This window comes from Caldimonas hydrothermalis, from assembly GCF_056746695.1.
In genome coordinates, this window is record NZ_JBWQXA010000001.1 from 281,281 (window position 1) to 335,716 (window position 54,436).

53 protein-coding genes and 1 riboswitch (2 of these 54 running past the window's edge) are annotated in these 54,436 nt (G+C 69.1%); of the genes, 22 read left to right on the forward strand and 31 right to left on the reverse strand.

The annotated features are described in order from the left end of the window. On the forward strand, positions 1–430 hold the 3' portion of the coding sequence (locus tag AC1ECW_RS01385; RefSeq protein WP_481200996.1) for a sensor domain-containing diguanylate cyclase. It extends 1,037 nt beyond the left edge of the window; 430 of the gene's 1,467 nt are visible here — the last part of the coding sequence; the start codon falls outside the window, past its left edge; its stop codon occupies positions 428–430. 12 nt (positions 431–442) lie between these two features. Here the strand turns inward: AC1ECW_RS01385 and AC1ECW_RS01390 are convergent, their stop codons facing one another. The 3 genes from AC1ECW_RS01390 to AC1ECW_RS01400 are packed head-to-tail and all read right to left on the reverse strand — an operon-like array spanning position 443 to position 6,223. Continuing rightward, positions 443–1,876 carry an efflux transporter outer membrane subunit gene (locus tag AC1ECW_RS01390; RefSeq protein ID WP_481200997.1) on the reverse strand — a complete coding sequence of 478 codons (1,434 nt, stop codon included), beginning with the start codon at positions 1,874–1,876 and terminating at the stop codon, positions 443–445. Then, positions 1,873–5,019, reverse strand: a complete 3,147-nt coding sequence (locus AC1ECW_RS01395; protein WP_481200998.1) for an efflux RND transporter permease subunit — start codon at positions 5,017–5,019, stop codon at positions 1,873–1,875. The genes AC1ECW_RS01390 and AC1ECW_RS01395 overlap by 4 nt, the downstream gene beginning before the upstream one ends. Before the next feature lie 10 nt (positions 5,020–5,029). Then, positions 5,030–6,223 (reverse strand): efflux RND transporter periplasmic adaptor subunit, encoded by a 1,194-nt coding sequence (locus AC1ECW_RS01400; RefSeq protein ID WP_481200999.1) that lies wholly within the window; start codon positions 6,221–6,223, stop codon positions 5,030–5,032. Between the two features lie 181 nt (positions 6,224–6,404). Between AC1ECW_RS01400 and AC1ECW_RS01405 the strand changes: the two genes are divergently transcribed. Beyond that, positions 6,405–7,106 (forward strand): TetR family transcriptional regulator, encoded by a 702-nt coding sequence (locus AC1ECW_RS01405; protein WP_409705299.1) that lies wholly within the window; start codon positions 6,405–6,407, stop codon positions 7,104–7,106. Here the strand turns inward: AC1ECW_RS01405 and metH are convergent. Continuing rightward, positions 7,031–9,763 carry a methionine synthase gene (metH, locus tag AC1ECW_RS01410; RefSeq protein ID WP_481201000.1) on the reverse strand — a complete coding sequence of 911 codons (2,733 nt, stop codon included), beginning with the start codon at positions 9,761–9,763 and terminating at the stop codon, positions 7,031–7,033. The two genes, AC1ECW_RS01405 and metH, sit on opposite strands and share 76 nt — an antisense overlap. Before the next feature lie 35 nt (positions 9,764–9,798). Then, positions 9,799–9,880, reverse strand: a riboswitch (S-adenosyl-L-homocysteine riboswitch). Between the two features lie 158 nt (positions 9,881–10,038). Between metH and AC1ECW_RS01415 the strand changes: the two genes are divergently transcribed. Together AC1ECW_RS01415 and AC1ECW_RS01420 are read left to right on the forward strand one after the other, a co-directional pair. Further along, positions 10,039–10,710, forward strand: a complete 672-nt coding sequence (locus AC1ECW_RS01415; protein ID WP_409708468.1) for a YiaD family glycine zipper/OmpA-like lipoprotein — start codon at positions 10,039–10,041, stop codon at positions 10,708–10,710. A 78-nt stretch (positions 10,711–10,788) separates the two neighbouring features. Next, positions 10,789–11,400 (forward strand): OmpA family protein, encoded by a 612-nt coding sequence (locus tag AC1ECW_RS01420; RefSeq protein WP_481201001.1) that lies wholly within the window; start codon positions 10,789–10,791, stop codon positions 11,398–11,400. Between the two features lie 19 nt (positions 11,401–11,419). On the opposite strand, the gene AC1ECW_RS01425 is transcribed toward AC1ECW_RS01420, so the two are convergent. Next, entirely contained in the window at positions 11,420–12,475 is a 1,056-nt protein-coding gene (locus tag AC1ECW_RS01425; protein WP_481201002.1) for a homocysteine S-methyltransferase family protein, read from the reverse strand. Positions 12,476–12,563: 88 nt separating this feature from the next. On the opposite strand from AC1ECW_RS01425, the gene AC1ECW_RS01430 reads away from it, so the two are divergent. From AC1ECW_RS01430 to AC1ECW_RS01455, 6 genes are all read left to right on the forward strand, one after another. Beyond that, on the forward strand, positions 12,564–12,956 hold the full coding sequence (locus tag AC1ECW_RS01430; RefSeq protein WP_481201003.1) for a rhodanese-like domain-containing protein: 393 nt from the start codon (positions 12,564–12,566) through the stop codon (positions 12,954–12,956). Positions 12,957–13,073: 117 nt separating this feature from the next. Next, positions 13,074–13,487: a PAAR domain-containing protein gene (locus tag AC1ECW_RS01435; protein WP_481201004.1), complete on the forward strand. Its 414-nt coding sequence runs from the start codon at positions 13,074–13,076 to the stop codon at positions 13,485–13,487. Between the two features lie 3 nt (positions 13,488–13,490). Beyond that, positions 13,491–13,994: a DUF4123 domain-containing protein gene (locus tag AC1ECW_RS01440; RefSeq protein WP_481201005.1), complete on the forward strand. Its 504-nt coding sequence runs from the start codon at positions 13,491–13,493 to the stop codon at positions 13,992–13,994. Further along, positions 13,978–14,349, forward strand: coding sequence for a hypothetical protein (locus tag AC1ECW_RS01445; protein ID WP_481201006.1), 372 nt, complete (start codon positions 13,978–13,980; stop codon positions 14,347–14,349). Before AC1ECW_RS01440 ends, AC1ECW_RS01445 begins: the two co-directional genes overlap by 17 nt. Continuing rightward, a complete protein-coding gene (locus AC1ECW_RS01450; protein WP_481201007.1) occupies positions 14,325–14,921 on the forward strand; it encodes a Tox-REase-5 domain-containing protein in 597 nt (198 codons plus the stop codon). The genes AC1ECW_RS01445 and AC1ECW_RS01450 overlap by 25 nt, the downstream gene beginning before the upstream one ends. Next, a complete protein-coding gene (locus AC1ECW_RS01455) occupies positions 14,918–15,643 on the forward strand; it encodes an immunity 52 family protein (protein ID WP_481201008.1) in 726 nt (241 codons plus the stop codon). The genes AC1ECW_RS01450 and AC1ECW_RS01455 overlap by 4 nt, the downstream gene beginning before the upstream one ends. A gap of 25 nt (positions 15,644–15,668) precedes the next feature. On the opposite strand, the gene AC1ECW_RS01460 is transcribed toward AC1ECW_RS01455, so the two are convergent. The 3 genes from AC1ECW_RS01460 to AC1ECW_RS01470 form a co-directional block, all read right to left on the reverse strand. Next, complete coding sequence (locus AC1ECW_RS01460; RefSeq protein ID WP_481201009.1) at positions 15,669–17,975, reverse strand: ATP-binding protein; 2,307 nt, start codon at positions 17,973–17,975, stop codon at positions 15,669–15,671. Between the two features lie 152 nt (positions 17,976–18,127). Continuing rightward, positions 18,128–18,412: a BTH_I0359 family protein gene (locus AC1ECW_RS01465; protein ID WP_409659174.1), complete on the reverse strand. Its 285-nt coding sequence runs from the start codon at positions 18,410–18,412 to the stop codon at positions 18,128–18,130. Positions 18,413–18,571: 159 nt separating this feature from the next. Beyond that, the gene (locus AC1ECW_RS01470; RefSeq protein WP_409659176.1) at positions 18,572–19,309 is read right to left on the reverse strand and encodes a DUF3108 domain-containing protein; all 738 of its coding nucleotides are present in this window, start codon (positions 19,307–19,309) and stop codon (positions 18,572–18,574) included. Positions 19,310–19,373: 64 nt separating this feature from the next. On the opposite strand from AC1ECW_RS01470, the gene AC1ECW_RS01475 reads away from it, so the two are divergent. Then, a complete protein-coding gene (locus tag AC1ECW_RS01475) occupies positions 19,374–20,339 on the forward strand; it encodes a fumarylacetoacetate hydrolase family protein (protein ID WP_409659178.1) in 966 nt (321 codons plus the stop codon). On the opposite strand, the gene AC1ECW_RS01480 is transcribed toward AC1ECW_RS01475, so the two are convergent. Further along, positions 20,330–21,220 carry a pirin family protein gene (locus tag AC1ECW_RS01480; RefSeq protein ID WP_409659180.1) on the reverse strand — a complete coding sequence of 297 codons (891 nt, stop codon included), beginning with the start codon at positions 21,218–21,220 and terminating at the stop codon, positions 20,330–20,332. The two genes, AC1ECW_RS01475 and AC1ECW_RS01480, sit on opposite strands and share 10 nt — an antisense overlap. 167 nt (positions 21,221–21,387) lie before the next feature. On the opposite strand from AC1ECW_RS01480, the gene AC1ECW_RS01485 reads away from it, so the two are divergent. Then, the gene (locus AC1ECW_RS01485; RefSeq protein WP_409659182.1) at positions 21,388–22,116 is read left to right on the forward strand and encodes a PhaM family polyhydroxyalkanoate granule multifunctional regulatory protein; all 729 of its coding nucleotides are present in this window, start codon (positions 21,388–21,390) and stop codon (positions 22,114–22,116) included. A 3-nt stretch (positions 22,117–22,119) separates the two neighbouring features. Here the strand turns inward: AC1ECW_RS01485 and AC1ECW_RS01490 are convergent, their stop codons facing one another. Further along, a complete protein-coding gene (locus AC1ECW_RS01490; protein ID WP_481201010.1) occupies positions 22,120–22,791 on the reverse strand; it encodes a hypothetical protein in 672 nt (223 codons plus the stop codon). A gap of 136 nt (positions 22,792–22,927) precedes the next feature. On the opposite strand from AC1ECW_RS01490, the gene AC1ECW_RS01495 reads away from it, so the two are divergent. From AC1ECW_RS01495 to glcF, 3 genes are read left to right on the forward strand one after another with little or no spacing between them, the layout of a single operon-like run. Then, positions 22,928–24,442, forward strand: coding sequence for an FAD-linked oxidase C-terminal domain-containing protein (locus AC1ECW_RS01495; protein ID WP_481201011.1), 1,515 nt, complete (start codon positions 22,928–22,930; stop codon positions 24,440–24,442). Between the two features lie 23 nt (positions 24,443–24,465). After that, positions 24,466–25,554 (forward strand): glycolate oxidase subunit GlcE, encoded by a 1,089-nt coding sequence (gene glcE, locus AC1ECW_RS01500; RefSeq protein WP_481201012.1) that lies wholly within the window; start codon positions 24,466–24,468, stop codon positions 25,552–25,554. Between the two features lie 28 nt (positions 25,555–25,582). Further along, positions 25,583–26,827, forward strand: a complete 1,245-nt coding sequence (gene glcF, locus AC1ECW_RS01505) for a glycolate oxidase subunit GlcF (protein ID WP_409710304.1) — start codon at positions 25,583–25,585, stop codon at positions 26,825–26,827. Positions 26,828–26,898: 71 nt separating this feature from the next. Here the strand turns inward: glcF and AC1ECW_RS01510 are convergent, their stop codons facing one another. From AC1ECW_RS01510 to glpD, 7 genes are all read right to left on the reverse strand, one after another. Beyond that, the gene (locus AC1ECW_RS01510) at positions 26,899–28,632 is read right to left on the reverse strand and encodes an ABC transporter substrate-binding protein (RefSeq protein WP_481201013.1); all 1,734 of its coding nucleotides are present in this window, start codon (positions 28,630–28,632) and stop codon (positions 26,899–26,901) included. Positions 28,633–28,722: 90 nt separating this feature from the next. Continuing rightward, positions 28,723–29,031: a DUF2160 domain-containing protein gene (locus tag AC1ECW_RS01515; RefSeq protein ID WP_409705809.1), complete on the reverse strand. Its 309-nt coding sequence runs from the start codon at positions 29,029–29,031 to the stop codon at positions 28,723–28,725. A gap of 1 nt (position 29,032) precedes the next feature. Continuing rightward, a complete protein-coding gene (locus AC1ECW_RS01520) occupies positions 29,033–29,848 on the reverse strand; it encodes a carbohydrate ABC transporter permease (RefSeq protein ID WP_409705812.1) in 816 nt (271 codons plus the stop codon). Then, a complete protein-coding gene (locus AC1ECW_RS01525; RefSeq protein WP_409705815.1) occupies positions 29,845–30,735 on the reverse strand; it encodes a carbohydrate ABC transporter permease in 891 nt (296 codons plus the stop codon). Before AC1ECW_RS01525 ends, AC1ECW_RS01520 begins: the two co-directional genes overlap by 4 nt. Next, the gene (locus AC1ECW_RS01530) at positions 30,732–31,817 is read right to left on the reverse strand and encodes an ABC transporter ATP-binding protein (RefSeq protein ID WP_481201014.1); all 1,086 of its coding nucleotides are present in this window, start codon (positions 31,815–31,817) and stop codon (positions 30,732–30,734) included. Before AC1ECW_RS01530 ends, AC1ECW_RS01525 begins: the two co-directional genes overlap by 4 nt. Continuing rightward, positions 31,817–32,896: an ABC transporter ATP-binding protein gene (locus AC1ECW_RS01535; protein ID WP_409705821.1), complete on the reverse strand. Its 1,080-nt coding sequence runs from the start codon at positions 32,894–32,896 to the stop codon at positions 31,817–31,819. The genes AC1ECW_RS01530 and AC1ECW_RS01535 overlap by 1 nt, the downstream gene beginning before the upstream one ends. 42 nt (positions 32,897–32,938) lie before the next feature. Continuing rightward, complete coding sequence (gene glpD / locus AC1ECW_RS01540; protein WP_409705824.1) at positions 32,939–34,558, reverse strand: glycerol-3-phosphate dehydrogenase; 1,620 nt, start codon at positions 34,556–34,558, stop codon at positions 32,939–32,941. A gap of 204 nt (positions 34,559–34,762) precedes the next feature. Here glpD and AC1ECW_RS01545 point away from each other — a divergent pair, with 204 nt between their 5' ends. Both AC1ECW_RS01545 and glpK read left to right on the forward strand, forming a co-directional pair. Further along, on the forward strand, positions 34,763–35,539 hold the full coding sequence (locus tag AC1ECW_RS01545) for a DeoR/GlpR family DNA-binding transcription regulator (RefSeq protein ID WP_409705861.1): 777 nt from the start codon (positions 34,763–34,765) through the stop codon (positions 35,537–35,539). After that, positions 35,536–37,041, forward strand: coding sequence for a glycerol kinase GlpK (gene glpK, locus AC1ECW_RS01550; RefSeq protein ID WP_481201015.1), 1,506 nt, complete (start codon positions 35,536–35,538; stop codon positions 37,039–37,041). Before AC1ECW_RS01545 ends, glpK begins: the two co-directional genes overlap by 4 nt. A 35-nt stretch (positions 37,042–37,076) precedes the next feature. Here the strand turns inward: glpK and AC1ECW_RS01555 are convergent, their stop codons facing one another. The 4 genes from AC1ECW_RS01555 to AC1ECW_RS01570 all read right to left on the reverse strand — a co-directional run bounded on the left by AC1ECW_RS01555 (position 37,077) and on the right by AC1ECW_RS01570 (position 39,298). After that, complete coding sequence (locus AC1ECW_RS01555; protein ID WP_481201016.1) at positions 37,077–37,367, reverse strand: type II toxin-antitoxin system RelE/ParE family toxin; 291 nt, start codon at positions 37,365–37,367, stop codon at positions 37,077–37,079. Next, positions 37,355–37,645 (reverse strand): CopG family ribbon-helix-helix protein, encoded by a 291-nt coding sequence (locus AC1ECW_RS01560; protein ID WP_409705833.1) that lies wholly within the window; start codon positions 37,643–37,645, stop codon positions 37,355–37,357. Before AC1ECW_RS01560 ends, AC1ECW_RS01555 begins: the two co-directional genes overlap by 13 nt. A 435-nt stretch (positions 37,646–38,080) precedes the next feature. Beyond that, positions 38,081–38,638, reverse strand: a complete 558-nt coding sequence (locus AC1ECW_RS01565; protein ID WP_481201017.1) for a GAF domain-containing protein — start codon at positions 38,636–38,638, stop codon at positions 38,081–38,083. A 180-nt stretch (positions 38,639–38,818) separates the two neighbouring features. Then, on the reverse strand, positions 38,819–39,298 hold the full coding sequence (locus AC1ECW_RS01570; protein ID WP_409705842.1) for a hypothetical protein: 480 nt from the start codon (positions 39,296–39,298) through the stop codon (positions 38,819–38,821). A gap of 153 nt (positions 39,299–39,451) precedes the next feature. Here AC1ECW_RS01570 and AC1ECW_RS01575 point away from each other — a divergent pair, with 153 nt between their 5' ends. Genes AC1ECW_RS01575 through AC1ECW_RS01585 form a run of 3 tightly spaced genes read left to right on the forward strand, consistent with a single transcriptional unit; the run spans position 39,452 to position 40,846 of the window. After that, a complete protein-coding gene (locus tag AC1ECW_RS01575) occupies positions 39,452–39,838 on the forward strand; it encodes a VOC family protein (RefSeq protein WP_481201018.1) in 387 nt (128 codons plus the stop codon). Between the two features lie 10 nt (positions 39,839–39,848). After that, complete coding sequence (locus AC1ECW_RS01580) at positions 39,849–40,124, forward strand: TfoX/Sxy family DNA transformation protein (protein WP_409705849.1); 276 nt, start codon at positions 39,849–39,851, stop codon at positions 40,122–40,124. Between the two features lie 11 nt (positions 40,125–40,135). After that, entirely contained in the window at positions 40,136–40,846 is a 711-nt protein-coding gene (locus tag AC1ECW_RS01585) for a helix-turn-helix transcriptional regulator (protein WP_409705852.1), read from the forward strand. On the opposite strand, the gene AC1ECW_RS01590 is transcribed toward AC1ECW_RS01585, so the two are convergent. Beyond that, the gene (locus tag AC1ECW_RS01590) at positions 40,843–42,054 is read right to left on the reverse strand and encodes an FAD-binding domain-containing protein (RefSeq protein WP_481201019.1); all 1,212 of its coding nucleotides are present in this window, start codon (positions 42,052–42,054) and stop codon (positions 40,843–40,845) included. The two genes, AC1ECW_RS01585 and AC1ECW_RS01590, sit on opposite strands and share 4 nt — an antisense overlap. Beyond that, positions 42,051–43,613, reverse strand: coding sequence for an FAD-binding domain-containing protein (locus AC1ECW_RS01595; protein WP_481201020.1), 1,563 nt, complete (start codon positions 43,611–43,613; stop codon positions 42,051–42,053). The genes AC1ECW_RS01590 and AC1ECW_RS01595 overlap by 4 nt, the downstream gene beginning before the upstream one ends. 221 nt (positions 43,614–43,834) lie before the next feature. Between AC1ECW_RS01595 and AC1ECW_RS01600 the strand changes: the two genes are divergently transcribed. After that, entirely contained in the window at positions 43,835–45,190 is a 1,356-nt protein-coding gene (locus AC1ECW_RS01600) for an alpha/beta hydrolase family protein (protein WP_481201021.1), read from the forward strand. Positions 45,191–45,248: 58 nt separating this feature from the next. Continuing rightward, positions 45,249–45,890 (forward strand): glutathione S-transferase family protein, encoded by a 642-nt coding sequence (locus tag AC1ECW_RS01605; protein WP_481201022.1) that lies wholly within the window; start codon positions 45,249–45,251, stop codon positions 45,888–45,890. Here AC1ECW_RS01605 and AC1ECW_RS01610 read toward each other — a convergent pair. From AC1ECW_RS01610 to AC1ECW_RS01645, 8 genes are all read right to left on the reverse strand, one after another. Continuing rightward, complete coding sequence (locus tag AC1ECW_RS01610; RefSeq protein WP_481201023.1) at positions 45,887–47,179, reverse strand: tetratricopeptide repeat protein; 1,293 nt, start codon at positions 47,177–47,179, stop codon at positions 45,887–45,889. The genes AC1ECW_RS01605 and AC1ECW_RS01610 overlap by 4 nt on opposite strands. Positions 47,180–47,207: 28 nt before the next feature. After that, complete coding sequence (locus tag AC1ECW_RS01615; RefSeq protein ID WP_481201024.1) at positions 47,208–48,611, reverse strand: amidase; 1,404 nt, start codon at positions 48,609–48,611, stop codon at positions 47,208–47,210. Next, the gene (locus AC1ECW_RS01620; protein WP_481201025.1) at positions 48,608–50,092 is read right to left on the reverse strand and encodes an ABC transporter substrate-binding protein; all 1,485 of its coding nucleotides are present in this window, start codon (positions 50,090–50,092) and stop codon (positions 48,608–48,610) included. Before AC1ECW_RS01620 ends, AC1ECW_RS01615 begins: the two co-directional genes overlap by 4 nt. A gap of 85 nt (positions 50,093–50,177) precedes the next feature. After that, positions 50,178–50,966, reverse strand: coding sequence for an ATP-binding cassette domain-containing protein (locus tag AC1ECW_RS01625; RefSeq protein ID WP_409705552.1), 789 nt, complete (start codon positions 50,964–50,966; stop codon positions 50,178–50,180). Positions 50,967–50,968: 2 nt separating this feature from the next. Beyond that, on the reverse strand, positions 50,969–51,943 hold the full coding sequence (locus AC1ECW_RS01630) for an ABC transporter ATP-binding protein (protein ID WP_409705549.1): 975 nt from the start codon (positions 51,941–51,943) through the stop codon (positions 50,969–50,971). Then, a complete protein-coding gene (locus tag AC1ECW_RS01635) occupies positions 51,940–52,764 on the reverse strand; it encodes an ABC transporter permease (protein WP_409705546.1) in 825 nt (274 codons plus the stop codon). Before AC1ECW_RS01635 ends, AC1ECW_RS01630 begins: the two co-directional genes overlap by 4 nt. Further along, positions 52,761–53,723 (reverse strand): ABC transporter permease, encoded by a 963-nt coding sequence (locus tag AC1ECW_RS01640; protein ID WP_481201026.1) that lies wholly within the window; start codon positions 53,721–53,723, stop codon positions 52,761–52,763. Before AC1ECW_RS01640 ends, AC1ECW_RS01635 begins: the two co-directional genes overlap by 4 nt. Before the next feature lie 10 nt (positions 53,724–53,733). Then, a protein-coding gene (locus AC1ECW_RS01645) for an amino acid aminotransferase (RefSeq protein WP_481201027.1) crosses the window boundary here: on the reverse strand, positions 53,734–54,436 show its 3' portion. Its footprint extends 494 nt past the window's final position; 703 of the gene's 1,197 nt are visible here — the last part of the coding sequence; its start codon lies off the right edge, out of view; the stop codon is at positions 53,734–53,736.

Consider the following 54,436-nt stretch of genomic DNA (forward strand, 5'->3'; position numbering starts at 1 on the left):
GCTCAACCGGCTGCAGCGCAAGGGCCCGTGGCCGGTCACCGTAGTGATGGCCGACCTCAACGGCCTGAAGGCCATCAACGACCAGGAAGGCCATGCCGGCGGCGACGATCTGCTGCGCCGCGCCGGCGAGGTGCTGGCCAAGGCCGTGGACAAACCCGCCAGCGCCGCGCGCATCGGCGGCGACGAATTCGCCGTGCTGCTGCCCGGCACCGACGAGCGCGGCGGCGAGCAGATCGTCGAGCGCATCCACTCGCTGCTGGAGCTGAACAACCAGTTCTACCCCGGTGCCGCCCTCAGCTTCTCGATCGGCCTGGCCACCTGCGCCGCCGGCCAACGGCTGGAGGCGGCCGTGCACCAGGCCGACCAGCGGATGTACGAGGCCAAGCGCGCCTACTATGCCGCCAGCGGTCGCGACCGGCGGCGCTCCTGATCCGCGCCGCCCTCAGGACCCCGCCGCCTGCCGGGGCTGCGGCGGCGTCCAGCCTCCACCCAGGGCCTTGAACAGGTCCACGGTGGCGGCCAGTTGGGCGCGGTGGTTGTCGAGCACCCGCAGCCGGGTGGCATTGGCGCTACGCTGGGCGTCGAGCAGCTCCAGGTAGGCCGAGTAGCCGGCCTCGTATCGCTGCCGTGCGGTCTGCAGCGCCCGTTCGCTGGCCTGCGCGGCGATCTCCACGTCGGCCTGCGCGGCCCGGGCGGCTTCGAGGTTGGTCAGGGCATCGGCCACGTCGCGGAAGGCCGATTGCACCGCCCCTTGGTAGGCCGCCAGGGCCTCGCGCTGGCGGGCTTCGGCCTGGGCCGTCTGGGCGCGGCGCCGCCCGGCGTCGAAGATCGGCAGATCCAGCCCCAGGCCCAGCGACCAGATGCGCGCGCCGCCCTTGAGCAGATCGGACAGCTCAGCGCTTTGCCCGCCGAAGGCGCCGGTGAGCGAGATGCTGGGGTACATCGCCGCCCGGGCCACGCCGATCTGGGCATTGGCCGAGGCCAGCAGCGCCTCGGCCTGGCGCACATCGGGCCGGCGCTCCAGCAGCGCCGAGGGCAGGCCCGCCGGCGGGGGCGGCGGCACGGGCAGCGCCCGCACCGCCCCGGGCGCAAGCTGCAGGTCCGGCTGGCCGGTCAGCAGCGCCAGTTGCGAACGTGCCAGCTCGCGCTGGCGTTGCAGTTCGCGCAGCTGCAGTGCCGCTTCGGCGCGCTCGGCCTCGGCCTGGTCCACCTCCAGGCGCGCGGCGGCCCCGCCCTGCAAGCGCAGGCGCAGCAGGCGCAGGCTTTCCTCGCGCGAGGCCAGGGTGTCACGGCTCAGGGCGATCTGCTCGTCGAGCATGCGCAGACTGAAGTAGCCCTGGGCCACGAGGCCGCTCACCGTCTGCCACACCACTTCACGGGCATGGTCGGTGGCCAGGGCCTGGGCACGCGCGGCCTGCGAGGCCCGCCGCAGCCGGCCCCAGAAGTCGATTTCGAAGCCGGTGGTGGCTGCCAACTGGAAGGTGTTGAAGGTGCCACCATGGCCCGCCGCCGAGAGGTCGCTCGTGCGTTGGCGCGCGCCAGACCCGCCCAGGTTGAGCGTGGGCCAACGCAGCGCATCGGCCTCGCGCAACAGGGCTTCGGCCTGCTCGACGCGGGCCACGGCCGCCTGCAGGTCGGTGTTGTTGCGGCGCGCTGCGTCCATCAGGCCGTCGAGCGTGGCATCGCCGAAGAGCGTCCACCAGGTGGACGACACGGTAGGCACGGCTTCAGCAGAAGGGCTGGCCGCGCTGTACTGCGCAGGCAGTGAGGTGGCGGGGCGTTCGTAATCGGGCCCCACCGCCGCGCAGGCACTCAGCAGGGCCGCGCCCAGCAGCGGCAGCAGCCGCGAAGGCATGTTCGGAGTCAGGGTGTTCATACCGGCACCTCCTCGGTCGCGCCGGGGGCATGGCTGTGCTGAGGCCGCGGCTTGCGGGCCAGCAGGGTGTAGAACAGCGGGATGAAGATGGGCGCGATGAAGGTGGCCACCAGCATGCCGCCGAAGACGCCCGTGCCCATCGACTGCCGCGCAGCCGCGCCGGCGCCGGTGGCGATCATCAGCGGCACCACGCCCAGGCCGAAGGCCAGCGAGGTCATCACGATCGGACGGAAGCGCAGGCGGGCCGCCTCACGCGCCGCGGCGATGGCCGACAGCCCGCGCTCCATGCCCTGCATCGCAAACTCGGCAATCAAGATGGCGTTCTTCGCCGCCAGGCCGATCAGCACCACCAGGCCGATCTGGAAGTAGATGTCATTCTCCATGCCGCGCAGGAAGACGAGCAGCAGCGCCCCCGTGACGGCAAAGGGCACGGCCAGCAGCACGGCCATCGGCACCCCCCAGCGCTCGTACAACGCCGCCAGGATCAGGTACACCATGATCAGCGCAAAACCGAAGGCAAACACCGAGGCGTTGCCGGTGCGCTTTTCCTGGAAGGCCTGACCCGTCCACTCGATGCCATAGCCCGGCGGCAGGGTCTCGCGTGCCACCTGCTCGACCGCGGCGATGGCCTCGCCCGAGCTGTAGCCCGGTGCGGCGTTGCCAAAGATCTTGGCCGCGATGTAGCCGTTGTAGCGCTCCACCTGTTCGGGACCGACGATGTCGTCCACGCGGATCAGCGCCTTCAACGGGATCATCTGCCCGCTGGTGCGCGAGCGCACATACAGGCGGCCCAGGTCCTCCGGCTTGGCACGGTAAGCCGCATCGGCCTGCATCGTGACGCGGTAGGTGCGCCCCTGGCGGTTGAAGTCATTCACGTAGTACGAGCCCATCTGCGCCTGCAAGGCGGCAAACACCTCGTCCACCGGCACGCCCAGGGCCAGGGCCTTCTCGCGGTCGACCTCCACACGCAATTGCGGCACCGTGGGGCGGTAGAACGTGTTCAGGCCCGTGATGGCCGGGTGGGCGCCCAGTGCGGCCATGAAGTCCTGCGTGACCTGCGCGAGCTTCATCGGGTCAGGCTCGGTGCGACCTTGCACATAGACCTCGAAGCCGCCGGCCTGGCCCAGGCCCAGGATGGCCGGCGGGTTGAACGCGAAGGCAATGCCGTCGGGCAATGCAAAGCCCATGCCAGAGACGGCCTGGGCCAGCGCCTGGGAGCTCTGCTGGCGCTCTTCCCAGGGCTTCATCGGGATGAAGATGGTCGCGGCATTGGCCTTGGCGCCCCCACCGATGAAATCGAAGCCGTTGATCGCGAAGAAGCTGTGGATGGCCGGGTTGTCGGCATTCATCTGGCGCAGCAAATCGGTGGTGCGCTCGGTGCGCGCCAGCGTCGCACCGTCGGGCAGCACGGCCGAGGCGATGATGTAGCCCTGGTCTTCGTCAGGCACGAAGCTGCCGGGCACCGTGGCCAGCAGCCAGCCCGCACCGCCCAGCATCAGCACGAAGGTCACCAGGGCTGCCACGCGGCGCTTGAGCGCCAAATCCACCCCGCCCAGGAAGCGGGCCGTGAGCCAGTTGAAACCGCGGTTGAAGGGCGCAAAGAAGCGCTCGCCGCGCGTGGGGCCGTTGTGCTCGTGGGGCTTGAGCAGCAGCGCACACAGTGCCGGCGTGAGCGTGAGCGCCACCACGCCGGACAGCACCACCGAGATGGCCACCGTCACCGCAAACTGGCGGTAGAGCTGCCCGGCGATGCCGCCCATGAAGGCCACCGGGATGAACACCGCGCACAGTACCAGCACGATGCCCACCACCGCACCCGAGACCTCGCGCATGGCTTCGATGGACGCCGCAAACGGACTCATTCTCTCCTCGCGCATCAGGCGCTCGACGTTCTCGATCACGATGATGGCGTCGTCCACCACGATACCGATGGCCAGCACCATCGCGAACAGCGTGAGCGTGTTGATCGAGAAGCCCAGCAGCCACAGCCCGGCGAAGGTGCCGATCAGCGACACCGGCACCGCCAGCATCGGGATGAGCGTGGCGCGCCAGGTCTGCAGGAAGACGAACACCACCACCAGCACGATCAGCGCGGCCTCGATCACCGTCTTGGCCACCTCACCGATGGAGGCCGACACGAACAGCGTGGTGTCGTAAGGGATGAGGTAGTCCACGTCCTGCGGGAAACGCTCGCTCTTGAGCTCGGCCAGTTTGGCCTTGACGGCGTCGCCCACGTCCAGCGCATTGGCCCCCGACTGCAGGAACACGCCGATGGCGATCGACGGTTTGCCATCGACGCTGCTGGACTGGTCGTAGCTCTGCGCACCCAGCTCCACACGGGCCACGTCCTTCAGACGCAGCACGCCCCCGGGGCCGCCCGAGCGCAGGATGATCTCGCCGAACTCCTCGGCGCGCAGCAGCCGGCCACGTGCGGTCACGGTGTAGCCGATCTCCTGGCCCGGAGGCGCGGGTTCGGCACCGATCTTGCCGGCCGCGTACTGCGCATTCTGCGCGCCGATGGCGGCGGCCACGTCAGCCGGCGTCACGCCCAGTTGCGCCATGCGGTCCGGGTTGAGCCACACTCGCATCGAGTAGTCGCGCGCGCCGAACACCAGCACATCGGCCGTGCCGGGGATGCGCTTGAGCTCATCGAGGATATTGAGCGTGGCGTAGTTCGACAGAAAGAGCTCGTCGTAGGTGCCCTGCGGCGAATTCAGCGCAATGACCAGCAGGAAGTTGTTCGAGCGCTTGGCCACCACCACGCCGTTGCGGCGCACTTCGTCGGGTAGCCTTGGTGCGGCGAGCTGCACGCGGTTGTTGACGTTGAAAGTGGCCTTGTCGATGTCGGTGCCCACCTCGAAGGTGGCCGTGATTTCCACGGTGCCGTTGGACGACGCGCTGGAGTTGAAGTACTGCAGGCCCTCGATGCCCGAGAGCTGTTCCTCGATGGGCGCGGCCACCGTGGTGGCCAGCGTCTCGGCCGAGGCGCCGGGATAGGACGCGGTGATGGTCACCGTGGGCGGGGCGATCTCGGGGTACTGCGCGATCGGCAGTGCGCGCATCGAGACCAGCCCGGCCAGCACGATGATGATGGACAGCACGGCCGCGAAGATCGGCCGCTCGATGAAGAAGCGGGAGTTCATGCGGACTCCTTCAGTTACCCGAGGCCGGCGCCGAGACAGCCGCGGCAGAAGCGGCCGGCGCGGACGCAGCCGGTGCCTGTGCGTTCACCGGCGCACCGGGCCGCAGCTTCATCAGGTTGTCGACGATGACCTGATCGCCGGCTTTCAGGCCGCCGGTCACCACCCAGTCGCTGCCCGACCAGCCAGCCGTCTGAATGGGCGCCGGCTGGGCCTGGCCGTCGCGCACCACCCACACCATGCGGCCCTGCTCGTTCTGCATCACGGCGGCTTGGGGCACCAGGAAGGACCGGGCCTGTCCTGCGACCACCTGGACCTTGACGAACTGCCCGGGCAGCACGCGCAGCCGAGGGTTGGCAAACTCCGCCCGCAACGGCACCGTGCCGAGCGACGGATCCACCGTGGAGCCGGAGAAGTTCAGCCGCCCCTGTTCGAGCAGCGACTCGCCTTGGTCGTTCAACAACTGCACCTGAGTACTGCCGGCCGCACGCAAGCGCGCCAGCTCCGATTCGGACAAGGCAAAGCGCACCCAGATCGGATCGGTCTGGGTCAATGTGGTCAGCAAGCTGTCGGTGCCCGGGTTGACCAAGGCGCCTTCGGACTTCAGAGAGCGCCCACTGATGCCCGAGATCGGCGCCGTCACCGTGGTGTACGACAAGTTCAACTCGGCCTCGCGCACCTGGGCCTGGGCCACGGCCACGGCGGCTTGCGCGAGTTGCAAGGCTGACTGCGCGTTGTCGGCTTCGCGCCGGCTGATGGCCTGGGCCTCGGCCAGCGGGCGCAGCCGCTCGTGCTCGCGGCGGGCCTGCTCGAGCTGGGCCTGCTGCTGCGCCAGATGGGCGCGCGCTTGTTGCAGCGCGATCTCGAAAGGCGCGCGCTCGATCTGGTACAGCGCCGCCCCCGCACGCACCGCTTCGCCCTCTTGATAGCGCTGGCGCTCGATCAGGCCGGTCACGCGCGCGCGCACCTCGACCTGCTTGGAGCCCTCGGCCTGGCCCACGGCCTCCAGCGTGAGCGGCAGCACCTGTTCTTGCATCACGCGCACCTGCACCGGCAGGGCCGCGGGCGCGGCATGGCTGGGGGCCGTGTTGGCCGCATCACAGGCTGCCAAACCCGACAACACTCCCGCAGCGAGCAGGAGCCCGCCCCATCGGCCCAGGAAGCCCGCCGCGCATCGGCGTGTGTAGTCATCGACGATGGTTCGCATGAAGTCCTCATCGACTCGCGCCAGCCGATGCTTTGGATACGAAGCCGTCGACGCGAGCATGCAGTGGTGGATGGAAGCGGAGCCCGACCCTGGACCGAGCGCAATCACCTGCGGATCAACCCTGAGTTCGCAGCCCCCAGAAAGCCCGTATCATACATACATTCGTGAATGTATGCTGACGATGGCGCGACGCACCAAAGAAGAAGCCGAACAAACCCGCCGGGCGATCCTGGAGGCCGCGCGGCGCTGCTTCCATGCCCAAGGCGTCTCGATGACCAGCCTGGAGCACATCGCCAAGGAAGCGGGTGTGACCCGCGGAGCGGTGTATTGGCATTTCGCCAACAAGGGCGAGCTGATCGACGCGATGTTCGATGACGTCTCGATTCCCTTCATCGACCGCCTGGACTACACGCTGCTGCTCGACCCCGAAGCCGACGCGCGCAGCCGGCTGCGCAACTTCCTGTGCCAACTCGTCAGCTCCCTCGATAACCCTGAGCTGCGCGTGGTGATGGAGATCCTGGAGTTCAAGTGTGAGTTCGTCGGCGAGCGCAGCGAGGATCTGAACGACTGGATCTCGCACAGCCAAGACCTGATCGGCAAGCTCGAGCGCACTTACATCGAGGCCCGCCGTGAAGGCACGCTGCGCCCGGACATCACACCCCGCTTGGCCGCCCTGGAGACCAAATGCTTTCTGGGCGGCCTGATGCGCCTGCGTTTGATGCGCCTGCCCGCGCTGGAATCACTGAACAGCGCCTACGCGCTGATCGACGCCTATTTGCAAGGCGTGCTGCCGCTGGAGCTGTCCCGTCACACCCAGGCGCCGGCCAAACGCTCGACCTCGGCACGGTCGCGTCCGCTGCGGCGCGCCAGATCCTCGAGCTGATCATCGCCCACACGGCCCACGTTGAAGTACACCGCTTGCGGGTGGGCCAGATAAAAGCCGCTGACGCTCGCCGCCGGCGTCATGGCCAGGCTGTCGGTCAGGCCCATGCCGATGTCATGCGCGCCCAGCACCCGGAACATGTCGCGTTTGACGCTGTGGTCCGGACAGGCAGGGTAGCCCGGCGCCGGCCGGATGCCGCGGTATTTTTCGGCGATCAGCTCCTCGTTGGACAGCGTCTCGTCGGGAGCATAGCCCCACAGCTCGGTGCGCACGCGCTGGTGCATGCGTTCGGCCAGGGCCTCGGCCAAGCGGTCGGCCAGGGCCTTGAGCAGGATGGCCGAGTAGTCGTCGTGGTCGTCGAGGAAGTACTGCTCCTTCTTCTCGACGCCGATGCCCGCCGTCACCGCGAACAGCCCCACGTAATCGTTGTTGAGCGGCGAGACGAAGTCGGCCAGGCAGCGGTTGGGACGGCGCACGCCGTCGACCACCGGCCGCTCGGTCTGCATGCGCAGGCCATGCCAGGTCATCAGCGGCTGGGTGCGCGCCTCATCGGCATAGAGCACGATGTCGTCGTCGTGGACCTGACAGGCCGGATACAGGCCGATCACCGCGTGCGCCGTGAGCGAGCGGCCCTCGATCAGCCGCTTGAGCATGCGCTGGCCGTCACTGTAGACGCGCCGCGCCGACTCGCCCACGACCTCGTCGGTGAGGATGGCCGGGAAGGGGCCGGCCAGGTCCCAGGTCTGGAAGAAGGGGCCCCAATCGATGCACTGGGCGATCTCGGCCAGGTCGTAGTTGCGAAAGACACGCCGGCCGAGGAACTTGGGTTTGGGCGGCACGTAGGAGGCCCAATCGATGGGCGTCTTGTTGGCGCGGGCCTGGGCCAGGCTCACCAAGGGGGTCTGCTTCTTGCCGGCATGCTGCTGGCGCACCTTCTCGTAGTCGGCCCGCAGCTCGTCCAAGTACCTCGCCGCGCGCTCGTCGGACAGCAGGTCCGAGCACACGCCCACGCTGCGCGAGGCATCGGGCACGTAGACCACCGGGCCCTCGTAGTGCGGGGCGATCTTCACGGCCGTGTGCACGCGACTGGTGGTGGCCCCACCGATCAGCAGCGGGATCTTCTTCAGACGGAAGTACTCATCGCGCTGCATCTCCGAGGCCACGTATTGCATCTCCTCCAGGCTGGGCGTGATGAGCCCGGACAGACCGACGATGTCCGCCCCTTCGACCTTGGCGCGGGCGAGGATGTCCTGGCAGGGCACCATCACCCCCATGTTGATCACCTCGAAGTTGTTGCACTGCAAGACGACGGCAACGATGTTCTTGCCGATGTCGTGCACGTCGCCTTTGACGGTGGCGATGACGATCTTGCCCTTGGGCTTCACGTCGCCCCCGGCCGCCTCGAGCTGGCGCTTTTCCTCCTCGATGTAAGGCACGAGGTGGGCCACGGCCTGCTTCATCACGCGCGCACTCTTGACCACCTGGGGCAGGAACATCTTGCCCGCGCCGAAGAGATCGCCCACGATGTTCATGCCGGCCATCAGCGGGCCCTCGATCACGTGCAGCGGACGGCCGCCGTCGGCACGGATCTTCTGCCACATCTCCTCGGTGTCCTCGACGATGAAGTCGGTGATGCCGTGCACCAGGGCATGCGAGAGGCGCTCCTCCACCGGCAGCGCACGCCAGGCCAGCCGGGCGCTGTCGTCCTTGGCCGAGCCCTTCACGGCCTCGGCGATCTCGAGCAGCCGCTCGGTGGCGTCGGGGCGGCGGTTGAGCACCACGTCCTCCACGCGCTCGCGCAGCTCGGGGTCGAGGTCGTCGTAGACGCCGATCATCCCCGCATTGACGATGCCCATGTCCATGCCGGCGCGGATCGCGTGGTACAGGAACACCGTGTGGATGGCCTCGCGCACCGGCTCGTTGCCGCGGAACGAGAAGCTCACATTGGACACGCCGCCCGACACCTTGGCACCGGGCAGGTGCTGCTTGATCCAGCGCGTGGCCTCGATGAAGTCGACCGCGTAGTTGTTGTGCTCCTCGATGCCGGTGGCAATCGCGAAGATGTTGGGGTCGAAGATGATGTCCTCGGGCGGGAAGCCCACCTCATCGACCAGGATGCGATAGGCCCGCTCACAGATCTCGATCTTGCGCTGGAAGGTGTCGGCCTGGCCTTGCTCGTCGAAGGCCATCACCACGGTGGCCGCGCCATAGCGCCGGATCAGCCGGGCCTGGCGCTTGAACTCCGCCTCGCCCTCCTTGAGCGAGATAGAGTTGACGATGCCCTTGCCCTGGATGCATTTCAGGCCCGCCTCGATCACCTCCCACTTGGACGAATCGATCATGATCGGCACGCGCGCGATCTCCGGCTCGGAGGCGATCAGGTTGAGAAATCGCACCATCGCGGCCTTGCTGTCGAGCATGGCCTCGTCCATGTTGACGTCGATGATCTGCGCGCCGTTTTCCACCTGCTGGCGCGCCACCGCCAGCGCTTGCTCGAACTGGCCGTTGAGGATCATCCGCGCAAACGCCTTGGAGCCGGTAACGTTGGTGCGCTCGCCGATGTTGACGAACAGTGTGCCTTCGCCGATCAGCACGGGTTCCAGCCCCGACAGTCGCATCGGGGCCACGGGGGTGGCAGGAAGGGGGGCAGAGGTCATGGCCGGTCCGACAGTGGGCCACGGCTCACCCGTGGCGCGGGTGAGCGTCGTTGCGAAACAAATCCAAGCCTGACACGCGACGCCCAATGCGCCGGTGCTGCAACGCTCCTTGGAGGGAACACATTCTACGCGAAGGCTCTCCAATCAGGCGCTGGCCGGCGGCTCGTGCCGCCGGTGCTGCGCGGTCGTTACATTTTCCAACGATCAGGCCTTGCCAGCCGACCGCGCATCGGCTCGAATCGGGACCTTGTCCTTTTTTGCTGTAAGGAACGATCATGAAACGCAATGTCGTGGCTGTGTGCGCCCTGGCCCTGGCGGCTGCAGGCTGCGCCAACATGAGTGAGACCCAGCAGAACACCGCCAAGGGCGCCGGCATCGGCGCGGCGGCCGGCGCGGTGATCGGATTGGCCACCGCCGGGGGCAACAAGGGCAAGAGCGCGGCCACCGGCGCGGCCGCCGGTGCCGCCGTCGGCGCGCTGGGCGGCTACATCTGGTCCAAGCGCATGGAGGAGCAGCGCGCCAAGATGGAGCAGGCCAGCGCGGGCACCGGCATCGGGGTGGAACGCACCGCCGACAACCAGATCCGCGTGCAGATCCCGTCGGACGCCGGCTTCGACGTGGGCCGCTCGGCCATCCGGCCGCAACTGGCCGGCGTGCTCGACAAATTCGCCCAGAGCATGCGCGAGCATCCGGCCACCGAGATCCGCATCGTGGGCCACACCGACAGCACCGGCTCCGATGCGGTGAACAACCCCTTGTCCATCGAGCGCGCCGCCAGCACGCGCGACTACCTCGTGGCCCGCGGCGTGGCCGTCTCGCGCATCGCGATCGACGGTCGCGGCAGTCGCGAGCCCGTGGCCAGCAACGACACGGCCGAGGGCCGTGCCAAGAACCGCCGCGTGGAGATCTACGTGGCCGAGCGCGAGCAGACCGCCCAGGCCCGCTGACCCCTTTGCCCATCCAGCCCCGGCACCCTGCCGGGGCTTTTTGTTCGTCATCACAGACCGATCTCAGGAGGAAACGACATGATGCTGTGCCCGCACCGGCTTTGGCCCTGGATGGCCGGGGTTGCCCTGCTCTGCGGATGCGCCACGCCCACCCCGACCGAGCCGCCCCCGCCCCCGCCAAGCGCGGCGGCCGCGCCGCCCCCGGCCCCCGCCCCCGCTGCGGCCGTCTCGGTGATCGACGGCCATGCCTGGACGGCGTCGATGGAGGCCCTGGCCCAACGCCTGCTGGGCGCAGCCCGGGCCGGCCAGGTGGAAGTGCGCCGCACCGAGGACAACCGGCTGCTGGTGCGTGCCACCGGCGACAGCGCCTTCGAGTCGGGGCGCAGCGCGGTGACGGCAGGCTTTCGCCAGACCCTGGACCTGGTGGCCGCCGCCCTGCTCGAGGCCCCCGACACCCGGGTGCAGATCCTTGGACACACCGACAGCCGGGGCTCGGACGCGCTGAACAACCGCCTGTCGAAGGAACGCGCCGAATCGACGCGCGACTACCTGGTCGCGCGCGGCATCGCCTTCGAGCGCCTGCTGGCCGAAGGCCGCGGCAAGAGCGAACCGGTGGCCGACAACACCACCGCCCAGGGCCGGGCCTTGAACCGCCGGGTGGAGCTGCTGATCAGCGTGCCTGCGCCCTGAGCGCAGGCCCTTGCGATCCTCAGGCAGCCTGGGGCACCAGGCTGCTGAACAGCCCCTGGGCTTGACAGCGGGGCTGGTAGCGGCCCACCCGCTGGGCGATCGCCGCGATGTGCTCGGGCGTGGTGCCGCAGCAGCCGCCGGCGATGTTGAGCAGGCCGGCGCGTGCGAAGTCTTCCATCAGCGCGCCGGTGACCTCGGGCGTCTCGTCGAAGCCCGTGTCGCTCATCGGGTTGGGCAGGCCTGCATTGGGATAGCAGGAGATGAAGGTGTCGCTGGCGGCCTTGGCCAGTTCTTCCAGGTAGGGACGCATCAGCGCCGCGCCCAGCGCGCAGTTCAGGCCCACCGCGATGGGTCGGGCATGGCGCACCGAATGCCAGAAGGCGCTGACCGTCTGGCCCGAGAGGATGCGTCCGGACGCGTCGGTGACGGTGCCCGAGATGATCACCGGCAAGCGCTCGCCGGTGGCTTCGAACAGCTCGTCGATCGCGAAGATCGCCGCCTTGGCGTTGAGCGTGTCGAAGATGGTCTCGACGAGGAAGAGGTCGGCCCCGCCCTCGAGCAGGCCCTCGGCCTGCTCGTAATAGGCCGCACGCAGGGTGTCGAAATCGACGTTGCGCGCGCCGGGATCGTTGACGTCCGGGCTGATGCTGGCCGTGCGCGGTGTGGGGCCGAAAGCACCGGCCACGAAGCGCGGCCTGTCGGGCGTGCCGTACTTGTCGCAGGCGGCGCGGGCCAGGCGGGCGGCCTCGACGTTCATCTCTCGCGCCAGCGGGGCCAGGCCGTAGTCCTCCTGGGCCACCGAGGTGGCACCGAAGGTGTTGGTCTCGATGATGTCGGCGCCGGCGGCCAGGTAGGCCTCGTGGATCTCGGTGATGACATCGGGCCGCGTGAACACCAGCAGCTCGTTGTTGCCCTTGAGATCCTTGGGGTGGTCGGCAAAGCGTGTGCCGCGGTAGTCGGCCTCGCCGAGCCTGTAGCGCTGGATCATGGTGCCCATCGCGCCGTCGAGGATGACGATGCGCTGGCGCATCAGGGCCGGCAGCGCGGCAGCGCGGGTGTAGGGTCGGGCGTCCATGGACACATTGTAGGCATGGGCGCCGGGTCGGCGCTCCCCGGGGGCTTGCCGCTGCGGGACAATGCCGCCACGACCGATCCCCGATGCCATGAAAGACCTCACCCCCCGCCAGGCCTGGGCCTACCTGCAGGCCCACCCCGACGCCCTCTTCGTGGACGTGCGCATGGAGATCGAGTACCTGTACGTGGGCCACCCGCCGGGTGCGGTGCACATTCCCTGGTACGAATACCCCGAGATGGAGATCGACGAAGCGCGCTTCGTCGAGCGCGTGCGGCGCGAGGCCGCCAGCCCGCACCGCCCGGTGGTGCTGATCTGCCGCTCGGGCCACCGCAGCCTCGAGGCCGCGCGGGCCCTGGAGGCTGCCGGCTTCACCGAGGTGGTCAACGTGCGCCACGGCTTCGAGGGTGATCGCGACGAGCGCTTGCACCGCGGCACGCTGAACGGCTGGCGGCACGACGGCTTGCCCTGGGAACAGATGTAGCGCGCCCCATCGTGTCACAACTCATTACAGCGTGTGCGTTGACGCTGCATAAACTGCCCGTTGGCCCCGCATGATGCAGCACGCTGGGGTCGCACAACACCATCAGGAGAGGACTGCATGCGCCCGTTCATCGTCCTGGGCGACAGGACCACCCATGGCGGCACGGTCGTCAGCGCCGACGACCGCAGCGACATCCACGGCAAATACATGGCTCGCGTGGGTGACATGGTGGTGTGCCGCCGTTGCAAGGGGGTTTTTGCGATCACCAGCGGCGCACCGGACATGGTGGACGGCCAGGGCCGCGGCTACGCCCGCCACGGCGACACCGTGGCCTGCGGTGCACGTCTCGTTGCCAGTCAGTTCACCGCAACGTGGTCCGACGAATCTTCGATGGGCGATTCCACAGCCAACATGCAGGCCGAGGCCGTCGACGCGGCCGCTCAGGTGGCGGCGCCCACGGCCTCGGGCCTGTGTCTCAACTGCCTGCGCAAGGCCGCCCACCTGGGCAGCCCCTTCGTGATCCGGGGGTGAGGGATGCTCGACGTGCAATCCCGGTGGGAGCAGCTACGTCACACACTGCCCGCGCTGAGGCTGTATGCGCTGGTCGACGGTGTGCAATACCAGACCCATCTGTGCAAACGCCTCCAGGCCGGCCAGGGCTTGTTCCCGCTGTTTGCGGGGACACCGGACGCGGCGCTGGCCCATGCCGGTCCCTGGCTCGTGGAAGCGGCCTGGGCGGACGAGGCGATGCTTGCCGAACTCGGCACGCTCGAACGCGAGGCGCCTGCGCTCGTCTGGCTGATCGCCGCGCAGGACCTGGAGGGCCTGGCGCAACTGCTGCAACTGCGGCTGGACGTGCACCTGCCCGATGGCCGCAGCGCCCTGCTGCGCTTCTGGGACCCGCGCGTGCTGGTCAAGCTGGCGCGCACCCTCGACGCTGCGCAACGGGAAGAGTTCTTCGGCCTCATCCATGAGTGGCACTTGCTGCACGAAGGCCGTCGCCTGTGGATCGGGAGGCACCTTGTTGACGCTCACTGAGGCGCAGTGGCGGGCCCTGCAACAAAGCGAAGCCAACCAGTTTGTCGCCGCCGTGTGCGATGCGTTCCTCGCCCATCGCACCGACATGCGAGAGCACCCGGGCCGTGAGGCGGTCCTCGCGCGGATGCAGGCCGCGTACGACTACGCCGCACGCGTTGGGTTTTGCAGCACAACGCACATCGTGCGGCTGCTGCACTGGGCGGCCGATGCCCCGCGCATCCATGACGAGCCGCCGGTCGATCGCTATCTGCGCAAGCCCGGTGCGACGCCGGAACAACGGCTCGACGAGTTGGGGGCAGTGGTTCAATACAGATTCAAGGAGATCGGTGCATGGCCGCAGCAGCCCCCCCTCTGATCGAAGCGGCCGCCCTGCGCGTGCTGGCCGCACTTGGCGTGGGCGTGGCCGCCGGTGAGGCCGCCAAAGAACAGGCGCGCAAGCGCCAAGAGCAGGCCGACAAGGCGAGGGACTCGACCATCGCGCGTGTCGAGGCGCCCACCCGGGCCAAAGAAAAGTGCAAGGAGTGTCCGCCCGATCGGGGCGAAGCCGCCCTGCAATCGACGGCAGGGTGGTCGCAAGACTCGATCGACTACCAGCGCCGCATCGCGCAGATGCCACCTGCGCCGCAAGGCTACCTGGTCGAGTGGCAGTTCAACGGTGTGCGTTTCGACGGCTTCGACTCCGGCCTATGCCTGCTCAGGGAGGCCAAGGCGCGGTATGACCAGTTTTTCGATGAGTTTGGCTATCGACGAGATTTCTGGAAGGGGGACGAAGCCCTTCTCGACCAAGCAGTCGCTCAGTCGAAGGCAGCGTCACCGCAGCCTCCCGTCCAGTTGAGGTGGCATTTCATGGAGCCCAAGAGCTTTCGCTACTTTTCAAAGTTGTTTTCGGCAGCAAAGCTGCAGATAGAGACGGTTCATCGCCCATGAAACATGCCTACGAACTTACGCTCTCCTTGAAAGCCGAAGAAGATCAGTCTGTCGCTGAGATTCTCGATCGGTTGCAGCGCTTCTCTAAGGCTCTTGAGCGGCTGTCTTCCAATTTGGAAGAGTGGTTCCTGGCCGGCGAGACCGAAGAAGAGGCTTTGCTGTACCAAGTATTCAAGGATGGTCAGCCAACCAAGGCTGCAATGGCTGTGCTTGAAACAAATCTCGCCCGAAAGCTTGATCCTAGGATCATCTCGATCTGGAACGGCAAGCAGGGACTTGCGGGAGCCTCCCTGCGGTTCATTGCAAGACCCGTAGACCACCCTAGTCTCGTTACCTTCGTCGGGCGCCCCCAGTCGTTCTCAGATGATTGGCACGCAATCGCTGAAGCTGTAGCAGTTGGGGTAGACATCTGGAGTCCAAGTTACGTTTCTTTGGAAAGCAATGGCTATTACGATGTCCGCGTTTTCAAAGACCGCCCCGGCGTCGGCTGGATGCTGTACCTGCCGCGCGTGCTGACGGCGCAGCAAGTGCCCGAGGCGCGGGCGCTGGTGCCCGTGATGGGGAAGAACGCCAAAGGCAAGGACGAGCAGCGGGGCACGATCATCGTCAGCGTCACCGACGAGCCGTTCTCCGACGAGAACCCGGATCACGTGCGAATTGCCAACGCCATCGAGATTCGTTTGGTCGATCAGGACTTGCTGCCACGGTATGCGGACCTTTGACGAATGTGGAGCCGGGCATTTCGCATCAGCGCACGAAACCCATGGCCCGTCGCACGCGCACCTCGGGTTTGGTGCGGTGTTCGGCCTCGAGCTGGGACAGGAATTCGTCGGGCGTGAAGGCCGTGCCCAGCAGGTCGGCTTGGCGGCACACGGCCGCGAAGTCGCCGGGGGTGAGCTGGTCGAGCCGGGCCAGGCGCTCGCGCTGTTCGGACGGCAGGGCCGCCTGCGCGTCGCCCAGCGCCTCGGCGGCGAACATGCGCTCACGCTGCGCCGGCAGGAGCGGATGGAAGCGGATCTTGAACGTAAAGCGGCGCAGCGCCGCCTCGTCCAGATCCTCGAAGAGATTGGTCGTGCAGATGAAGATGCCGGCGAAGCGCTCCATGCCTTGGAGCATCTCGTTGACCTCGCTGACCTCGTAGTGGCGCTCGGCCATGCGGCGGCTGCGCAGGAAGCTGTCGGCCTCGTCGAGCAGCAGCACCGCGCCCTCGGCCTGGGCCTCCTCGAACATGCGGGCCATGTTCTGCTCGGTCTCGCCGACATACTTGCTCACCAGATCGGATGCCTGGCGCACCAGCAGGGGCTGTTGCAGCTCGGCGGCGATGTGCTCGGCCAGCGCCGTCTTGCCGCTGCCCGGCGGGCCGTGGAAGCACAGCGTGCCGAGCTGGCGGCGGCGCAGGGCCTCGACGATGCGCGGCACCGGGAAGCGCGACTCGGTGTGCAGCAGGCCAAGGTCGTAATGCGTCACGCTCACGCGCGGGCCGCGCTCGCCGGCCCCGACGCCGAGCGCCCGGTCGGCGTTGGCCAGCTGGCGCTCGATCAGCGGCTCCAGCCGGGCGTCGTCATCGCCCTCGCGCGCCAGGCAGGCAAAGCGCACCGCGGTGCGGATCTGCGCGGGGGTGAGCCCCTTGCGAGCGGTGAGCCGGGCCACGAAGCCCTCGCCGACCGGCACCCCGGCCAGGGCCTTGCGCACCAGGCCCTCACGGGCTCCGGGCGGGGGCGAGCGCAGTTCGAGATGGTACTGAAAGCGGCGCCGGAAGGCTGGGTCGATTTGTTCGATGCGGTTGGTCACCCAGATCACCGGCACGGGGTTGCTCTCGAGCACCTGGTTCACCCAGGCCTTGCCACTGACCGATCCGCTGGGCGGGCCCTCGCCGGCGTCGAGCCGGGCCATCCATTGCGCGGCGTCGGTGGACAGCGGCGGAAAGACATCCTCGACCTCGTCGAAGAGCAAGGCCACGTTGGGGCTGCCCTTGAGGAAGACATGGCTGATCTGCAGCGAGCGGTAGCGGTCGCGGCCCGACAGGGAGTTGCCGTCCCGGTCGGCGTACTCCACCTCGTAGAGCTCGAGTCCGGCGGACTTGGCCATGACCTTGGCCAGTTCGGTCTTGCCGGTGCCGGGCGGGCCATAGACCAGGATGTTGACGCCGGCCTCGCGGCGCGCCACCGCATTGCGCAGCAGGGCGACCATCACGCGCGCGTCCTCGGCCACGTAATGGAAGTCGGCCAGCGTGAGCTCGGTGGGCGTGGCCGGCCGGGTGAACACGGCCATCAGGTCGGCCGGGTCGCGGTATTCGCGCATCAGCACCGGCGGCAGTTGCTCGGAGACCTTCATCAGGTCGGCCAGGTCGGTGATGTTGTGCTCGGAGATCAGGTTCTCGACCATGCCGATGCGCTCCAGGCGCGATCCGGCGCGCAGGGCCTCGGCCACCTCGCGTTCATCGACCTGGGCCACCTCGGCCAGCAGGGCATAGGCCTCCTGGGCATTGGCCACCTTGAACTCCACCAGCAGGCCGCGCAGCTCGCGCTGGTAACGCGCGAGCGTGCCATACAGCAACAGGGCCCGCTCGGCCGGGTTGAGCTGCAACAGCCCGCCCAGGGCGTCGATGTTGCGCTGCACCAGGGTCGATGCCCGCCGCAGATCGCGGTCGAGCCAGTCGCGCGTGGCGCCGAGCACGGCCATCAGATCCTTGGGCGCGTCCTTGATGGATTCGTCGAGGTAGAAGAACAGTGTGCCCTCCTCGTAGGGGCCTCGCCAGGCGCCATGACGCAGGAGAAAGGCCTCGTCGTCCAGCCGTTCGTGGCCCCGCCACAGGGCGTTGCCGGCGCAGCGCCGGCCGAGGTACTCTCGCAGCCGTTGCAACACCGGCGCAGGCCAGACGAGATGGCGACCGGTCAGGCCCAGCAGGGCGTTCCAGTCGCGCCGCACGTTGAAGCGCCCCGGATGACGCAGCGTGAGCGTGAGCACGAAGTGCGAGCACATGCGGTCGAGCACGGGCGCCTCGCGCAGCCCAGGGGAAGGCCATTCGCGTGCCTGCGCCAGACGTCGAACCATGGACACCTCCTTGTCGCCAAGGATGGACGTGCGGCCACCATAACGCAGGCCAGGCGGCATGGGAAGCCCGCCGCCGCCGCGGCAGGCCCGGGGTTTCAAAGGGCAGATGCCGTGGCCTGCGGCCTGCCGCGGTCAATTTGCTGGATCGAGGCTCAGTGCAGCACCACCGGCTGGTGCATCAGCGAGGTGAATCGCTCGATATAGGCGTCGATCTCCTCGACGCTGGGCGAGGTCTGGATCAGGGCTTCGACGCCGGCCTTGAAGCTTTCGGCCATCGCCCCTTCAAGGTAGATCTCCTTGCGCGAGAACTTGTCCACGATCTCGTAGCCCCCGCGAGTGAGCGCCCCGGTCGTCTCGCCGGCCCGGGATGCAGGCTCGCTTGCGGGCACCTCAAAGGCCACGACGGCGAAATTGTCCGAGTTGTAGAGCATTTGCATGGAGCACTCTCCTTCACGGGCCGGGCTTGGCGCGGCCTGTGTGGCTGTACCGCCCGGTCCCTGCTGTGGGTGAGATCTGGGGATGCCGCTGCAAGTTTCAAGCCCGCCGTCCACCCCCTTGCCGGAGGTATCGGCGGCCCGGGCGGCGGCTTGAGAACCTCAACCCCCCGCCAGCACGAGCTCGAAGGGCTCGTCGCGGCCTTCGACGAGGCGGGCGCGCACCGGCAGGTGGTGGCGCGAGGGATCCAGCCACACCTCGGCGCGAGTGCCACTGGCGGAAGCGTTCAGGCGCTCCAGGCGCAGGGCACGCACACTGCGCCCGTCGGTCAGGGCGATCGTCTGGTCCCCGTGCGAGAGGAACACCCAACGATCCAGATCGGCGCGCGCGCTCACGACGAGCAAGCTCAGCTCGCGGCCGGCTTGGTGCCAGCTGGCATCGGCCTGCACGATGGCCGGCAGCTGGATCATCCAGCTCAGACGGTCCTGCAGGCCCGGTTGCAGCGGCCGGGTGTCCTCGCGGCCGCTGAAGGTGATGGGGCCGCGCGGCCGATGAAAATCGGCCACCCTCGGCGGGCGCTTCAGGCGTTCGTCGGTGAAGCGCTCAGGCACCAGGCCCGAGGCCTCGAGCAGGCCGGTGCTGGTCTGGGTCAGGATGGTACCCAGCAGCGGCACGCGCGCCTGCAGTTGCAGCTCGTACCGGGGCGGCCGGGGATCCCAGCTCAGGCGGCCCTGGCCGGACAGGATGCCGCGGCGCACCTGGTAGTCCAGCGTGGCCGGCGGCGGCCATGCGGTGCGATAGACCGGCGGCGGGCCATCGGGCTGCCCGGCCCAGGCCACCGACGGGCCAGCCCAAACCAGGGTCTGCAGCAGGCGGCGCCGGCTGCGGTCAGGCGCCATGGCGGGCCCGCTCGCCCAAGGGGCGCTGCCTACAATCGTGCATTCTGCGTTTCCCTCTCCCGGCATGAAACTCGCCACGTACAAGGATGGTTCGCGCGATGGACAGCTCGTCGTGGTGTCGCGCGACCTCACCCAGGCCCATTATGCGGCCGGCATCGCCACCCGCTTGCAGCAGGTGCTGGACGACTGGAACTTCCTGTCGCCGCAGTTGCAGGATCTGTACGTGACCCTCAACCAAGGCCGTGCCCGCCACGCCTTCCCCTTCGATCCGGCGCTGTGCATGGCCCCCCTGCCCCGCCCGGTGCAGGCCTACGACGCCTGGGCCAGCGCCGCGCACCTCGAGCGCCTGGGCTGGCCGGTGCCGGCCAAGGTCGATGGCCCGCTCGTGCGGCCCTGGGTCGGCGACGTGCTGGGGCCGACCGATCCGCCGCCCGGGCCGACGGCGCAGGCTGCTGCGGACCTCGGGCCCGGGCTGGCGGTCGTCACCGGCGACGTGGCCCCGGCGTGCAGCCCCGCCGAGGCGCTGGAGGGCGTGCGGCTGCTGATGCTGGCCTGCACCTGGACGCTGCCGGCCCGGCTGGAGGAGGAGCGGGCGCTGGGCCTGGGGCTGCTGCACGGCCGCCCTGCCACGTCGTACGGCCCGGTGGCCGTCACGCCCGACGAACTGGGCGAGGCCTGGCGGCGCGGCCGCGTGCACCTGGGCCTGAAGGTGCAGGCCCAGGGCCGGCGCCTGTGTCGTGGCGATGCCGGGGCCGCGATGGCCTGGCACGTGGGCCGCTGGCTGGCCCAGGCCGCCCGCACACGGGCCCTGCCCGCCGGCACCGTCGTGCACAGCGGGCCGCTCAGCCCGGTCGAGCCCTCTGGCGGGGTGGCCTGCCTGGCCGAGCGGCGCGCCCAGGAGACCCGCGAGCACGGCGAGCCGCGCAGCCCCTGGCTGCTGGCCGGCGACCGCGTGCACATCGAGCTGCAAGCCGACGACGGCAGCCCCCCGATGGGCGCCATCGACTGCGAAGTGCCCGCTCAAGGATAAGGAATGCGTTCCGTCTCGCCGGGCACCGGCGGGAAGGCCTGCGGATCCTGGCGGGCCCAGGCCTGGACGGCCTGCTCGATGCGTTCCTGGCGCGAGGAGACGAAGTTCCAGCGCATGTGACGCGGGTGCTCGGCGGTATTGCCCGGGCCCAGGTCGAGCGGGTCGCCGCCGATCAGCATGAAGCGCACCGCCTCCAGCGCCCGCAGGCGCACCGGCCGCGGCGGCAGCACGAGCATGTCGCCGGGGTTCAGCGGCTCGCCGTCGGCCGTGAGCGAGCCCGAGACGACGTACAGCGCCCGCTCCTCGTGCTCCAGCGGGACCTCCATGTGAGCGGTCGATTCGATCTCGCCGGCCACATAGAGCGTGCGGCTGCGCACCGGCACTGGCGAGGTCTGGCCAAAGGCGTCGCCGGCGATCACGCGCAGGTGCACGCCGGCCGAGCGCACCTCGGGCAGGCCGGCCGCGCTGACGTGAACGAAGTCGGGCAGGGCCTCCTCGTCGGCCAGCGGCAGCGCCACCCAGGTCTGGATGCCATGCAGGCGGTGCCCAGCCGCGCGCAGCGCCTGCGGCGAGCGCTCGGAATGCACGATGCCGCGCCCGGCGACCATCCAGTTGACGTCGCCCGGACGGATGTCGCGCACCGTGCCCAGGCTGTCGCGATGGGTGATCACGCCCTCGAAGAGGTAGGTGACGGTGGCCAGACCGATGTGAGGGTGGGGCCGCACGTCCAGTCCCTGGCCCGGCGCGAATTCGGCCGGGCCCATGTGGTCGAAGAAAACGAAAGGGCCCACGGCCCGGGCGGCGGCGGCCGGCAGCAGGCGGCGCACCATGAAACCATCGCCCAGGTCGTGGGTGTGGGAGGCCAGCCGGATGAATGCCATAGGGGGTCGTCCTCACGATGCGGCAGGCATCTGCCGGGACTTCAGCCTACCACCACCGGCGAGATCCAGGGCAGCCTGCGCCCCAAACCCCGAGTGCCGATGCGCTTGGCCGCTGCGCACCGGCAGCGCACAATGGCCCTCAGCGCAGCAACCACGGAGCCCCCGCGATGAGCGACCCCCTGCAAGGCATCGGCAAGCTGGTGCCCGGTTTCGACTTCCTGCAAGGCCTGGTGAAGAATGCCGGCTCGGCCCTGCCCAACTTCGGGCAGTGGGTCGCCCCCACGCTCAACCCCGAGGAGCTGGAAAAACGCATCGAGGAACTGCGCACCGTGCAGTTCTGGCTGGAGCAAAACGCCCGCATGCTCGGCGCCACCATCCAGGCGCTGGAGGTGCAGCGCATGACGCTGTCCACGCTGAAGACCATGAACGTGCCGGTGGAGACCTTGCGCGAGTCGCTGACGCTGCGCCCGCCCGAGGCTGCCGCGAAGGCGGCGGACCGACCGAAGACGCGCCGGCGTCCGGCCGCGAAGGCGGCAGCCCTGGCGAGCGGGGCGGCCGCGGCACCGGCCGTCGATCCGGTGCAGTGGTGGGGCGCCCTGACCCGCCAGTTCACCACTCTGGCCGCCTCGGCCATGAAGGATGCCGCCAGCGAATCGGCGCGCCACCTGGCCGGCGAACTGGTCCGTCAGTCGTTCACGGCCGCCGAGGATACCCTGCGCAAGAGCGTGGCCACCGCGGGCAAGGCCGCCCGTCAGGTCAAGGCCGGCGCCGCCGGCGCTGCCGGACTGGCCGCACGGGCGGGCCAGGCCGCCGGCCAAGTGGCGATGCAGGCCGCCACCCCGAAGCCACGCGCATCGGCGCCCCGCCGGCCGTCCGCCAAGGCCCGCAAGGGCTGAGCCTCAGGACCGCCGATCCCGTTGCCGGTGCTGCCAGGCGCCCAGGGCCACCAGGAATGCCAGGGCCAGCTCCATCACCTCCTCGATGGCGGTCTGCCAGGCCCGCACGGCGGCCCCGAGCACGATGCCCAGCTCCTCGGCCAGGATGGCCGGGGCGCGGTCGGCCACCTTGCCCACCACCAGCGTCACCGCGAAGGTGAGCACCGTGACGGCCACCGGATCGCCGCGCCGCAGGCCGCGCAGCACGCCCGGCCCCCGCCGCACGACGAGGTGGGCGCAGGCCAAGGCCACCGGGGCCAGCACCAGTGCGGCCACCACGCGGTGCAGGGGGCGTCCGTCGCGCAGGAAGAAGCTGAACTTGAGCACGCTCGTGCCGGTGAAGGCCTTGTGCCAATCCATCTCGCGGGCCGCAAACGCCAACATCACGACGGCCAGCGAGGCCCACAGCCGCCAGTCGTCCTCGGGCCGGCGCCACGCCGCGATGAGGGCGGCCGTGACCACATACAGGGCAGCGTTGAGCCCCTCGACGGGCCCATGCTCACTCATCAGCGCCATCGTGGCCGGCGCCGGCAGGACGATCCAGACCAGGTGGGCCAGCCCCAGGAAGGCCAGGGCCAGCCAGACGGCGGCGCCAGGCCGCAGGGCGAAGGAAGAAGAAGAGGGGGGCATGGGCATGTCGGACGGCCGTGACGGCCCCAGGGCCGCGCATCTTTGCGTCCTGAGCAAAGCCGAAATGATGCCTCAAAGCGCGCAGTGTTCAGCCCACGCTCAGCCGGCCGCGTTACATTGGCGGCACACGAGGAGACCCCCGATGAACGCTCCCCTGCGTCCCGACACGCTGGCCGCAGCCGACGAAGCGGACGAACGCACCCGGCGCCAGGCCGAGGTGGTGCAGGCCCTGTCGCAGGTGCTGCCCGCGCATGCACTGCTGTGGCACCGCGAGGACACCACGCCTTACGAATGCGATGGGCTGACGGCCTATCGCGAGCAGCCGCTGGCCGTGGCCCTGCCCGAGACCGAGGAGCAGGTGGCCGCGGTGCTGCGCACCTGTCATCGACTGCAGGTGCCGGTGGTGGCGCGCGGCGCCGGCACCGGCTTGTCGGGGGGCGCCCTGCCCCACCGCCTGGGCGTGACGCTGAGCCTGGCCAAGTTCAACCGCATCGTGCGCATCGACCCGCATGCACGGATCGCCGTGGTGCAGTCGGGCGTGCGCAACCTGGCCATCAGTGAAGCGGCCGCGCCCTATGGCCTGTACTACGCGCCCGATCCGAGCAGCCAGATCGCCTGCACCATCGGAGGCAACGTCGCCGAGAACTCGGGCGGCGTGCACTGTCTGAAGTACGGGCTCACCGTGCACAACGTGCTGCGGGTGCGTGGCTACACGGTCGCAGGCGAGCCGCTGGAACTGGGCAGCCATGCGCTGGACGCGCCGGGCCTGGACCTGTTGGCTGTCTTCATCGGCAGCGAGGGCATGCTCGGCGTGGTCACCGAGGTGACCGTGAAACTGGTGCCCAAGCCGCAACTGGCGCGCTGCATCATGGCCAGCTTCGACGACATCCGCAAGGCCGGCGACGCCGTGGCCAACGTGATCGCCGCCGGCATCATCCCCGCCGGGCTGGAGATGATGGACAAGCCGATGACGGCCGCCGTCGAGGACTTCGTGCATGCCGGCTATGACCTCAATGCTCAGGCCATCTTGCTGTGCGAGAGCGACGGCACCCCCGAGGAGGTGGCCGAGGAGATTGCGCGCATGCTGGACGTGCTCGTCGCCTCGGGCGCCACCCGCGTCGAGGTGAGCAAGGACGAGGCGCAGCGGCTGAAGTTCTGGAGCGGTCGCAAGAACGCCTTCCCCGCCAGCGGCCGCATCAGCCCCGACTACATGTGCATGGACTCGACCATCCCGCGCAAGCGCCTGGCCGACATCCTGCTGGCGATTCAGCAGATGGAAAAGAAATACGGCCTGCGCTGCGCCAATGTCTTTCATGCCGGCGACGGCAACCTGCACCCGCTGATCCTGTTCGACGCCAACGACCCCGACCAACTGCAGCGCTGCGAGCGCTTCGGCGCGGACATCCTCGAAACCAGCGTGGCCCTGGGCGGCACCGTCACCGGCGAGCATGGGGTGGGCGTGGAAAAACTCAATTCGATGTGCGTGCAGTTCTCGCCCGAGGAGTTGGAGCAGATGCGCGCGCTCAAGCGGGCCTTCGACCCGGCCGAGCTGCTCAACCCCGGCAAGGTGGTGCCCACGCTGAACCGCTGTGCCGAGTACGGCAAGATGCACGTGCGCAAGGGCCTGCTGCCCTTCCCCGAGCTGGAACGCTTCTGACCCTCCTGTCCCCGTCCTTGCGCATGAACCCCGATCCCGTCCTCGACCGCCTGATCGACCAGGTGCGCGCCGCGCTGGCCGACGGCCGTCCCCTGGCCATCCAGGGCGGCCGCACCAAGTCCTTCTACGGTGAACCCCTCGTGGGCGAGCCGCTGGAGCTGCGGCCGTTGGCCGGACTGTCCAGCTACGAGCCCACCGAACTCGTCGTCACCGCCCGCGCCGGCACGCCACTGGACGAGCTGGAGGCCGCACTGGCCGAAAAAGGCCAATGCCTGCCCTTCGAGCCGCCACGCTTTGCCAGCGGCGGCACCGTGGGCGGCATGGTGGCCGCCGGCCTGTCCGGTCCCTCGCGGGCCGCGGTGGGCGCGGTGCGCGATTACGTGCTGGGTGCCACGATGCTCAACGGGCGGGCCCAGGTGCTGAGCTTCGGCGGCCAGGTGATGAAGAACGTGGCGGGCTACGACGTCTCCCGCCTGCTGGCAGGCTCGCTGGGCACGCTCGGGGTGATCCTCGAGGTCTCGCTGAAGGTGCTGCCGATCGCGCCGGCCACTGCCACCTTGCGCTTCGAGATGGACGAGGGCACGGCGCTGCAGCGGCTCAACGAATGGGCTGCGCAGCCCCTGCCCCTGAACGCGAGTGCCTGGTGGGACGGCACCCTGCTGTTGCGGCTGCGCGGCGCCCAGGCCGCAGTGGCCGCCGCCTGCCGGCAACTGGGCGGCGAACCGATCGCGGCGATGCAGGCCGCCCCCTTCTGGGAGGGCCTGCGCGACCAGCGGGACGAATTCTTCGTCAAGGCCCACGCCGCGGTGCAGACTGGCGCCAGCCTGTGGCGGCTGTCGGTGCCGCCGACGGCCGCCCCGCTGCGCCTGCCGGGCGAGCAGCTCATCGAATGGGGCGGCGGCCAGCGCTGGTGGTGCACACCGGCACCGGCGGCGGCCGTGCGCGAGGCCGCCGCCCGCGCCGGCGGCCACGCCACGCGCTTTCATGGCCCGCCGGACGGCCCGGTCTTCATGCCCCTGCCGCCGGTGCTGGAGCGGCTGCATCGCTCGCTCAAGGCGGCGTTCGACCCGCAAGGCCTGTTCAACCGCGGCCGCCTCACAAGCGGCCTGTGACCCTCGAGTCCCCTCCGAGCCTTTTCGCATGCAGACCCATCTCGCCCCCGAATTCCGCGACACGCCCGAGGGCCGGGAGGCCGAGGCCATCCTGCGCAAGTGCGTGCACTGCGGCTTTTGCACCGCCACCTGTCCCACCTACCAGTTGCTGGGCGACGAGCTCGACGGGCCGCGCGGGCGCATCTACCTGATGAAGCAGGTGCTCGAAGGCCAGAGCGTCACGCGCAAGACGCAGGTGCACCTGGACCGCTGCCTGACCTGCCGCAACTGCGAATCGACCTGCCCCTCGGGCGTGCAATACGGGCACCTGGTGGACATCGGCCGCCGGATCGTGGAGCAGCGTGTCGAGCGGCCCGCCGGCGAAAAGCTCGTGCGCACAGTGCTGCGCGAGGGGCTGACCTCGCGCCTGTTCGGTCCGGCGATGAAGCTGGGCCAGATGGTGCGCCCGCTGCTGCCCGGCGCGCTGAAGAACAAGGTGCCGCCGCGCGACACCCGCGCGCGCGCCCACCAGTGGCCCACGCGCACCCACGAGCGCAAGGTGCTGATGCTCACCGGCTGCGTGCAGCCGGCCATGATGCCCAACATCAACAGTGCCACCGCGCGCGTGCTGGACGCCGCCGGCGTGCAGACCCTGGTGGCCGATGGCGCGGGCTGCTGTGGCGCGATCCGCATGCACCTGAACGACCACGAGGGCGGACTGGCCGACATGCGCCGCAATGTCGATGCCTGGTGGCCGCTGGTCGAGCGCGGCGAGGTCGAGGCGATCGTGATGAACGCCTCGGGCTGCGGCGTGACGGTGAAGGAGTACGGCCACGCCCTGCAGCACGAGCCCGATTACGCCGAGCGCGCGAAAGCCATCAGCGCGCTCACGCGCGACCTGAGCGAGCTGCTGCCCGCCCTGGTGCCCGCGCTGAAGTCGCGCCTGCGGCGCGAGGTCGGCACCCGCAGGCTCGCCTTCCATCCGCCTTGCACGCTGCAGCACGGTCAGCAGTTGCGCGGCGGCGTCGAGCAGGTGCTGCGCGAACTGGGCTTCGAAGTGCAACTGCCCGCCGCCGAATCCCACCTGTGCTGCGGTTCGGCAGGCACCTATTCGGTGCTGCAGCCCGAGCTGGCCTACCAGCTTCGCGACCGCAAGCTCTCGCATCTGTTGCCACTGCAGGCCGAAGCCATCGTCTCGGCCAACATCGGCTGCATCCAGCACCTGCAGACGGGCACGATGACGCCGGTGCGGCACTGGATCGAGCTGGTTGACGAGGCACTGCACGGCCCATGAAGAAAAGGCCCTGCGGGCAGACGCCGCAGGGCCGCAAGACGAAGGGGCCTCGCAACCCCTTCCCCGCAAGCTCAGCGCACGCGGCCGGCGCGCCAGGCGGCGAGCAGCTTCTCGTACTCGATGGTCTCACCCTTGGGCTTCTCGTTGGCCAGCTTGGCCCACGGAGCCCCCTTGTCGCTCAGCCACTTCTTCGGATCTTCCTTCTTGTTGAGCTTGGGCGCACAACGGGCCATGCCGGCGCGCTCCAGGCGGGCCAGCACCTGGTCCATCTCCTCGGCCAGGTTGTCCATGGCCTGCTGCGGGGTCTTCTCGCCCGTCACGGCCACTGCCACGTTCTTCCACCACAGTTGTGCCAGCTTGGGATAGTCGGGCACGTTGGTGCCGGTGGGCGTCCAGGCCACGCGGGCCGGGCTGCGGTAGAACTCCACCAGGCCGCCCAGCTTGGGCGCAAGGTCGGTCATGGCCTTGGACTGGATGTCGCTCTCGCGGATCGGCGTCAGGCCCACGATGGTCTTCTTCAGCGACACGGTCTTGGAGGTCACGAACTGGGCGTACAGCCAGGCCGCGGCGGTGCGGTTCGGGTCATGCTTGGCGAAGAAGGTCCAGGAGCCCACGTCCTGGTAGCCGTTTTGCATGCCCTGCTTCCAGTAGGGGCCGTTGGGGCCGGGCGCCATGCGCCACTTGGGCGTGCCGTCGGCATTGACCACCGGCAGGCCCGGCTTGGTCATGTCGGCGGTGAAGGCCGTGTACCAGAAGATCTGCTGCGCGATCTGGCCCTGGGCCGGCACCGGGCCGGCCTCGCTGAAGGTCATGCCCGTGGCTTCCTTGGGCGCGTACTTCTTCATCCAGTCCACGTACTTGGTGAGCGCGTAGACGGCCGCGGGCGAGTTGGTGGCCCCGCCGCGCGCCACCGAGGCCCCCACCGGGTGGCAGCCGTCGGGCGTGGTGCGGATGCCCCATTCGTCCACCGGCTTGCCGTTGGGAATGCCGATGTCGGCAGTGCCGGCCATGGACAGCCAGGCATCGGTGAAGCGCCAGCCCAAGCTGGGGTCCTTCTTGCCGTAATCCATGTGGCCGTAGATGGGCTTGCCGTCGATGGTCTTCACGTCGTTGGTGAAGAACTCGGCGATGTCCTCGTAGGCACTCCAGTTCAGCGGCACGCCCAGGTCGTAGCCGTACTTGGCCTTGAAGCGCTCTTTCAAGTCCTTGCGCTCGAAGAGGTCGGCACGGAACCAGTACAGGTTGGCGAACTGCTGGTCGGGCAACTGATAGACCTTGCCGTCTGGTGCGGTGGTGAAGCTCAGGCCGATGAAGTCCTTGAGGTCGAGCCCCGGGTTGGTCCATTCCTTGCCGGCGCCGGCCATGTAGTCGGTCAGGTTCATGATCTGGCCGTAGCGCCAATGCGTGCCGATCAGGTCGGAGTCGGAGATCCAGCCGTCGTAGATGGACTTGCCCGACTGCATCGAGGTCTGCAGCTTCTCGACCACGTCGCCTTCCTGGATGAGGTCGTGCTTGACCTTGATGCCGGTGATCTCTTCGAAGGCCTTGGCCAGCGTCTTGGATTCGTACTCGTGGGTGGTGATCGTCTCGGACACCACCGAGATCTCCTTCACCCCCTTGGCCTGCAGCTTCTTGGCCGCTTCGATGAACCATTTCATCTCGGCCATCTGCTGATCCTTGTTCAGCGTGGAGGGCTGGAACTCGGTGTCGATCCAGCGCTTGGCCTCGGCCTCGCCGGCCCAGGCGGCCTGGCCGATCGTCAAGGCCATCGCGGCGAATGCGATCGCCTTCATATGCATTTTCATCTCGGGTCTCCTCATGAGCGCGCCCCTCGTTCGTCTGGAATCCCGGCCCGGGGGGCGAGGCGGGCGGGATCCGCAAAAACAGGCAGTGCCTCAGCCCTTGCGCATGATCAGCACCAGCAGGGCCATCGACATCACGAAACTGATCCACACGGAAGGCGGCTCGTCGAGCGAGAACCACTCGACGAAGCTCTCACCCAGCCCCACCCAGGCCAGGTTCACGTAGGCGGCGCAGAGCAATCCGACGAACAGCCGGTCCCCGCGTGTGGTGGGCATCGGCAGGAAGCCCTTGCGCATGACCGTGGGCGACTTGAGCTCCCAGATCGTCATGCCGATCAGCATCAGCACGATGCAGATGAAGAACACGGCCACCGGGGTGGTCCAGACCATCCAGGCAAACATCTCACACCCTCCCCATGGCAAAGCCCTTGGCGATGTAGTGGCGCACGAACCAGATCACGATGGCCCCGGGCACGATGGTGAGCACCCCGGCAGCCGCAAGCACGGCCCAGTCCATGCCCGAGGCGCTGACGGTACGCGTCATCGTGGCCACGATGGGCTTGGCGTTCACGCTGGTCAACGTGCGCGCCAGCAGCAGCTCCACCCAACTGAACATGAAGCAGAAGAAGGCCGCCACGCCCACCCCGGCCTTGATGAGCGGCAGGAAGATCGTGAGGAAAAAGCGCGGGAAGCTGTAACCGTCGATGTAAGCCGTCTCGTCGATCTCCCGCGGCACGCCGCTCATGAAGCCCTCCAGGATCCACACAGCCAGCGGCACGTTGAACACCAGGTGTGCCAAGGCCACCGCCCAGTGGGTGTCCATCAGCCCCAAGGTCGTGTAGAGCTGGAAGAAGGGCAGCAGGAACACCGCCGGTGGCGTCATCCGGTTGGTCAGCAGCCAGAAGAAGACATGCTTGTCGCCCAGGAAGCGGTAGCGCGAGAACGCATAGGCCGCCGGCAGCGCCACGGTGACCGAGATCACCGTGTTGATCACCACGTAGATGAGGCTGTTGATGTAGCCCGAATACCACGACGGGTCGGTGAAGATCGTGCGGTAGTTGTCCCAGGTGAAGTCCTGCGGCCAGAAGGTGAAGCTCGACAAGATCTCATTGTTGGTCTTGAAGCTCATGTTGACCATCCAGTAGATGGGCAGGATGGCAAAGACCAGGTAGGCGATCAGAAAGAGCGTTCGCTTCTGGAAACGTCCGGTCGGGTTCATTGCCCGCCCTCCTTCGGCGTGGTGCCCACGCGCTGCATCCAGTTGTAGAGGATGAAGCACAGCAGCAAGATGATGAGGAAGTAGATCAGCGAGAAGGCCGCTGCCGGACCGAGGTCGAACTGACCCACGGCCTTTTGGGTGAGGTACTGCGACAGGAAGGTGGTGGCGTTGCCCGGGCCGCCACCGGTGAGCACGAAGGGCTCGGTGTAGATCATGAAGCTGTCCATGAAGCGCAGCAGCACCGCGATCATCAGCACGCCGCGCAGCTTGGGCAGCTGGATGTAGCGGAAGACGGCGAACTTGCTCGCCCCGTCGATGCGGGCGGCCTGATAGTACGCATCCGGGATGCTGCGCAGGCCGGCATAGCACAGCAGCGCCACCAGCGGCGTCCAGTGCCACACGTCCATCACCAGCACGGTCAGCCAAGCATCGGTGGCATCGCCCGTGTAGTTGTAGTCGAAGCCCAACCACTGCAGCGCCGCACCCAGCAGACCGATGTCGGTGCGGCCGTAGATCTGCCAGATCGTGCCGACCACGTTCCAGGGGATGAGCAGCGACAGCGCCACGATGACCAGCACGACCGAGGCCTTCCAGCCCTGCGCCGGCATGGACAGCGCAAGCGCGATGCCCAGCGGGATCTCGACCGCCAGCACGGCCAGTGAGAAGCCGAGCTGGCGCAGCAGCGCGCCGTGCAGCTCCTCGTCGCGCATCACCATCGCGAACCACTCGGTGCCCACGAAGACGCGCCGCTCGGGCGAGATGATGTCCTGCACCGAGTAGTTCACCACCGTCATGAGCGGCAGGATGGCCGAGAAGGCCACGCAGATGAAGACCGGCAGCACCAGCAGCCAGGCCTTCTGATTGACCGGCTTGAGCTCGTCGTTCATGCCAGCAACTCCTCGTTCTTGTAGTAGCAGGTATGCGGCCCCACCAGGCGCAGCCACATCGTCTGTCCAGGCTCAGGCACCCGGGCCTCGGGACTGAGCCGCGCCCTCAGGACGGCTTGGCCCACCCGGCTCGTAAGCATCCAGTAGGTGCCGATGTCTTGCACCTGCTCGATGCGCACCGCCACGGCCTGGGGGTGGCCCTCGGGGGCAGGCTCCACATATTCCGGTCGCACCCCGAGCACGAACTCACCGGCCTGACGCAGGACTTCGGCCTTGTCCTGCGGGAGCGCGAGGCGGCAATCGCCCACCAGCAACTGCCCCTCGGCATAGCGGGCCTGCAGGAAGTTCATGCCCGGCGAGCCGATGAAGTGGCCGACGAAGGTGTGCCGGGGCCGTTCGAAGAGCTGGTCGGCGGTGCCCACCTGCACGGCGCGGCCGCGCGTCATCACCACCACCTCGTCGGCGAAGGTCAGCGCTTCGACCTGGTCGTGGGTGACATAGATGAGCGTGAGCTTGAGCTCGTGATGGATCTGCTTGAGCTTGCGCCGCAGTTGCCACTTCAGGTGCGGATCGATCACCGTGAGGGGCTCGTCGAAGAGCACGGCCGAGACATCCTCGCGCACCAGGCCACGGCCCAGCGAGATCTTCTGCTTGGCATCAGCGCTGAGATTGGCTGCACGCTGGTGGAGCTGGCCGCTCATCTCGAGCATCTCGGCAATCGCGCCCACACGCTGCCGGATCCGATCGGGGCGGATGCCACGGTTGCGCAAGGGGAACGCCAGGTTCTCGGCCACGGTCATCGTGTCGTAGATGACCGGGAACTGGAAGACCTGGGCGATGTTGCGCTCCTGCGGGCTTTGGCGGGTGACGTCCCGCCCGTCGAACATCACGGTGCCCTGCGAGGGCGTGACCAGGCCCGAGATGATGTTGAGCATGGTGGTCTTGCCGCAGCCCGAGGGGCCCAGCAACGCGTAGGCACCGCCATCGCGAAAGCTCATCTTCAGCGGCAGCAGCGCGTAGTCGCTGTCCTGGGTCGGGTGGGGCTTGTAGGCATGCGCCAGGTCAAGATCGATGCGGGCCATCAGGCATCCCTCCGCGTCAGGCGTTCGGGCGCCACGAGCAGCACGCCGGCCTCGTTGAAGACATAGACCTGCGAGGGGTGCAGGTAGAGCGTGATCGAGGCGCCCAGGTCGAAGTAGTGCACGCCGGTGAGCTGGGCCACCACCTCGCCCACGGGTGTGTCCACGTGCACGAAGGTGTCGCTGCCCGAGATCTCGGCGAGTTCCACCGTGCCGGGCAGGGCCACGTCGCCGTCTCGACGCTGCACGCGCAAGGCGCTGGCGCGCACGCCCAGGGTCACACGGCGCGAGCCGTTCGAGGGCAACGGCACGGCCACCTGGACGTTGCCTGGGAGCTCAACGCCCAGCGTGGCGGCCTGCCCCGGCAGCAGGTTCATCGGCGGGTCGCTGAAGGCACGCGCCACACGGATGGACTGCGGACGGTGAAAGACCTCGGCCGTGGGCCCGTACTGCAGCAGCTCGCCGGCATCCATCACGGCGGTGTAGCCGCCCAGCAGCAGGGCCTCGGTGGGCTCGGTGGTGGCGTACACCACCGTGGAATCCCCCGCGGCAAAGAGCTGGGTGAGCTCCTCGCGCAGCTCCTCGCGCAGCTTGTAATCCAGGTTCACCAGCGGCTCATCCAACAGCATCAGCGGCGCCTGCTTGGCCAGCGCACGGGCCAGGGCAACGCGCTGCTGCTGGCCGCCCGAGAGTTCGGCCGGCAATCGCTGCAGGAAGGGCTCGATGTGCAGCTTCGCAGCCAGGGCCTGCACACGGGCCTCGATGTCCTTCTCGCCGCGCAGCTTCAGCGGCGAGGCGATGTTGTCGCGCACCGTCATCGAGGGGTAGTTGATGAACTGCTGGTAGACCATCGCCACGTTGCGCTGGCGCACGCCCAGCCCCGTCACGTCCTGACCATCGACCCGCACCCGACCGCGCGTGGGGGCGTCGAGCCCGGCCATCAGACGCATCAACGAGGTCTTGCCGGCCTGCGTGGCGCCCAGCAGCACCGTCACGGCCCCGGGCACCAGGCTCAGGTTCAGGGGGTAGAGGTGGGTGTGTCCACCCACCTGCTTCTCGATGCCTTCAAGCATCAACTGCATGTCGTCTCCATCGTGTTCGGCGGGTCCTCGTTGCGGCGGCCCCTAGCCCGCCACGGCCGGCTCCCCGGCCGTGGGGGCGGCATGGACCGCAAACCATTGCGCCACAGCCTCGCGCTGGGCCTCGCTGTAGTGCAGGCCCAGCTTGCTGCGGCGCCACAGCACGTCGTCGGCACCGGTGGCCCACTCGTGGCGGCACAGGTAGTGCAGTTCGGCCTCGTACAGGCCGGGCGCGATCTCCCGGCCCAGGTCGTCCAGGCGCGCAGCACGGCCCAGCACCAGGCCGATGCGCGCCCCATAGGCGCGTGCCAGGCGGCGGCGCACCGCGGCGGGCAGCCAGGGGTGTTGCAGGGCCAGCGCCTGATCGAAGCGCTCGAAGTCGATGTCCGGGCGCTGGGGCGCGCCGATGTAGGCGCTGAGGTCGCCACCGGGCAGGTGGCGGCCCTCGGTCCACCCCCTGGGGGCATGCGACAGCGGTGGGCCGAGCAGGTCGGCCGCCTCCTCGGCCAGCTTGCGGAAGGTCGTGATCTTGCCGCCCCACACCGACAGCAGCGGCGCCTGGGCCGTGTCCAGTTCCAGCAGGTAGTCGCGCGTGACGGCCGAGGGGTCGCCCGAGGCATCGTCGAGCAGCGGGCGCACACCGGCATAGGTCCACACCACGTCCGCGGGGGTGACGGGCTTGGCGAAATAGCGGCTGGCCTGCTCGCACAGGTAGGCGATCTCGCTCTCGTCGATCTGCGCGGTGCCGATGGGGCCGTGATGCTCGACATCGGTGGTGCCGATCAGCGTGTATTCACCTTCGTAGGGAATGGCGAAGATGATGCGTTTGTCGGGGTTCTGGAAGATGTAGGCCATCGGGTGGTCGAACATCTTCCTCACGACGATGTGGCTGCCTTTCACGAGCCGCAGCGATTTGGTGTTGTGCTGCCCCGCCTCGCGGCGCAGGAAGTCCTCGGTCCAGGGGCCGGCAGCGTTCACGAGGGCCCGGGCGCGCACCTGCAGGGCCGCTGCACGCGCCGGCTGCAGCGTGGCCTCCCAGCCCTGGGGGCTACGGCGTGCCTGCGTGCAGCGCGTGCGCGTGAGGATCGTTGCGCCATGGGCCTGGGCATCCAGCGCATTGAGCACCACGAGCCGGGCGTCGTCCACCCAGCCGTCGGAGTAGACGAAGCCCTTGGTGTAGCGGCCCTTGAGCGGTGCGCCGGCCACGTGATGGCGCAGATCGACCGTCTCGGAGCCGGGCAGCACCTCACGGCGCGCCAGATGGTCGTACAGGAACAGGCCGGCCCGGATCATCCACACTGGGCGCATCGCCGGATCATGCGGCATCACGAAGCGCAGCGGCCACATGATGTGCGGGGCGCTCTTGAGCAGCACCTCGCGCTCCTGCAGCGCCTTGCGCACCAGCGAGAACTCGTAGTACTCGAGGTAGCGCAGCCCGCCGTGGATCAGCTTGGTCGAGGACGAGGAGGTGTGCGAGGCCAGGTCGTCCTTCTCGCACAGCACTACCTTCAGACCGCGGCCGGCCAGGTCGCGCGCGATGCCGGCCCCGTTGATGCCGCCGCCCACGACGAGCACATCGCACGACAGGGGCGGCCCGCCGGCCGCGGCAGCCGCGGCGACGTCCGAACGGTCGAAACTGGCGTGAGGCACGCGATCCAAGGGCATCTCCTGAGGGGGCTCGGACGCCGGCTGCGTCCGCTAATGTTCGATTATGTTCGTTTTTGCTCCTCTTTTTTCGTTTTAGGCCGAATCCGGCCTGATGACAAGGCCTGGTAAACCCTCATTTCTTTTCGTTTACGTTCGATTAAGGTTCGCGGCGCCACGGCCGTCCCACGCGGGACAATGCGCGGCATGTCGAGCCCACCGCTGATGACCCCCAACCCCCGCCAATCGCAATTGCTGGACGAGGTGCGTCGCCTCGGCTCGGTGTCGGTCGAGGCCCTGGCCGAGCGCTTCGGGGTGACGCTGCAGACCGTGCGGCGCGATGTGAAGCTGCTCAGCGAGGCCGGGTTGGTGTCGCGCTTCCACGGCGGCGTGCGCGTGCCCAGCTCGACGGTGGAGAACATCGCCTACCGCCAGCGCCAGAGCCTGAACGCGCAGGCCAAGCGGCGCATCGCGCGCGCCGTGGCCCAGGCCGTGCCCGAAGGCTGCTCGCTGATCCTGAACATCGGCACCACCACCGAAGCGGTGGCCCACGAGCTGCTGCGCCACCGCGGCCTGCGCGTGATCACCAACAACCTCAACGTGGCGGCCATCCTCAGCGACAACCCCGACTGCGAGGTCATCGTCGCCGGCGGCGTGGTGCGCTCGCGCGACCGCGGCATCATCGGCGAGGCCACGGTGGACTTCATCCGCCAGTTCCGCGTGGACATCGGCCTGATCGGCATCTCGGGCATCGAGGCCGACGGCACGCTGCGCGACTACGACTACCGCGAGGTGAAGGTCTCGCGTGCCATCGTCGAGCACTCGCGCGAGATCTGGCTCGCCGCCGATCACAGCAAATTCCACCGGCCCGCGATGGTCGAACTGGGGCACCTGAGCGAGCTCGACCGCCTGTTCACCGACGCCGCGCCGCCCGAACCGTTCCCGGCCTTGCTGGCCGAGGCCGACGTGCAATGCATCATCGCCCCTGAGGACACGCCATGAGCTACCTCCTTGCGCTGGACCAAGGCACCTCCAGCTCGCGCAGCATCGTCTTCGACCGCGACGGCCAGGTCGTCGCGATGGCCCAGCGCGAGTTCCGCCAGCTCTATCCGCAACCCGGCTGGGTCGAACACGACCCGCGCGAGATCTGGGACAGCCAGCTCGCCACCGCCCGCGAGGTGCTGGCCCAGGTGGGCACGCGCGCCCAGGCCATCGCCGCGCTGGGCATCACCAACCAGCGCGAGACCACGCTGGTGTGGGACCGCGCCACCGGCGAGCCCGTCTACAACGCCATCGTCTGGCAGGACCGCCGTGCCGAGCCCACCTGCGAGGCCTTGCGCGCGGCTGGCCTGGAGCCCGTGGTGCAGGCCAAGACCGGCCTGCGCATCGACGCCTACTTCTCGGGCACCAAGCTCAAGTGGATCCTCGACCACGTGAGCGGCGCGCGCGAGAAGGCCCAACGCGGCGAGCTGGCCTTCGGCACGGTGGACAGCTGGCTGGTGTGGCAGCTCACCGGCGGGCGGGTGCATGCCACCGACGTGAGCAATGCCTCGCGCACCATGCTCTTCAACGTGCGCGAGAACCGCTGGGACGAGGAACTGCTGCGCGCGCTCGACATCCCGGCCACGCTGCTGCCGCAGGTCCATCCGTCCAGCCATCGCTATGGCGAAGTCATCCCCGGCCTGCTCGACCCACAGGGCCCCAAGCACCTGGCCATTGCCGGCATCGCGGGCGACCAGCAGGCCGCCCTTTTCGGCCAGGCCTGCTTCAAGGCGGGGCTGGCGAAGAACACCTACGGCACCGGCTGCTTCATGTTGATGCACACCGGCGAGCGCTTCCAGCTCTCGCAAAACGGCCTGGTCACCACCAGCGCCGCGCAGCCCTCGGCCACACCGGAGTTCGCCCTCGAAGGCAGCGTCTTCATCGGCGGCGCCGTGGTGCAGTGGCTGCGCGACGGCATCCGCGCGATCAAGGCCTCGGGTGAAGTGGAAAGCCTGGCCGACACCGTGCCCGACTCCGGCGGCGTGATGTTCGTGCCCGCCTTCACCGGCCTGGGCGCGCCCTACTGGAAACCCAAGGCCACCGGCGCCATCGTCGGTCTCACCCGCGGCAGCACCGCCGCCCACATCGCCCGCGCCGCCCTCGAATCCATCGCCTTCCAGAGTGCTGCACTCCTCCAGGCGATGAGCCGTGACGCGCAAGCCGGTGGCGCCAGCGCCGTGGCCGAGCTGCGCGTGGACGGCGGCGCCTGCGTCAACAACCTGCTGATGCAGTTCCAGGCTGACCTGCTGGGCATCCCCGTCGTGCGTCCCAAGGTCATTGAAACCACCGCGCTGGGCGCCGCCTATCTGGCCGGCCTGCAATGCGGCGTCTACAAGAACCTCGACGAGCTCGCCGCCCTGTGGCAGGTGGACCGTCGCTTCCTGCCCACGATGCCGCGCAGCCGCGCGGAAGAACTCATGGCGCGCTGGGAGCATGCGGTGAGGCAGGCGACGTTGGAGTGAGCTGCTCCCCAGGCGCCATCCGTGTCAACAAGCGCTCAGAAGCCCACCTCTTTCTGATGCCGCACGGCGAGGATCGTGACGGCATCCGCTTCGATGCAATAGCGGGCCACATAGCCGCTGTCGCCGAAATCGATGACCCACTCGCGGAACTCGTCGGGCAGGTCTTCGATGGGGCGGCCGAGCTGAGGCTGCAGGCCGAGCACCCGCACGGCCTTGACGATGGCCTCACCCGCGCGCTGGGCGGCGACGGGGTTCTTGGGCCGTAGAAATTCTCGCAGGCGTTCCAGGTCGCGGATGGCGGCCGGCGCAAACCTCACTTGCGGCATGTCGGGGCGGGCAACTCATGGTCCGTGCCCCAGCTCGCCAGCCAGGCCTCGACCTCTTCAGCCGGCGCATGCAGCCCGGTGGTGCGGTACTCTTCCCAGGCCTTGAGCGTGTCCTGGCGGAAGGCCTCGCGCCGCTCCTCCCGTTCGACATACTGAGTGATCGCCTCACGCATCAGCCAGTGCGACGTGCGATGACGAGCCTCGGCCAAGCGCTTCACGCGGGCCTTGATGTCCTCATCGAGCTTGATGGCCACGGGGCGAACGGCAGCAGCAGGCATGGCAGGCGCTCAGCAAAGTATCATCAGGTATTACCTTAACATACCGCTGTCGTGATCCAGTCCCATCGTGTCGCGTTGGTCCACTGCCGTGAGCCTGCACCTTCTCGACGAGCACAAAGCGCGGATGCAGGCCTTTTCTGCTCTACAGAATCTCAGGGAAAGCGATCACGCATTCGGGCTGACGTGGCATTGAAGCCGTGTCAGTGACTTCGCAGACTCGGGTGAAGCGCTCGCGATCCGGTATCGACGATATCGTTCCGCACAGCAGTCTCACCCATCGATCCACAGGAGACTTGCCGCAGGTCACCGGCAGCACCTGAGCCGGCGTGCTGGCGCCGGTGGGCACGCCGCGCGAGATCGTGCAGCGCATCTCCACCGAGACCGCCCAGTGGGGCGACGTGATCCGGCGGGCGAAGGTGACGTCGGATTGAAGCCTCACCCCAGCTCCACCGGCAACGGCGTCTCCCACTGATCCGCCCCGCGCGCGCGAGCGATCTGGGTGCTCAGGGCGGTGGCGAAGCGGCGCAGCCAGTGGGTTTCGGCCGCGGTCCAGGTGCGGGGCTCGCCCATCTGTTCGCAGCAGATCACGCCGTGGACGTGGCCGTTGACGGCAAAGCTCACGTCGAGCAGGGCTCGCACGTCGCGCTCAATGAGGCTGTCGCGGAAACCGGCCAGGCGCGGGTCGGCCCAGGCGTCGTCGGAGCGCACGACGCGCTTGCGCGAAAGCTCGTCGAAGTACTCGCCAAACTGGGCCTCGTACAGATCGTCGTAAGGCCGGCGGTGCCAGCCCTCGGCCCGGCTGTTGGCCGCCACGCACACCAGGCGGCGCTGGCCCACCGGGCCGGTGAAACGCCAGATGCTGACCTCGCTGCAGCGGATGTGGGACAGGACATGCCCGGTCACGGCTTCGCGAAAGCCCGCCAGGCTGAGCCGGCCGCTCACCAGGTCGTCGCGCCAGCCTCGCAACAGGCTGTCGGCGGTGGCGGTCTGCACGATGCTCCTCCTGCTTGTCGAACACACCTGCGCCATTTCGACACATGAACGGCCTCACTCAAGCCCGGAGCAACCCGCGGTGCAGCCTCATCACCACAGCTGGGGCGAAGGCAGGTGCTCACTGGGCATCAACTCCCCCAAGGACGGCTGGCGCGGGCGCATCCGACACCCGATGCAGGCTCAGCGAAGATCGCTGCCGGGCATGTAAAGCACCCGTCCGCCGCTGGTGCGCTGCTGCGCCTCGATGCGGCGGCAGTCGCCGGGCGCGGGCTGCTGGCCATCCGGGCGGCCGGGCAGCCACAGGCGGCAGCGGCCCGGCGGGGGCAGCATCCCGGGCGGCACGCCATTGAGGCGGTGGTTGCCGTAGCGCACATAGGCCACTTCGCCGCTGCGCCGTGCGGCGGCCGTTTCAGCCCAGATGACCACGCCGCCCCAGCTCTCGGCATCGGCATGGGCTTTGTTGCAGGACATGGGGGGCGGCTGGTGGGCCGGGGGGATGCCGGGGTACCAGATGGCGCACTGGCCCACCGGCGGCACCTTGTCGGGCGGGACACGGAACGTGGAGACACCGCGGATGTCGGGCGCGGCGCAGCCGGCCAGCACGGCGGCCACGGCCAGCAGCGGGCGCCATCGCGACGACGGGGGCAGGATCGGAGACATCGGCATGGCCCTTCACTCTAGACGCTCGGGACGGCCACAGCGTAAGGGAATCTTTCAGGGGCCGCCGGGCCGGCCCGGCCTGCGCCTTCCTGCCACCACGTTGTCAGGAGCCTGGGCGCAGCATGCAGGCCTCATGCAGCCCGAGGAGGAACGATGGAGAACCCGCTGCCCCCCACCCCGCTGAATTGGTTCGAGATCCCGGTGCGCGACATGGCCCGGGCCCAGGCCTTCTACGAAGCCCTGTTCCAGGCGCCCCTGCGGCGCGAACGCCTGGGCGCCTATGAACTGGCGATCTTCCCGCATGCCCAAGGCCAGGTCGGCGGTTGGCTGATCCAGGGCGGAGAAGCCCCTGCGCCGGCCAATGTCGGCACCGTGGTCTACCTGGCCGCGCGGCCGACGGTGGAGGCGGCGCTGGCGCGTGCCCGACGCGCGGGGGGCCAGGTGGCCGTGCCGCGCGTGGCCTTGCCGGGCCAGCGCGGCTGTATTGCCCAGGTGTTCGACCCGGAAGGCAACCGTGTCGGCCTGCACGCCGCGGCGTAGGATGCCGGTCATGCACGAATCGTCCTTGCACGGCCTGCAGGGCCTGGGCCCCCGCAGCATCGAGGCCCTGGCCCGGGTGGGCGTGACCTCGGCGGAGCAGTTGCGCCGCGCCGATGCGGTGGAGCTATACGTTCGGCTGCGTGCGGCCTGGCCGGGCACCAGTCTGAACATGCTCTATGCCCTGGTGGGGGCCCAGGAAGGCCGCCCCTGGCGCGAGATCCAGCGCGAGCGCCGCACCGAGCTGCTGCTGCGGCTGGATGATCTGGGCCAGGCGCCCCGCTGCTGAACGGAGGGGCCATGCGACGCGCCGACCGTCTGTTCGAACTGGTGCAACTGATCCGCGCTCGCCGCCTGTCCACGGCCGCGTGGCTGGCGCAGCGGCTGGAGGTGTCCGAGCGCACCATCTACCGTGACGTGGCCGACCTGCAGGCCCAGGGCGTGCCCATCGAGGGTGAGGCCGGCGTGGGCTACCGGCTCGGCGCGGGCTTCGACCTGCCCCCGCTGATGTTCACGGCCACCGAGGCTCAAGCCCTGGTGGCTTCGGTGCGCATGGCCCAGGGCTGGATGGGGCCGCAGCTCGCGCGTGGCGCCGAGACCGCGCTGAGCAAGATCCTGGCAGTGCTGCCGGGGCTGGAGCGGGCCGCGGCCGAGAGCGTGCCGCTGTATGCCCCCGAGGTGGCCATCGACGCGACCACGCGCGCCCACCTCGAATCGGCCCAACATGCCGCCGAGCAGCGCCACAAGCTGCACATCCGCTATCGCGACCTGAAGGAGCAGACGAGCGAGCGTGTGGTGCGTCCGCTGGCCTGCACCTACTGGGGCCGGCTGTGGACGCTCACGGCCTGGTGCGAGTCGCGCGAGGATTTCCGCACCTTCCGCATCGATCGCATCGAGCGCTTGGAAGCGCTGAACGAACGCTTCCGCGACGAGCCGGGCAAGACCCTGGCCGACCTGCTGCGCCGCATCGAGGCCGAGATGAGCGAGCGCTGCGCCGCGGTGGATGCCTAGAACCGATCGGCCTGGCGCCGGCGCCCGGCCAGGCCGGGCCGCTCGTCGAGGCTTTCCAGCCCGAGGCTGACGTGCTGACGGAACTGCGAGAACGAGCGGCAACGCCGTCCCGGCTCGCCGAACAGCGAGGGCGGCACCCTCAGCGGCCAGGGCACGGGGCCCAGGTGAGGGTCGGCCCAGCCGTCCACCCGGCGGGCCCCGGCCAGCGCCCGGGCCAGTTCGGCCGCGTCCGTCCACCACACGGTCTCGCAGGCCGCGCGCAGCCGCTCACCGGCGAAGCGCCAGCGTCGCTCGCTCCAGGGCCAGCGGGCATGGAACGGGGCCGGCCACCAGCCCAGGCACAGCGTGTCGGGTGGCAGGTCCTCGGGCACCGGCCCCAGGGCCCAGGGGTGCATCAGCCACACGGTGCGGCCTTGCACGCGCGCGGGGTCCAAGGGCTCGAAGAAACCGTCGGGGGGCTGGGTCCGGCAGGGCGGCTCCACCACGCCCTCGCCGTCCGCGCCGGGAACCGGCGCCGTCTGGCGGGCCAGCCGGTCCAGGGCCTCGTAGCCCGTGTCGATGACGCTGCCCGGGCTGAGCCAGGGCGAGCCCGGCGGCGCGTAGCGGGCGACGTTCTCGGCATTGAAGAGGTAGGGTTTGTGGCTGCCGGTGCCGGCCACCCATTGCCAGCTCAGGTGGTTGCTGGCGAGATCGCCGTCGATCAAGTGGGCGAACAGCCAGTCGGCCCCGGCACGCCAGTGCACCTTGCGCAGGTGCACCACGTAGGAGGCCAGCCACAGGCGCACATGGTTGTGCAGCCAGCCGGTGGCATAGAGCATGCGCACCGCCGTGTCGATCACCGGCACACCGGTGGCGCCTTCGCGAATGTCGCTCGGCAAGGCGGTGGCATAGGCGGCCTCGGGCAGCACCCCGTCCTGCAGGCTGGTGAAGATGCGCTCGCCTTCGTGGCGCCACACGTGACGGAAATAGGCCCGCCAGCCCAGCTCCTGGACGAACTTGTGGTTCAAGTCGAGCCGATGGCGGGCGTTGACCGCCGCCAGCACCGCGGGCAGACGCAGGAAGCCGTGCGTGATATAGGGTGACAACCGGGTCACCGCACCCTCGAGATGGTTGCGGCTGCGGGCGTATTCGGCCGGGCACACGGCCGCCAGCCGCTCGCGGGCGGCCTCGGGTGTGGGAGGCCAAATATTGCGAGGATCGGGACTCATGAGGCCGCTTCGTCGGCAAAGAGGTCGCGTTGCCGCTCAGGCGGCAGGGTGGCCGCACGTGCTCGGATGCGCCCGACCATGGACGGCAGGCCACTCTTGCGCGAGCCGTGGCGTGCCTGGATGGCATCGGCCTCGGCGCGGGCCCCGGGCTCGCGGCGCAGGGCGTAGAGCCGGTCTTTCGCCTGGGCCACCGCCTGGGCGGCATCGACCAGGGGCGCCGGGTAGTCGCGGCCGATCACGCAGGCTGCGGCGCGCTGCACCTCGGGCGGCGCGGTCCAGGGCTCGGCCAGGTAGGGCAGCGGCAGGCGGGCGAGTTCGGGCACCCAGCGGCGGATGAAGGTGCCCTGCGGGTCGTGCTCGCGCGCCTGCTTGGTGGGCGAATAGATACGCAGGGTGTTGATGCCGGTGGTGCCCGACTGCATCTGCATCTGGCTCCAATGGATGCCGGCCTCGAAGTCGAGGAACTGGCGCGCCAGGTGCAGGCCGGGCTCGCGCCAGTGCAGCCACAGGTGGTAGGCCGCAAAGCTCACCAGCATCGCGCGCATGCGGAAGTTGAGCCAGCCGGTGGCCACGAGCGAACGCATGCAGGCGTCCACCATCGGGTAGCCGGTCTGGCCGCGGCACCAGGCCTCGAAGCGCACACGGTCGAAGGCCGGCTCGCGCAGGCCGTCGCAGGCGCGCGAGAAGTTGCGCCACTCGATCTCGGGCTCGTCTTCGAGCTTTTGCATGAAGTGGCAGTGCCAGCGCAGTCGCCCCGCAAAGCCGCGCAGCGCATGCGCAAAGCGCCGCGAGGCCGCATCGCCTTCGGCCTGCAGCGCCGCGATGCGCGCCTCGGTGGCCTGGTGCACGCGGCGCATCGACACCATGCCGAAGGCGAGATGGGCGCTCAGGCGGCTGCAGCCGCTGGCCGCACTCAGCGGGCTGGAGAGATCCCGGCGATAGTGTCGGCCCCGACGCTGCAGGAAGTCATCGAGCGTAGTCAGCGCCGCTTCTTCGCCGGCCTCGGGCAACGGCACATCGGTCGGCGCCAGGCCCAAGTTCGCCAGCGTGGGCAGCTCGGGCAGGTCCAGCTGCGGAGCGGTGAAGCCTGACGGCTCGGCACATTCGGCGGCGTTCATGCGTGCGGCCCACCGCGCAGCCCAGCCGATGCGCGAGCGCAGGCGCCGCACCACACCGGTGTGCGGCCACTCCTGCCACACCACGCCCCGCGCACGGCACCACGCGGCCACGGCGCGGTCGCGGTCGTAGGTCCACCCCGGGCCGGTCTCCTCGTGGCTGAACAGCCGGGTCAGTGCGAAACGACGGTGCAAGCGCTCCAGCACCTCGGTCATCGGGCCGCACTCCACCAGCAGCGGCAGGCCCTTGTCGGCCAGCCGTGCACGCAGATACGCCAGCCCCTGCAGCACGAAGGCCACATGGCGGGCGTCGCATTCGGGGCTGGCCAACCAGTCGGGTTCGATGGCGTAAAGCCCCAGCGCCGGCCCCGCCTGGGCGGCGGCCGACAGCGGTGCATGGTCGTGCACGCGCAGGTCGCGCTTGAACCAAACGAGAGTGGTCATCCCTGCATTGTGGGAACGTGGCTCGGCAAGCCGGGGCGGCCCTGTGCGATGCACCCAGACCCTGCAGGGCCAAGCGTCCTAGGACACACCCGGGGCGGGTTTTGCCCGGTGGATGTGCGGCGCAGGGCTCCCTATAGTGCCGGCGAACAATATCGAACGACCGTTCGTTTTCAGACTCCCCAACCGCTCTTACAACCCCCCCCTTTCCTGAAAGGCGCTTCATGACCTTGTCCAGACCCCTGGGCGCCCTGGCGGCCGCCACCCTCCTGTTCTTGTCGGCTTGTGGCGGCGGGGGCGACGCCCCGCGCGGCGCGGTCGTCTCGGCCAGCGTGGTCGGCAGCCTGAGCACGGCGCAGATCGATGAGGGCACGCAGCGCTCCGGTTTGCAGCCCTTGTCCGGCACTGCCCAGTGCGGTGTGGTCGCGCACCAGGTGCGCTACGTCACGCGCGACCCGCGCGGCCGTGAGGCCGAGGCCACCACCGGGGTGCTGGTGCCCAGCGGCGCCTCGGCCGCCTGCTCGGGCGCGCGCCCGGTCGTGCTCTACGCCCACGGCACCAGCCTGGACAGCCGCAAGAACATGGCAAACCTCGCCGACGGCGAAACCCAGCTCGTGCTGGCCATGTTCGCCGCGCAGGGCTACATCGTGGTAGCGCCCAACTACCTGGGCTATGCGGGCTCCAGCCAGAGCTGGCACCCCTATCTGAACGCCGAGGCCCAGGCGGTGGACATGATCGATGGGCTGCGGGCCGCACGCCGTGCGCTGCAAGCGGCCGGCGGACCGCAGCCGACCGGCCCGCTGTTCATCACGGGCTACTCGCAGGGGGGTCACGTGGCCATGGCCACGCACCGCGCGCTGCAGCGCGACCACGCAGGCGAGTTCACCGTGACCGCCTCGGGCCCGATGGCCGGCCCCTACAACCTGGCCGAGTTCGGGCGCCTGATCAACGAAGCCCAGCAGATCAACGCCGGCGCCGTGCTCTTCACGCCGCTGCTGCTCACCAGCTACCAGCGTTCCTACGGCGACGTCTACACCAGCCCGGCGCAGGCCTACAACCCGGCGTACGCCGCGACGATCGAATCGCTGCTGCCCAGCACGTCGAGCATCGAGACCTTGGTGATGCAAGGCCGCCTGCCCAACGACCCCACGTTCACGGTCAAGCTCTTCCAGAACGGCACCCACCCCGATGGCCTGATCCTCGACAGCTACCGGCAGGACTACGTCAACAATCCCAACAACGGCTTCCGCCGTGCGATGGCTCGCAACACCCTGCTGGGCTGGACGCCGACCCGTCCGGTGGCGATGTGTTCGGGCGCCTACGATCCGACAGTGTTCTTCGCCATCAACCAGCCGGTGATGCTGGCCGATCTGAACAGCCGCATGCAGGTGCCGCTGCAGGCGATCGGGTTTGATCTGGAAGACGAGAGTTCGGTCGGCACGGCCATCTACACGGGTTTCCAGAACGCCAAAACCGCTGAAGGCGTTGACCCCGTTGCTGACTACCACGGCAAGCTGGTCCCGCCCTTTTGCACCGCCCTGATCCGCGGCTTCTTCGAGCAGTTCCTGGGCCCGCAGTGAACCCTCGCAGCGTCGTGCGCATCACAATGCGCACGACGCTTTCGCGAAGGACTTGCCCATGCTGCAACTGCACCACTACCCCAGCACCGCCTCGATGGCGCCCCACATCCTCCTAGAGGAACTGGGGGTGCCGTACGAGCTGGTGCTGGTGGATCGCACGAAGAACGCCCACCAGTCGCCCGAGTACCTGAAGCTCAACCCCAATGGGCTGATCCCGGTGCTGGTCGATGGCGACCTGGTGCTGTATGAATCCGCGGCCATCTGCCTGCACCTGTGCGACACGCACCCCCAGGCCGGCCTGGCGCCCGCACTGGGCACGCCCGAGCGCTCGCACTTCTACAAATGGCTGGTGTGGCTGACCAACACGCTGCAGGCCACGCTCATCGTCTACTTCTACCCCGAGCGCTGGGCCAGCACGCCCGGCGCGGTGGCCGAGGTGAAGCTGGCGGCCGAGGCCAAGGTGGGCACGCTGATCGACCAGCTCGACGCCGAACTCGCCCGCCACGGCCAACCCTGGCTGCTGGGCGAGCGCTACACCGCGGTGGATGCCTATGCGCTGATGCTGTGCCGCTGGACGCGCCACTTCAAGCGCCCGGCGCGCGCGCTGCCGCACCTGGCGCCCTATCTGCAGCGCGGCCTGGCCCGGCCGGCCATCCAGCGCGTGTTCGAACAGCAGGCCCTGCCCCAGCCCTGGGTCTAGCCCAGCCGGGATCGCCAGTACGCCACCTGCGGCGTGGAGCCCTTGGCCAGCAGCCGTTCGTTGAGCAGCGCGCGGCCGAGCGAACGGTGGCTGCTTCGTGAGCAGGCCGCCATCAGGGTCAGGTCGATGAGATCGCGCTGGGCATGGCTGCCGCCGAAGCGATGCGCCACGGCGCGCAGCGGGGCGAGATGCGCCACGGCCGCGTCCCAGTCCTGTCGGGCGAAGGCGATCAGCCCGCTCATCAGCGGCAGGCCCACCTCCTGGGCCATCGCACGGTGGAGCCCCGGCTGGGTCTGCAACTGGTCGATCACCTGCGCCCGCAGGGCTTCGGCACCGGCCACGTCCCCAGCGCCCAGGCAGGCCATCAGCGCATGGGCGTCGTTGAAGGCATAGTGCCCGACGGCCTCGGTGTCTCGCGCCCAGCACGCGGCGAGCGCTTGCCATCGCGGGCCCACGTCGCCGCCCAGCAGTTGCAGGCGCCACAGCATCGCGGCCGCGTCCAGGCGTTGCAGCGTGAGGCCGCCCTCGATCAGCGGGGCCACTTCGCCGTCGTAGACCCGCAGGGCGCCGTCCAGGTCCATCGCTTCCAGGTGGAACAGCGCGAGGTGCCAGGCGTTGTGGCCGCGCAGCCCGTTGTCGTCTTCCGACCAGTTGCGCCGCTGTGACTGCAGCCAGGCGCGGCCTTCGTCGTGGCGGCCCTGCATCTCCATCACATGGGCCACGGCATGCACGGCCCAGGGCACGCGGGCCCCGCCGCCCAGGGCCTCGCGGCCCACGGCTTCGGCCTGCGGGTAGAGGTGGTTTTCCTCCAGGCCGAAGGCGTACATCCCCAGCGCATAGGGATACAGCGCATCGTCGCGCGGCCATGCCGGCAGCACGCGGGCCACGCGCAGCCGCAGTTCGCGGGCGTCGCCGCGATAGAAGTCGAACAGATGGGCGAGCTGCAGGGCGAGGTGATCGCAGGGGTGGTCGAGCAGCAGGCGCTCCCACAGCTCGCAGGCGCCTTGCCAGTCGCCGGCCCAGGCGCGCTGCGCGGCCGCAAGATGGGCTTGCTCGCGCTCGTTGCCGCAGCCACGTGCAGCGGTTTCCAGCGCCTCGCGCGCAGGGGCCAGCAGGTGGCGTTCGGTGAGCGTGAGCAAGAAGCCCGCACGCATCACATGCGGCAGCATCCAGCCGGGGTCGGCGGCGCTGGCGGCGTCCAGATCGGCCAGCGGGTCGCCGTAAAACGACGACAGGCGCCACAGGGCCTGCTCGAGGTGATCCAGCGCCGCATCACTGGCGGTGCTCACCGGGCAGCCGCGGCGGTCTTGCACGGCGTCAAGCCGGTGGCGTGGGCCAGGGCCGTTGAGGCGGGCGCAGGCGTTCCCAGGCGCGCGCCATTCTCAGCACGCCCAGGTCGTCGAAGCGGCGGCCGGCGATCTGCAGGCCGATGGGCAGGCCCTCGGCGGTAAAGCCGGCGTTGATCGAGGCGGCCGGCTGTTCACTCATGTTGTAGGCCAGCGTGAAGGCAATGTGGTCGAAGGGCCGCGTCACGTCGTTGGTCGGGCAGGGCAGCTCGGCATCGAAAGCCACCATGGGCGCGGTGGGCGAAAGCACGTAGTCATAGGGCTGGGTGGCATCGACCGTGGCCTTGCGGATGGCCAGGGTCTGGCTGTAGGCCTCGAAGAGGTCTTCGCCGCTCCAGCCCGCCCCGCCCTCGGCCCAGGCACGGATGAAGGGCAGGATGCGCTCGCGGCGTTCGGGTTCGAGCTTGCGCAGCTCGATCCAGAAGCGCGTGCGCCAGAAGCGGTCCACCCCTTCGATCATGCCGCGGTGGCACCAGGGCGCCAAGGGTTCGACGATGGCCCCGGCCGCCTCGAAGGCGCGCGCCGCGGCCACCACGGCCTCGCGCACTTCGGGTGCCACCGGCGTGCCCCAGCCGGCCTCCAGCAGCAAGCCGATGCGCAGGCCGGCCACGTCGCGGTCGAGGTCGTGCCAGGCGATGTCCTGCCAGGGCAGGCTCATGTGGTCGCGCGCATCGGGGCGGCTCAAGGGGCCCATCATCAGCGCGGCATCGGCCACGGTGCGGGTCATCGGGCCGGCCACGCGGGCCGGGTAGGGCGGGTCGATGGGGATGCGGCCCAGGCTGGGCTTGAGCGTGACGATGCCGCACCAGCCTGCCGGCAGGCGCACCGAGCCGCCGATGTCGGTGCCCAGGTGCAGCGGGCCGTAGCCGGCGGCCACGCCGGCGCCCGCGCCGGCGCTCGATCCCCCGGGGTTCTTGCGCAGGTCCCAGGGGTTGCGGGTGAGCGGGTGAAAGCTCGACAAGCCCGAGGAGAGCATGCCGTAGTCAGGCATGGTGGTCTTGCCCAGGAAGACGGCGCCGGCCTCGCGCAGCCGCGCTGCCGGAGGGGCGTCCTCTTCGGCCGGCACCAGCTCGGTGGCCGCCGTGCCCAGAGGCGTGGGCACGCCGCGGGTGGCGATGTTCTCCTTGATCATCACCGGCACGCCGTCGAGCGCGTGCGCCTCGCCGCGGCGCCAGCGTGCCTCGGAGGCCCGCGCCATCGCCAGCGCCCCTTCGGGATCGAAGGCATAGGTGGCCTGCAGGTGCGGCTCCCAGCGTTCGATGTGGGCGATGACGGCGCGCGTCACCTCGACGGGCGAGAGCGTGCCACGGGCGTAAGCCGCCAGCAGTTCGGTGGCCGAGAACTCGTGCAGGGCCGTGGGGGGGTCGGACCTCATTGCCAGCGCACCGCCCCCATGTCGTTGGCGAAGATGGGCGAGCTGCTCCAGATGCCCTGCAGGCCGCGGCGGCTCACCGCGATGTGCGGCAACTGGAAGAGGAAGGCGTTCACCGCATCGGTGGCCAGCAAGCGCTGCATGTCGCCCAGCACCGCCAGGCGGCCGGCCTCGTGGGTGGTTTCGTTGAACTTGGCCAGCAGGTCGCGGAAGGCCTTGGAGTCGTAGCCGAAGTAGTAGTCGGGGTTGGCGTAGATGGCCATGTCCAGCGGCTCGACGTGGCTGATGATGGTCAGGTCGAAATTGCCTTTGAAGGCGCCGGAGAGCCACTGGGCCCATTCGACGTTCTCGATCTTGGCGTGAATGCCCACCTGGGCGAGCTGGGCGGCGATGATCTCGCCGCCGCGCCGCGCATAGGCCGGCGGCGGCAGCGTGAGGGTGACGTTGAGGGGGGCGCTCACACCGGCTTCCTTCAGCAGCGAGCGGGCCCGCTCGGGGTTGTAGGGGTACATGCCGGTGAGGTCCACGTAGCCGGCATCGCTGGGCACCATGTGGCTGCCGATCGGCGTGCCGAAGCCGTCCATCGCGCCGGTGATCAGGGCCTTGCGGTCGATGGCATGGGCCACGGCGCGGCGCACGCGCACGTCGTCGAAGGGCTTGCGGCGGTTGTTGATGCTCAGGATGGTCTTGCCTTCGGTGCCGCCCACCGTGACGTTGAAACGCTTGTCGTTGCGGAATTGGCCGACGCTTTGCGTGGCCTGGAAGCGCGGGATGGCATCGACATCGCCGGCCAGCAGCGCAGCCACCTGGGCGGCCGGGTCGTTGATGAAGCGGAAGGTCACGCGGTTCAGGCGCACATTGGCGGCATCGCGATAGCCCGGCCACTTGCTCATCGTCACAGCCGAGCCCTTGGCCCAGTTGTCGAACTTGAACGGGCCGGTGCCGATCGGGCGGGTGCTGGTGGTGGCTGCGCTCTTGGGATCGAGGATCACCGCGGTGTTCTCGCCCAGGCGGAAAAGCATCGTGCCGTCGGCCTTGTCCAGCGTGAGGATGACGGTGTGGGCATCGGGGGTGTCGATGCGCGTGATGTTGTCGAACACCGCCTTCTTGGCCTTGTTGGTGCTGCCCTCGGCCTTGGCGCGCTCGAAGCTGAACTTCACGTCCGAGGCGTCGAAGTCCTCGCCGTCGTGGAACTTCACGCCGCGCCGCAGCTTGAAGACATAGCTGCGCCCATCCGGCGAGATCGTCCAGCTTTCGGCCAGCAGCGGACTGACCTTGCCATCCATCTGGACCTTGGTGAGGCCTTCGAGGATGTTGTAGTGGACGATCTCGCCGATGGCTGCGGCCGGCGCGGTCGTCGGGTCCAGGCCCGGCGGCTCCAGCGTCATGCCGATCACGACGCTGTCCTTGCGTGATTGCGCCAAGGCGCCCAGCGCCAGGGCGCTCAGGGCCAGGGCGGCCACGAGGCGAAGATGCCACTTCATGGAGACACTCCTCGAACGACGGGGAAGGAAAACCTGCGCTGCCATTCCACCATGAATGCGCAAGCCGGGCAATCGCCGGCGCCCCTCACAGCGTGGGCACCGCCGCCAGCAGCGTGCGGGTGTAGGCGGCCTGCGGCGCATCGAAGACCGCGGCCACCTCGCCCTGTTCCACGATGCGGCCGTGCTGCATCACCACCACCTCGTCGCAGAGATACTCCACCACCGCCAGGTCGTGGCTGATGAAGAGGTAGGTCACGTCGAAGTCGCGCTGCAGGTCGCGCATCAGGTTGAGCACCTGGGCCTGCACCGACACGTCCAGCGCGCTGACCGGCTCGTCGGCCACGATGAGCCGCGGCCTTGTCACCAAGGCGCGCGCGATCGCGATGCGCTGGCGCTGCCCGCCCGAGAACTCGTGCGGGTACTTGGCCATGTCCCCCGCGCGCAGGCCCACGGCCTCCAGTGACTGCGCCACGCGCGCGCGGCGCTCATCGGCCCCCACCTCGTCCATCACGGTCAACGGTTCGGCCACGATGCGGCCCACCGTCTGGCGCGGGTCGAGCGAGCCATAGGGGTCCTGAAAGACCATCTGGACGTGGCGCCGCGCGCGGCGCAGTTCGGCAGGCCTCAGGCGGTGCAGATCCTGACCCAGCAGCCTCACCGTGCCGGCCGTCGGCCGCTCCAGCGCCATCACCAGCCGCGCCAGCGTGGACTTGCCCGAGCCCGACTCGCCCACCACGCCCAGGCTGCGGCCGGCCTCGATGCGCAGGCTCACATCGTCCAGCGCCCGCACCTCCTCGGCCGGCTGCCACAGCGACTGGCGCGGCAGGCGGTAGCGTTGGCTGAGGTGGGCCACATCGAGCAGGGGCATCGGCATCCTCACGGGCTCAGGTCGGCCCAACGCACGCAAGCCACCTCGTGGCCCTGCGCCACGGTGTGGGACACAGGGGAGGCCTCGCAGACCGGGGCCCGATGCACACATCGGTCCGCAAACGGGCAGCCGCGCGGCAGGTCCACCAGCTCCGGCACGCGGCCGGGGATGGTCTGCAGGCGTTCGCGGCGGGCCGCCCCCAGCCGGGGCCGGGCGGCGAGCAGGCCGCGCGTGTAGGGGTGCAGGGGCCGGTGCAGCACCTCGCCCACCGGGCCCTGCTCCACGCCCAAGCCGCCGTACATCACCATCACGCGGCGCACGTTGCGGGCAATCACGGCCAGGTCGTGCGAGATCAGCATCAGGGCCATGTGGCGTTGGGCCACCAGATCGGCGATGAGTTGCAGGATCTCGCGCTGCAGCGTCACGTCCAGCGCGGTGGTGGGTTCGTCGGCGATCAGCAGGTCGGGCTGGCAGGCCAGGGCCATCGCGATCACCACACGCTGGCGCTGGCCGCCCGAGAGCTGGTGCGGGTAGGCGTCGAGCCGGCGCGCGGCCTGGGGCAGTCGCACCTGCTCCAGCAGGCGCAGCGCCTCGGCACGGGCGGCCACGGCGTCCAGGCCGCGGTGCAGGCGCAGCGGCTCGGCCACCTGGCGGCCGATCGTGTGCAGCGGGTTGAGCGCCGTCATCGGCTCCTGGAAGACCATCGCGATGCGGTCGCCCCGCAGGCGGCACCAGGCGGCTTCGTCCTGCGCCAGCAGCTCGCGGCCGTCGAAGCGCAGCGAGCCCGACACCCGCGCGCGCTCGGGAAGCAGGCCCATCAGCGTGAGCGCGAGCATGCTCTTGCCGCAGCCCGATTCGCCCACCACGCCGAGCGTGTCGCCGCGGTCGAGCGCAAAGCTCAGGCCGCGCAGGGCCTCGGCGGGCCCGCGCGCAGTGTGGAGCGTCACCCGCAAATCGCGCACCTCCAGCAGCCCTGCGCTCATCGCTGCCTCGCAAGACGGGGGTCGAGCAGGTCGCGCAGGCCGTCGCCCAGCAGGTTCAGCCCCAGCACCGACAGCGCGATCGCAATGCCGGGGTAGAGCGCAAGCTGAGGCGCCTGGAACATCTGCGTCTGCGCCTCGTTGAGCATGCGCCCCCACGAGGGCTGGGGTGGCTGGGTGCCCAGGCCCAGGTAGGACAGCGCCGCCTCGGCCAGGATGGCGGTGGCGAACTGGATGGTGGCCTGCACGATGATCACCGAGGCGATGTTGGGCAGCACGTGCTCCAGCGTGATGCGCACCGCCCCCTTGCCGCAGGCGCGCGCGGCCAGGATGAAGTCGCGCGCCCACACGGCGTTGGCCGAGGCGCGCGTGAGCCGCGCAAACACCGGGATGTTGAAGATGCCGATCGCGATGATGGAGGTGAACAGCCCGGGGCCATAGACTGCCGTGAGCATGATGGCCGTGAGCAGCGCCGGGAAGGCGAAGGTGAAGTCGGACAGGCGCATCACGAACTCTTCCACCCACCCGCGCCGCGCCGAGGCCAGCAGCCCCAGGCCCACGCCCAGCACCAGCCCCATGCCCACCGCCACCACCCCCACGAGGATGGAGTTCTGCGCGCCCACCAGCAGCAGCGTGGCAATGTCGCGGCCCAGGCTGTCGGTGCCCAGCCAGTGCGCGGCCGAGGGCGGCTGGAAGCGGTTGGGCACGTCAATGGCGTGCGGGGGGTAGGGGGTCCACACCAGCGAGAGCCCAGCCGCCAGCAGCAGGGTCAGCGCCAGCAAGGCGCCGAGCAGGAAGCTGCGATGCCTCAAGGCCGCCCTCATGCATCCCCCGCCTTCAGCCGCGGGTCGATCCAGGCATACAGCAGGTCCACCACGAAGTTGATGAGGATGACGGCGCCGGCCAGCAGCATGATGACGTCACGCACCACCGCGAGGTCGCGGTTGGCGATGGCCTGGAAGACGAGGCGGCCGATGCCCGGCAGCACGAAGACGTTTTCCACCACGATGGCGCCGGTGAGCAGGTTGCCGAACTGCAGGCCCATGATGGTGATGACCGGGATCATCGCGTTGCGCAACACGTGGCGCCACAGCGTGGCGCGCCGGCTCAGGCCCTTGGCGCGGGCGGTGCGCACATAGTCTTCGCGCAGGGTGTCGAGCACGGCCGAGCGCGTGAAGCGCGTGAGGATGGCCGCCTGCACCGCCGCCAGCGCCACCGCCGGCAGCACCAGGGCCTGCAGGCCGTCCCACAGGCCGCCGCCCTCGTCTTGCGTCCAACCCGGGAAGCCACCGGCCGGGAACCACTGCAGGTGCACCGCAAAGACCAGGATCAGCACGATGGCCAGCCAGAAGTTCGGGATGGCCAGGCCCAGCTGGCTGAGCGTCATCACGCCCACGTCGCCCAGGCGGTTGTGGCGCGCGGCGGCGTACACGCCCAGGCTCAGGGCGGCGATGACGGTGAGGCCCATGGCCAGCAGCGCCAACGGCAGGCTCACGCGCAATCGCTCGGCAATGAGGCTCCACACCGGCGTGTCGTAGGCCACGCTCACGCCCAGGTCGCCGCGCAAGTAGCCGCTGATCCACTCGACGTAGCGGGTGATCGCCGGGCGGTCCAGCCCCAACTGGGCCGACAAGGCGGCCACCTGTTCGGGCGTGGCCGTGGGCCCCAGGCGCACCTCGGCGGCGTTGCCGGGCAGGATCTCCAGCACGGCGAACACCACCACCGACGCCGCCAGCAAGGTGGCGACGAAACTGACAAAGCGCTTGAGCAGGAAGAAGCTCAAGGCCGTGGCATCACTGGGCGAGCACGGCCGCCATGGCGTTGGCCACGGCTTCGACGTTGTGCTGGTTCAGCCCCGCCACGCACATGCGGCCGGTGCGCACCAGATAGACACCATGCTCGTCCTTGAGCCGGTCCACCTGCTCGGGGCTCAGGCCGGTATAGCTGAACATGCCGCGCTGGGTGATGAAGTAGTCCACATTGCGGCCCGGCAGCTTGGCCGACAGTACCGCATGCAGGCGACGGCGCATCTCCTGGATGCGCGCGCGCATCGCGTCGAGCTCGTCGGCCCAGGCCTGCCGCAGCTCGGGCGTTTGCAGCACGCGCGCGACGATCTGCCCGCCATGGGTGGGCGGGCTGGAGTAGTTGCGGCGGATGGTGGCCTTGAGCTGGCCCAGCACCAGTGCGGCCTCGTCGGCCGTGGGACACACCACGCTAAGAGCCCCGCAGCGCTCGCCATAGAGCGAGAAGCTCTTCGAGAAGGAGCTGGCGCAGAAGAAGCTCACGCCCGCATCGGCCAGCGCGCGGATCGCAAAGGCGTCTTCCTCGATGCCATCGCCGAAGCCCTGGTAGGCGATGTCCACATAGGGGATGAGCCGGCGCGACTGGATCACCGGGATGAGCTGGGCCCACTGCTCGCGCGTGAGGTCCACGCCCGTGGGGTTGTGGCAGCAGGCATGCAGCAGCACGATGCTGCGCTCGGGCATGTCGCGCAAG

Bases quoted from the DNA above. Each gene is read 5' to 3' on its own strand.
- AC1ECW_RS01575 (WP_481201018.1), top strand. From the start codon at position 39,452: ATGGAGAACCCGCTGCCCCCCACCCCGCTGAATTGGTTCGAGATCCCG.
- AC1ECW_RS01450 (WP_481201007.1), top strand. From the start codon at position 14,325: ATGGCCGCAGCAGCCCCCCCTCTGATCGAAGCGGCCGCCCTGCGCGTG.
- AC1ECW_RS01490 (WP_481201010.1), bottom strand. From the start codon at position 22,791: ATGCCCATGCCCCCCTCTTCTTCTTCCTTCGCCCTGCGGCCTGGCGCC.
- AC1ECW_RS01605 (WP_481201022.1), top strand. From the start codon at position 45,249: ATGCTGCAACTGCACCACTACCCCAGCACCGCCTCGATGGCGCCCCAC.
- glcE (WP_481201012.1), top strand. From the start codon at position 24,466: ATGAACCCCGATCCCGTCCTCGACCGCCTGATCGACCAGGTGCGCGCC.
- AC1ECW_RS01395 (WP_481200998.1), bottom strand. From the start codon at position 5,019: ATGAACTCCCGCTTCTTCATCGAGCGGCCGATCTTCGCGGCCGTGCTG.
- AC1ECW_RS01460 (WP_481201009.1), bottom strand. From the start codon at position 17,975: ATGGTTCGACGTCTGGCGCAGGCACGCGAATGGCCTTCCCCTGGGCTG.
- AC1ECW_RS01625 (WP_409705552.1), bottom strand. From the start codon at position 50,966: ATGCCGATGCCCCTGCTCGATGTGGCCCACCTCAGCCAACGCTACCGC.
- AC1ECW_RS01415 (WP_409708468.1), top strand. From the start codon at position 10,039: ATGAAACGCAATGTCGTGGCTGTGTGCGCCCTGGCCCTGGCGGCTGCA.
- AC1ECW_RS01530 (WP_481201014.1), bottom strand. From the start codon at position 31,817: ATGGCCCGCATCGATCTTGACCTGGCGCATGCCTACAAGCCCCACCCG.
- AC1ECW_RS01400 (WP_481200999.1), bottom strand. From the start codon at position 6,223: ATGCGAACCATCGTCGATGACTACACACGCCGATGCGCGGCGGGCTTC.
- AC1ECW_RS01520 (WP_409705812.1), bottom strand. From the start codon at position 29,848: ATGAACCCGACCGGACGTTTCCAGAAGCGAACGCTCTTTCTGATCGCC.
- AC1ECW_RS01600 (WP_481201021.1), top strand. From the start codon at position 43,835: ATGACCTTGTCCAGACCCCTGGGCGCCCTGGCGGCCGCCACCCTCCTG.
- AC1ECW_RS01615 (WP_481201024.1), bottom strand. From the start codon at position 48,611: ATGAGGTCCGACCCCCCCACGGCCCTGCACGAGTTCTCGGCCACCGAA.
- AC1ECW_RS01440 (WP_481201005.1), top strand. From the start codon at position 13,491: ATGCTCGACGTGCAATCCCGGTGGGAGCAGCTACGTCACACACTGCCC.
- AC1ECW_RS01425 (WP_481201002.1), bottom strand. From the start codon at position 12,475: ATGGACGCCCGACCCTACACCCGCGCTGCCGCGCTGCCGGCCCTGATG.
- AC1ECW_RS01555 (WP_481201016.1), bottom strand. From the start codon at position 37,367: ATGCCGCAAGTGAGGTTTGCGCCGGCCGCCATCCGCGACCTGGAACGC.
- AC1ECW_RS01635 (WP_409705546.1), bottom strand. From the start codon at position 52,764: ATGAGGGCGGCCTTGAGGCATCGCAGCTTCCTGCTCGGCGCCTTGCTG.
- AC1ECW_RS01495 (WP_481201011.1), top strand. From the start codon at position 22,928: ATGAACGCTCCCCTGCGTCCCGACACGCTGGCCGCAGCCGACGAAGCG.
- metH (WP_481201000.1), bottom strand. From the start codon at position 9,763: ATGACCTCTGCCCCCCTTCCTGCCACCCCCGTGGCCCCGATGCGACTG.
- AC1ECW_RS01420 (WP_481201001.1), top strand. From the start codon at position 10,789: ATGATGCTGTGCCCGCACCGGCTTTGGCCCTGGATGGCCGGGGTTGCC.
- AC1ECW_RS01595 (WP_481201020.1), bottom strand. From the start codon at position 43,613: ATGACCACTCTCGTTTGGTTCAAGCGCGACCTGCGCGTGCACGACCAT.
- AC1ECW_RS01560 (WP_409705833.1), bottom strand. From the start codon at position 37,645: ATGCCTGCTGCTGCCGTTCGCCCCGTGGCCATCAAGCTCGATGAGGAC.
- AC1ECW_RS01435 (WP_481201004.1), top strand. From the start codon at position 13,074: ATGCGCCCGTTCATCGTCCTGGGCGACAGGACCACCCATGGCGGCACG.
- AC1ECW_RS01535 (WP_409705821.1), bottom strand. From the start codon at position 32,896: ATGCAGTTGATGCTTGAAGGCATCGAGAAGCAGGTGGGTGGACACACC.
- AC1ECW_RS01545 (WP_409705861.1), top strand. From the start codon at position 34,763: ATGACCCCCAACCCCCGCCAATCGCAATTGCTGGACGAGGTGCGTCGC.
- AC1ECW_RS01485 (WP_409659182.1), top strand. From the start codon at position 21,388: ATGAGCGACCCCCTGCAAGGCATCGGCAAGCTGGTGCCCGGTTTCGAC.
- AC1ECW_RS01475 (WP_409659178.1), top strand. From the start codon at position 19,374: ATGAAACTCGCCACGTACAAGGATGGTTCGCGCGATGGACAGCTCGTC.
- AC1ECW_RS01580 (WP_409705849.1), top strand. From the start codon at position 39,849: ATGCACGAATCGTCCTTGCACGGCCTGCAGGGCCTGGGCCCCCGCAGC.
- AC1ECW_RS01525 (WP_409705815.1), bottom strand. From the start codon at position 30,735: ATGAACGACGAGCTCAAGCCGGTCAATCAGAAGGCCTGGCTGCTGGTG.
- AC1ECW_RS01515 (WP_409705809.1), bottom strand. From the start codon at position 29,031: ATGTTTGCCTGGATGGTCTGGACCACCCCGGTGGCCGTGTTCTTCATC.
- glpD (WP_409705824.1), bottom strand. From the start codon at position 34,558: ATGCCCTTGGATCGCGTGCCTCACGCCAGTTTCGACCGTTCGGACGTC.
- AC1ECW_RS01455 (WP_481201008.1), top strand. From the start codon at position 14,918: ATGAAACATGCCTACGAACTTACGCTCTCCTTGAAAGCCGAAGAAGAT.
- AC1ECW_RS01510 (WP_481201013.1), bottom strand. From the start codon at position 28,632: ATGAAAATGCATATGAAGGCGATCGCATTCGCCGCGATGGCCTTGACG.
- AC1ECW_RS01630 (WP_409705549.1), bottom strand. From the start codon at position 51,943: ATGAGCGCAGGGCTGCTGGAGGTGCGCGATTTGCGGGTGACGCTCCAC.
- AC1ECW_RS01430 (WP_481201003.1), top strand. From the start codon at position 12,564: ATGAAAGACCTCACCCCCCGCCAGGCCTGGGCCTACCTGCAGGCCCAC.
- AC1ECW_RS01390 (WP_481200997.1), bottom strand. From the start codon at position 1,876: ATGAACACCCTGACTCCGAACATGCCTTCGCGGCTGCTGCCGCTGCTG.
- AC1ECW_RS01570 (WP_409705842.1), bottom strand. From the start codon at position 39,298: ATGTCTCCGATCCTGCCCCCGTCGTCGCGATGGCGCCCGCTGCTGGCC.
- glcF (WP_409710304.1), top strand. From the start codon at position 25,583: ATGCAGACCCATCTCGCCCCCGAATTCCGCGACACGCCCGAGGGCCGG.
- AC1ECW_RS01620 (WP_481201025.1), bottom strand. From the start codon at position 50,092: ATGAAGTGGCATCTTCGCCTCGTGGCCGCCCTGGCCCTGAGCGCCCTG.
- AC1ECW_RS01405 (WP_409705299.1), top strand. From the start codon at position 6,405: ATGGCGCGACGCACCAAAGAAGAAGCCGAACAAACCCGCCGGGCGATC.
- AC1ECW_RS01590 (WP_481201019.1), bottom strand. From the start codon at position 42,054: ATGAGTCCCGATCCTCGCAATATTTGGCCTCCCACACCCGAGGCCGCC.
- AC1ECW_RS01465 (WP_409659174.1), bottom strand. From the start codon at position 18,412: ATGCAAATGCTCTACAACTCGGACAATTTCGCCGTCGTGGCCTTTGAG.
- AC1ECW_RS01470 (WP_409659176.1), bottom strand. From the start codon at position 19,309: ATGGCGCCTGACCGCAGCCGGCGCCGCCTGCTGCAGACCCTGGTTTGG.
- AC1ECW_RS01585 (WP_409705852.1), top strand. From the start codon at position 40,136: ATGCGACGCGCCGACCGTCTGTTCGAACTGGTGCAACTGATCCGCGCT.
- AC1ECW_RS01480 (WP_409659180.1), bottom strand. From the start codon at position 21,220: ATGGCATTCATCCGGCTGGCCTCCCACACCCACGACCTGGGCGATGGT.
- glpK (WP_481201015.1), top strand. From the start codon at position 35,536: ATGAGCTACCTCCTTGCGCTGGACCAAGGCACCTCCAGCTCGCGCAGC.